This is a genomic window from Frateuria sp. (genome assembly GCF_035695185.1).
In the GTDB taxonomy this organism is placed as follows: domain Bacteria; phylum Pseudomonadota; class Gammaproteobacteria; order Xanthomonadales; family Rhodanobacteraceae; genus Frateuria_A.
The window spans coordinates 1-56,873 of record NZ_DASSES010000206.1; the positions used below are offsets into that span (position 1 = coordinate 1).

Genomic DNA, 56,873 nt, shown 5'->3' on the forward strand with positions numbered 1-56,873 from the left:
CCTCCGTGCGAGGATTGTCCTCGCTTTGTGGTGTCCGAGAGAGCGGACCTAGCCCAACCTGACCCCGTTCGCCTGACCCCGTTCGCCTTCATCTGTTGCACTGCTACCGCTATATCGAGCTCAACCCGGTGCGCGTACGCATGGTCGGTGCTCGGGGCGACTACCGGTGGTCGAGCTACGGCGCCAACGCAGTAGGGGGGGCCTGGTAAAGCCGCACCCGAACTTCCTGGCCCTTGGCGCGGATTCGGAGACGCGACAGGCCGCCTACCGTGAACTGGTGAAGCAGGCCATCTCGGTGACGACCTGACAGCCATACGCCTCCAACTGCAGCGCCAGCGCGTACTCGGCAGAGAGCGCTTCCGTGCCGCAGTGGAGGCCCAGTTGGGTCGTAGTGCCGGTCCCGCGAAGATTGGGCGCCCGCGTAAAGCCGCGGAAAGAGCACTCTGACCCGCCTTTGCTGGTTAGACGCTGGGTTCCGTCTCCGGTTGTGGCGTCGTCGGCTGCGCGACGCCGAACAGATGCTGGTTCTTCAGAATCACGTCGCGAATGTAGAAGTCGAGCGCCACGAACACCACGCCAATGACGCCACCCAGGATCACGTTGAGCAAGCCGATGATCAACAATTGGCCGATGCCCTCGACCATGGAGGGCACCGACGGGTCGCGTTGCAGAATCAGCGGCACTGCGCGCAGCCTGCTGACGCCCGCGATGATGTTCCAGATGCCGGCGACGATGGCTACCAGCGTGATGCACTGAAGGATGCCCAGGACGATCCAGAGAACGCCTGAAGCCCGTTCGTAGTCGGCGATGCGGCGAACGATGACGTCCGGCTCGGTCGCGGAGGCCGGAGTGGGTCGGCGGGTATCCGGGGCTGGCGGCAGCGGGCAGCCGGCTTCGCGCAGGAGGTCGCCAAGCGGTCGCCAAGCGTGACCCTCGCACCATGCGAGGTCGTCCTGCCTGACGTGACCTTCCGCGAGCCAGGCCATCAATTGGTCGGGCGAATAGGGTCCTTGGTTCTGCCCGTTACGCAATATCCATATCGGCTTGCTCTGCATTGCCGCCCCCTGTGGCTTGGTAGTTATCAAACGCATGAAACCCCGTAATCCCTTTCGCCGCAATAGGATTTTGGCAGCGAGGCGGGCGCTCAGTCTTGCACCGCTTTTCGGCGCTCGGCATACTCGATCCCGCGACAACGCAATGTTGTCGCTAACCATAGGAACTGGGGGGAAAACGTATGAATTGGTATCTCGCCGTACTCAAGAAGTACGCGATGTTCAGCGGCCGTGCGCGTCGCAAGGAATACTGGATGTTCGTGCTGTTCAACCTGATTATCGTGGTCTGCCTCGCTGTCGTCCTTGGGTTGACCGGCACACATCAGAAGGGACAGCTCCTGCTCAATCTCTATCAGTTGATCGTGCTGATCCCCAGCATCGCGGTGGGCGTGCGCCGCATGCACGACTCCGACCATAGCGGTTGGTGGATCCTGCTGCCGATCGTCAACCTGGTCTTCGCCTGCACCGAAGGCACGCCGGGTGCAAACCGCTTCGGCCCCAACCCCAAGCTGGAGGCCCGGCCGGCCTGAGCCGTCGCCTGACAGGGCTCCGAAGATAATGGCACCCGTGGCCGTGCCACGGGTGTCTCGATTTGACCCGGGTTTCAGCCTGATCGGATCGGGACACCGCATGTGGTCGCGGTGCGCATGCCCTTTTTGGACGATTACCCAGGGCGTTTAGCGGGGACCGGTTCAGTTGTTCCGGCATTGTGGCTTGAAAAAGTCGGCCGACCGGATTCACTTCATCACATCCGGCGGTTCGCTTGTTACTGCAAACAGGGGAAACAAGGAAATGGAAACCGTAGCCGATCCGACGAGCGCCGCCAGTGACGCGTGGTATTACGCGGACAAGGGCGAACGTAATGGCCCTTGCAGCAAGGCCGATATCGAGCAGTTGATCCGCAACGGCACGATCAAGCGGACGACATCGCTTTGGTCCGGCGCCGGTGCCTGGACGCCGGCCGAAGAACTGTTTGCAGCGATGTTCGCGCCGCTGCCTGAGTCGGGACCGCCTCCGCTGGCCAGCGAGGATGTCGACAACCGCTTCGTCTGGGCGGTGGTCGCCGTTCCGCTGGTCGGCGTTCTCATCGAGTTGCTGGCATCGCGGGAGCTGGTCTGGCTCTATGTCGCAGCCAACGTGATCTGCTGCGTTCTCGACGAGCGCAAGCTGAAGTCCGCCGGACACAAGGTGCCCGCCAGTTGGATGACCGTGCTCGTGCCGGTCTACCTCTGGCAGCGCGCCAGCCTTCTGAGCCAGAAGAAACACTACTTCTGGGCGTGGATTGCGGCATTCCTGCTATCCACGTTCATCGGCTGGGGCGGGAATGAGGCCAACCTGGAGGCCTCAGCCTGCCCGGTCGTCACGCAGATCGTACAGCGGCAGTTCGGGGGGGGGGCGGCCTGCAAGTCGGTCAGCATCGACGAGGAAGTGTCCGATGGGTTCTACAGGGCGACCGCCACGCTGGACAACGGCAACGATCTGAGCATCACGATCGAAAAGAAGGGCGACGACCAGATCTACGTGCGCATTCCGTACGACCAGTAGCCATGAAGCCGCAGGCGGTGGTCCCATCACCTCCTGCGGCGCGACCTCCAAAGGGGACGGTGTGAGGTGGCCCCGGCCTTCTTTTGGACACGAGGCACTGGGTGCCAGTGAGCGCTGCTGCGGCTGCAGGCGGGCTACGACCTCGAAGTAGCCCATCGTGCGCGCGGCAAGGTCGTTGAGCGGATCACGCGCATTGCCGCGTGAGCAGGAGGGCCGCGAGAGAAATAGGTGGCAAAAGGGCCGGAGGGACCTGCGGCGCCGTTCGCCTCGCAGAGAAGGGGCGGAGGGAATTAAACCTGCCCCCAGGCCGCCTGGGTCCCGTGGCAGCCACGACATCACACGTGGCTGCGCCCCGCACCTCCCTCGGTACTTCCGGCACACTCCCCAGGCTGCAACAAGGTCTAGCGTCCCCGCAGCGGATCATCACGATCCACCGCGGAAAAAGGGGCCTCATGCCAACCATGGACCGCCGCCGGTTCCTGAAACTCTCCGCCACGCTGGGCGCGGCGCTGGCCCTGGGTTGCACACCGGTGCGCCCGTCGTCGAGCGGCTGGCGCGAGCGGCGGGAACTGTATCCGCAGGGTGTCGGCTCGGGCGATCCGGACGACAACAGCGTGCTGCTCTGGACGCGGCGCCCGTATGCGGATGCGCGCACGAGCGCCACGTTGCGGGTCGAGGTGGCGGAGGATCCGGACTTCACGAAGGTGATCGCGACCACGGCGGCGCGGGTGTCGGCCGCGTCCGACTGGACCTGCCGGGTGCTGGTCGGCCAGCTGACTTCGGCGCGCGAATACTGGTACCGCTTCGTGGACGAGGAGGGCAACGGCAGCCGCATCGGCCGCACGATGACCGCGCCCGGCCCCGACGATCCGCGCCCGGCGCGCTTCGCCTTCGTCAGTTGCCAGGACGTCTGCGAGGGTGCCCTGAACGCCTACCGGCGCATGATCTTCGAAGACGAGCGCGCCGCGCCCGAGGAGCGGATCGGCTTCGTGCTGCACCTGGGCGACTTCGTCTACGAGGTCGTGCAATACCCCGACCAGGTCAAGGACGGCCATCGCTACGACCGCCGCATCACGTTCCCGGTCCACTACCCGACGGGCAAGACGGTCGCCAACGACCGTTACTGGGTGCCGGCCTCGCTGGAGGATTACCGCGCCCTCTACCACGGCTATCTGCGGGACCCGGATCTGCAGGATGCGCGTGCGCGTTGGCCGTTCGTGGCGGTGTGGGACAACCACGAGTTCTCCTGGCAGGGCTGGCAGTCGATCCAGGAATTCCCCGGCACAGCAGGCTTGGTTCCCGCGCAGACGCTCAAGGTCGCGGCCAACCAGGCCTGGTTCGAATACCAGCCGGCGCGAGTCGCGGCGCCGGGGGCCCGCCTGGATACCTTCGTCGCGCCGCACGTCGTCGATGCCCCCGTCACGGCGTTCGATGACGACGGGCTCGGGCGCGAAGCCAACAACCTCGCCGCCATCGACAGCCTGATCGTGTACCGCGCCCTGCGCTGGGGCCGGCACATCGACCTGATCCTCACCGACCAGCACAGCTTCCGCTCGCGCGACCCCGGCTCGCACGAGGAGCTCACCCCGCTGTTCGAGGGCGACGCCCTGGGCTGGGTCCCGGAGGAGCTGGCGATGCAGCTCGACGCGGGCCGCGACTACGCCGATGGCCATCCGCCCGCGAAGCTCTCCTTCCGCGGCAAGCGCGTGGCCAACTACCGTGCCGCCGAGGCTGCACAGACCTTCCTGGGGGCGAAGCAGAAGGCCTGGTTCCTCGAGCGCCTGCGCGGCGCACAGGCCACCTGGAAAATCTGGGGCAACTCGCTGGGCACGCCCGACTGGCGGGTGGATCCGCAGCACTTGCCGCCTGCGCTGGGCTCATGGTCCGGCGCAGGTTATGCCGTCATGGCCACCGGCGACTGGGGTGGCGCGTACCACGAGCGCGCCGAGATCTTCGACGCCGTGCGCGATGCCGGAATCACCGGGTTCGCGATCGTCTCGGGCGACCGCCACAGCTTCTGGGCGGGCTACGCGGCCAAGGCCCTGCCGCCCGCCGCATTCGAGCCGGTGGGCGTCACCTTCGTGGGCGGCTCGCTCATTTCCCCGGGGATGCTGGAAGCCTCCGAGCACAACCTGAGAAAGGACGACCCGTTGCGCCCGTTGTACGTCGCCAATCCGGGCGACGGACCCACGCAACCCACGGTCAATTTGCTGATGCACCATGGCGTGCGCTCGGCGCTGGAGTTCGCCAGGAGCGGCGACCTCGCGAAGGCGCACGCCGCCAGCAACCCCGACCTGGCCCCGCACCTGACCTTCGTCGACATGGGTGGCCACGGCTACGCGACCGTCCGCGTCGACGCCAGCACGATGGTCACCGAGTTCGTCTGCATCCCGCGCCCGATCGAGCGCAGCTCCAGCCCCGATGGCGGCCCGCTGCGCTACCGCGTCCGCCACGAAGTGCCGCTGTGGCAGGCCGGCGAGCGGCCGCGGATGCGGCAGACGGTGGTGGAGGGCGATCCCGGTCTGGCGGTTTGACGGCCTCGTTGGATGCGGCTCACAGCGGCCCGGGCTCACCGCACTCGATGCCGCTCAAACCTGCTTCCCCGGCCTCGCGCTCGATCAACGCCTTGCCGGCGTCGTTGACGTAGATCCTGACCGGCGCCGTGCGCGGATCCTTGAACACCAGCGGTTCGGGCGGAACGGCGGATTCGTCGAAGACCTCGCGGGCGATGCCGCCATCCCCGAAGGTCGCCGACCGCCCGGCATCCACGCAGGCGATCACGCGCGTGACGTTGTAGAACCAGCGCGGTTCGCCCTCACAGTCGAGTTCGAGCAACTGGCCCGACCGGAGCAGGAACTCGCCCAGGGCGGCCCGTGCCTTCCCGTCCAGGACCAGGGCTCCGGGAACCAGCAGGCCGACGTTCGCATGCGGCTTCTGCACCTTGCGGCGCTTCTCCACGTGGAATGCCACCCGGGGCCGATCCGGCCAGTGCTTGGGTGCGCCGGTGGCGTCGAACACGTCCTCCTCCAGGTCGTCACGATCGACCGGCACCAGCATGGCAAAGCCGTTGGGCGTCGCGCACCTCAGTTCCCAGATGGCCATCGGTCGTCCTCTCAGCGGCGAAATGTATCGATGAGCAACTGCTGCCGGATGAAGGCGCTGCCTTCCCGCCGCCGCATCGGCGGCAGCGGCGCCGCGCAGCCGGGCGTAGACGGCGGCGAAAAACCGAACCAGCGTGCAATTTTCCGACAGGCTGGCGCCGGCTGAGCTGGCAGCCGGGAGGCCGCCGCAGGCTCGAGCATCTTCCAGGAGACTGCTTACCGGCGCGATGCACGAGCTGTCAGTCCGCAAGCCGCTCCACGACCAGGTCCAGCAGCGCACGCAGCCGTGCCAATCGCCGCATGTCCCGGTGGTAGCCCAGCCACGTCTCGCGTGTCGGCGGCTCCTCGCCGAGGTCGATGCGCTGCAGGCCGGCGACCGTGTCGCCCAGCGGGCGGGGCAGCACCGCGATGCCGGCGCCCTGCGCACACATCCGCGCCTGGACGGCGCGGGCGTTGCTGCGGAAGGCAACGTGCGCGTTCGGCAGCATCCGCTGCAGCCAGGCCACATCGGGCATGGTGCTGAAGGCGATGTCCATGGTGATCAGCCCTGCGCCGGTGCCGTCGCCGGCGCGCGGCAGGGGATGGTCGGTGGCCAGGTAGACGCCGTACGGCATGCGCAGCAGCCGTCGCGACACGACGTCGGGTTCGTCGAACGGTGCGATGCGGAACGCCAGGTCCGCTTCACGGCGTGAGAGGCTGAAGAACCGCGCGTCGGTGAGCAGTTCGACCACGACCCGCGGGTGCCGCGCCGAGAAGTCGGCGATCACCGGCGTCAGCAGGTATTCGGCGAACCAGTCCGACGCGGTAAGCCGCAGCATGCCCTCCAACTGGCCTTCCTGTCCGCCGAGCTGGCGCTGCAGGGCGAAGGCCTCCTCCTCCATGCGCTCGGCGTGGTGGAGCACGGCGGTGCCTTCGTCGGTAAGCACGAAGCCGCCCTTGGTCCGCTGGAACAGCTTGTGCCCCACGGCCAGTTCCAGCGCCTGCAGCCGTCGGCCCATGGTCGGCTGGGTTTGTCCGAGCTGGCGTGCGGCCGCGCCGAGCGTCCCTTCGCGCGCGATGGCAAGGAAAACACGCAGGTCGCTCCATTCCATCGCGGGTACCTCGGGGTCGGGCCAAACCAGCGCCGCGAAGGCGCGTCCACGCACCATGCAATTGTGCATGGATCGCATGCGCTTATCTGGATTTCGGTGGAGGGCGGGCCGGCGTAGCGTGGCGTCACCTCATCGCAGCGCCGAGTCCGACATGAACACATCCTCCTCCATGCAGGCCGCCGTTCTGGAAACCCACGGCGCTTCGTTCCGTCTGGCATCCGTGCCCCGGCCGGTGCCGGCGGCGGGGCAGGTGCTGGTGCGCATCATGGCCAGCGGCATCAATCCGCTGGACCTGAAGATCCGCGCCGGTGCGGCGGAGCACGCCGGCCATCCGCTGCCTGCCATCCTGGGCATCGACATGGCCGGGATCGTCGCTGCCGTCGGCCCGGGCGTCACCTCTTTCCAAGTGGGTGACGAGGTCTATGGCATGACCGGCGGCGTGGGTGGCGTGCAGGGTTCGCTGGCCGAATACGCGGCAGTGGACGCCCGCCTGCTGGCCCTGAAGCCGACGCACTTCACCATGCGCGAAGCGGCCTCGCTGCCGCTGGTCTTCATCACCGCATGGGAGGGGCTGGTCGATCGCGCCGGCGTCGCTGCGGGTCACACCGTGCTGGTGCAGGGCGGCGCCGGCGGTGTCGGCAGCATGGCGATCCAGATCGCGCTCGCCCGCGGCGCGCGGGTGTACGCGACCGATGCCGCGGCGCGCGCCGACATCGTCCGCCAGCTGGGTGCCATACCGATCGACTACGCGCAGATGCCGGTCGAGGAGTATGTCGCCACCCATACGGCCGGCCGCGGCTTCGACGTGGTGTTCGACACCGCCGGCGGCGCGAGCCTGGATGCCTCGTTCAAGGCGGTCGCGCGGTTCGGCCATGTTGTCAGTTCGCTGGGCTGGGGCACGCATGCGCTGGCGCCGCTCTCGTTTCGCGCGGCGACCTATTCGGGCGTATTCACCCTGTTGCCGCTGCTGACCGGCGAGGGCCGGGCGCACCACGGCGAGATCCTGCGCGAGGCCACCCGCCTGGCCGACGCGGGCTTGCTCAGGACGCTCCTGGATGCCCGCCAGTTCGATCTCGATGCGGTCGGTGCGGCCCATGCGCTGCTCGAGCATCGGGAGGCCCGGGGCAAGGTCGTGGTGTCCATCGGCTGAAGCGCCTCCCGGTAAGCCGGTGGCGCGTTCCCGCGCCGGTCTGTCTCCCTGGGGTCGGGGAACCGGGCGACTGCCGGTGGCCGAGCTGCGGCGCCAACGCCGGAGGATTGCCGGACCGCCTGCTCATCCGGCTTTTCCTGTCGCTCGGAGCCGATCCGGAGACACGGCAGGCCGCCTACCGCGAGTTGGTGAAGCAGGCCTCTCCGCCGCCTTTGGACCGCGGAAAGTGCACTCTGGCCCTTTGGACCCGCCTTTGGGCGGCGCAGCCTACTGCCCGTTGTTGCCCGCGCTGCCCGTGGCCGGCTTGATCGTGAAGCGCCCGAAACCGACACCGATATCCCAGCCGTTGCCGGTGCCGCTCAACGCCATGGTGACGCTGCCTTTCGACATCACGGCGGTGCGCGCGCTCTTCGCTGCGCCTACGTGGGCGGAGGCCATGGCGTAGTCGCCGAACACGTCCTGCATCGTGTTGACGTTGGAGAAGGTGGCCTGGCCATCGGTGATCTTGTACTTGCCGACGGTGAGCCCGCCACCTTTTGCGCTCAACTTGACCGGCACCGTCTTCGTGCCGCAGGTCAGCCTGCCGGAGCCGCTTGCGGTCTTGTAGACGGCCGACCACCCGGAAAGGGTGAACTCCATGTGGCAATTCTCCTGGGACCTGGACATGTCGTCCGCCGGGGCTGCCGCGGCAGCGCCGCACAGTGCCAGCCCGAGTACCGACGCGAGGGCAGCGCATGGGATGCGTGCTTTCATGTTTTCTTCCTCCTTCGTGTTGAGAACGGTGCGTTCGTCCTGCCCGCAAACCGACCCGTTACCTCACCGCGTGGAGGCTCGATGAGACCTGAAAAGGGGCCGACGCTCGACACCACCGAACGACACTACGCCGCCCGCAATGAAAGGCAGGTCAGAAAAGGGGCACTGCCGCCACGGGCCGGATGAGCAGGCAACCGGCGTGCGAACAAAGGGATCAGAGCCTGAGGTTTTCCCTCTTCACGCCCGAGTCCTCACCTGACCAAGCACGGAGGCTGGAGGGCCGTGGGCGTTCCAGCCACAGCGATACCCGTTTGCATGGGCCTCGCCCGGCCCCGTGCCTCACGCCCGACTCACGTGGCCGACCAGCCAGGCGATCACGAGGCTTGCAACCCATCATGGTCGCCGGGACCCGCCAGGCCCGTGGCAGGCTCCTGCCGCCGCACCGGTTTCCATTCGACGCGAAGAGCCCCGGCCCCTCAGGGCTTCACGAACCGCAACGTGATCCGGTCCGATTCGCCGATTGCCTTCATCTTCGCGTGCTCGCCGTCCGGGCCGGCCAGGTCCGGCAGCAGGCGGTGCACGTTGACGTCTTCCGGGTCCCTGGGGTTGGCATTGATCTGCGCCACGCCGTCGAGGCGGAAGCCGGTCTTGAGCGCCAGTGCGATCAGGTAGTCCTCGGGAATGCGGTGCAGGGCCTTGGAACTCTGCACGGCGTCGGCAGACGGCCTGGCGCGATGCTCGACCACGCCGAACACGCCGCCGGGCTTGAGCACGGCGAAGGCGGCCCGGAATGCCGCGGCCAGCGCGGCGGGGCTGTCGTTGAGCCAGTCGTGCGCATTGCGGAAGGTGAGCACCATGTCGGCGGAGCCGGCGGCACCCAGCTGCACCTGTCCGGGTGGCGCGAACGGCACGCTGCCGGCGACATGTCCGAAGATCGCCGGCTCGGCCTTGAGCCGGGCGGCGAACCTGGGCGATGCGCCGGCTTCGATCAGGTGACCGTTGGCGGCCAGATATGGGGCCAGGATCTCGGTGTACCAGCCGCCGCCGGGCGCCAGCTCGATCACCGTCATGTCCGGGCGGATGCCGAAGAACTGCAGCGTCTCGACCGGATGGCGATAGCGGTCGCGCGCCTTGTTGGCGGCCGGACGCCAGTGGCCGTCGACCGCCTGTTGCAGCGACAGGGTGCTGCCGGTTGCGCCGGCGGTTTCGGCCCGGGCGCCACCCGGCAGACACAGCGCGGCGGCCAGCAGGATGAGCCATGTGCAGGTCCGATGGAACATGCTTCGATCCTCCTTCCGGGGAGCGCAAGGCTACTCTGCGACCGGCAAGGCGGCGTGGACGCGGCGGCGGGCCGGCGTCGCCCTCCGCGCAACTCCGACCTGCCTTTGCTCTTTGCTCCTTGGGTCGAGACGGGCGGGCAGCTCCTGGAAAGGCGGCGTGTCCCGCAGCGAGCCGGATCGCTAGCGCTACCGCGCCGGCCCGGCTTGGCCCTTTTCCGCTTTTCCGGATACAGGCAGACCCATGCGACGAACCAGATCGCGGAAGCGGGGCGAGCCGCGCAGGTGGTCCAGCGCGGGGTCGTTGAGCCACCCCGACATCTTGGGCTGGCGTTCCCGCGAAGCGCGTTCGAGCCACTGCAGCGCATGGACGTCGTCGCCGAGCATGGCGTACGCATGCACGATCAGGGGAATGTTCGGCTCCTTGTCCGACGAGTTCGGCGGTTCGAGAAACCGGATTCTCTGCTGCAACGCGCCTGTATACCCCGACCGCCTGTACGCCTGCTCGACTGCCTCGGCGCGTTCGGTCTGTTTGTTCAGGACGAGGGACCGGTGGTACTGCGCATAGGCCTCGGCGAACATCTTCTTCTGCTCGAACACATACCCCATGAAGTAGTTCCACAAGCCCAGGTCCGGATGCATTTCCAGGCTTCGGCGCAACTGGCGCATGGCGTCGTCGTAGCGGCGCGCGAGGTAAAGCATGATCCCCAGGTTCGCATTGGATCCAACGGAGACGGGGTCGAGATCAACGGCGCGTTCGTCTTCCTTCACGGCCTCGTCGAGCTTGCCCATCGAGGCCAGGTAGGCCGCATACCCCTCGTGCGCCAGGGCGTAGTTGGGATTGAGCGCCAGGGCCCGCTTGAACTCCCGTTCCGCACCCGGCCAGTCCCCGACGTAGAGGCTTACGCCGGCCAGCGCCTGGTGCGCTTCCGCGAGGGACGGATCGAGTTGCAGCGCCTTGAGGGCGGCCGCCCTGGCCCTGGGAAGAGCCTCCTCGTAACTCAGTGAGCCGCCTGCCAGGGACAGGTAGGCATCGGCGACGCCGGCATACGCCAGCGCGTAGGTCGGGTCGATGGCAATGGCCTTCTGGAAATAGTCGAGCCCCCGTCGCGCGTTGTCCCCGCTGGCGAAACGTTCAGCCGGGATCCCGCTCGACCAATAGCGGCCCCGCAAATAGTCGTCATGCGCCTGGGGGTTGATGGCGCGACCCCTCAGATAGTCGTCATGTGCTTCCGGATCGATGGCACGCTCGACGGAGAGCCCGGCGCGTGTCAGCTTGACCCCGACGGTCGCCGCGATATCGCGCGAAACGTCGTCCTGCAGGGCGAGGACGTCACGCAGGTCACGTTCGTAGCTGCGGGCCCACAGGTGGCGATCGCTGGCCGCTGCAATCAATTGCGCGTTGATGCGCACGCGGTTGCCCGCGCGCAGTATGGTCCCTTCGACCACCGCGTCGACGCTCAGCTCGTCGGCGATATCACGCAGCGGCTTGCGGGAGCCCTTGTATTGCATCGCCGAGGTCCGCGAAACCACGCGCAGCGATCCGATGGTGCCGAGTTCGGTGATCAGCTCGTCGGTCATTCCGTCGGCGAAGTACTGCTGCTCCTTGTTGCCGGAAAGGTTCTCAAACGGCAGCACTGCCAGCGAGTGGATGGCAGGAGGGGTTCCTTCGACAGGCTCGGCGGCTGGCGCAAGGTAGAGGTAGGCCGCAGTGCCGGACGCCAGCAACAGAACCGCCGCGAACGCCGCCATGACGACCGCTCGGGACGGCAGGCCATGCCACCCGGCCGAAGGTGCCTGGCCACTCCCGGCGCCCGCGGCTGGGGACGCTACGCGGGGGGCGCACCGTTCCTGCACGGTGGCGATGAAGCGGTACCCGCGCTTGGGCACGGTCTCGATGAACCGGGGGGCTCCAGTGGTGTCACCGAGCGCCTTGCGCAGCAGGGAGACGTTGTGCGCGAGCGCGACTTCCTCGACGACGCTGTTCGGCCAGAGGGTCCTGAGCAGCTCGTCCTTTTCAACCAGCCGCCCCTGGTTGCGGACCAGCAGCAGCAGCGTATCGAAGGCCTTCGGGGCAAGTGGCACCACGTTTCCGTCACGCACGAGCCGCTTCTCGGCCGGCGCCAAGATGAATCGATCGAATTCGTACGCGACTGGGTGGGCGTCGGACATCGCGGGTCCTGACCGGAGATGTGTTCGATCCGGTCGATTTTCAGTCAGAAAATTCCAGCGTTCTCTCAAGCTTTTCCAGGGGCGAGAGGCTTACATCCCCTGTGCGTAGGCAATGTCTGCCACGCGGTTTCACCTGGCGTGAAATCTTCGGAAAACCGGGAGAGGAACATGAACACGATCTTCCGTTCCAGCACGTTTCGTGGATGGATGGTGACGGCGCTCGTGGGTGCCTTGGCCGCGAGCGCGAGCGTCTACGCCGCCCATAACAACTCAGAGAGCAAGGTCGTCAGTTTTGCGGATCTCGAGATATCGACTCCGGCCGGCGCCACCGAGCTGTACGGCCGCATCGATGCTGCGGCGGCCAGCGTATGCTCGTACTTCTGGTTCCGGTCGAGCGCGGCCGAGGCGCGTTGCATCCACGACGCGATCGCCAACGCCGTGGCCGACGTGAACGAACCCGCCTTGATCGCCGTATACAACCTGAAGAACAGGAAGCCGCTGCGAGGCCGGAGAGGCACGGAATCGCTGCTCACCTTGCGTGGCGCGGCCGGCCACTAGAAACCAGTGGCGTCGCGATGTCGCCGCCGGCGACGTTCCCTGCGTTGAGTGGCGGGTCGGGTTTCCGGATCCCCCGAGCCGGAGCGCGGCCAGCGGCGCTCTGGCCCGACCGCCTTACTCAGGCGCATGCCGCGCGAGCCGCAGGGCCTGAAGGACCGCCTTCACCACCGCGTCCGGTTGATCGATCTGGATGTCGTGCGAGGACTCCGGAACCTGCACCAGCGTGCCGCGAGAGGAGCTGGCCAGGATCTGCGCCTGCGTGCGGGCACGCGCTTCTTCGAGCCCCTTGCGGTCACGGGGCAGGGCGTCGGCATAGGTGTTGGCGGCGGACAGCACGATCAGGGGTGTCGCGCCGTGCGTCTCCCGTGCCGACACCGGCTGCCGGAACACCTCGGCATTGTTCTCGAGTACCGAGAGCACGGTGTGCCAGAACGCCGGCTTCGACTTGTGCGCCAGGCTCACCGCATTGAGCCGGGCGCTGGCAAGCGGATCGCCACTGGCCAGACAGTGAGCCAGGGCGGGCGAGGTGGACGGCAGTGCGCGCTTTTCGGCGGCCGCCTCGCACTGGTGAAGAAACGCGAGCCGCTGCACGGACATGGCGTCCTCGTCCTTTTGCCAGGCGGGCGCGAACCTGGCGACGGCCTGCGCGGGCGGATCGACCAGCACCAGTGCGCTCACGTCCGCCGGGTAGCGACTTGCATACTGACGGACGATGTTGCTGCCCAGCGAATGCCCCACCATCACCAGCGGGGTCCTGAGGCCGGCACGCCGGATCAGTGCGTGCAGGTCCGACACATCGGCACCGAGATCCCGCGGCAAGGGGCCCTCGCTGCTGAAGCCATAGCCGGCCCGGTCATACGCACAGACGCGGGCATGGGAGGCCAGCAGCGGCTGCACTTTGAACCAGGTGGAGGAGTCGGCGATGGCGCCGGCCTCGAGCATGACGGTCTGCGCTCCGCTGCCCGTGCAGCGCAGGTTGAGGTGGCGGCCATGGCCGAGGTCGACCAGCTTCGCCGCGTGCGCATAGCTGTCCGGTATGCGTCGTGGCGTGGCAGCGTGGCTCGCGTCAGTGGCCCGGGCCTGGCCAAGCACCACGGCCAGTAAGAGGGTGCTGCCCGCTTTGAGGTACGTCCTGTTCAAGGCCTGTCTCCTGTCGATGGCCCGGGCCGTGGCGCCGGGCAGGCTCTTCATCGACTCGGGGAGGCGCCAGGAAGTTCAGGGGGCCAGGGCCGTTGAGCGCGGCAGGGGAGCGGTGCATGCGGCCATGCCGCCGACGCGCGGCGACTACCGCAGCCGGTGCGAGCGGCCTCCACCGGTGCGCCAGCGCGCCTGCCTTCCCACCGACCGCCGGCCAGCAAAACCGGCCCGGAGGCGTCGGCGCTGGACCGGTACCAGCGCTTTCGGAATGTGGTGGCCGATGGGCCTCAACATCCGGGCTGCGCGACCGTCCCGTCCATCGGCGACGCCGATGGTGCGTTCGGCTTTTTCCGTTTCCGCGGGTGTGCGGGGCAATGCCATGGTGTTCGCCACACATGGTTTGGAGAGAGTACGCATGAACGTCCGGGACGCGAAGATCCTCATCGTCGGAGGCAGCTCCGGCATGGGTCTGGCCGTGGCGCAGCGCTGCCTCGAGGCGGGTGCCGCGGTGACCATTGCCGGGCGCAGCGCGGAGCGCCTGCAGGCGGCTCGCGCCACCCTGCAAGCGCCGGCGCGGCTGCAGGCGGTCGAGGTCGACATCGCGCAGGAAGCCCAGGTGGCCGCGTTGTTCGCGCGGACGGGCACACTGGACCACATCGTCAGCACCGCCGCCGATATCCGCGGCGCCTACCAGCTGCTGCCCGCGCTGGACCTGGCGGACGCGCAGCGGGTCGTGGACAGCAAATTCCTCGGGCCGCTGCTGCTGGCCAAGCATGGGGCGCCGAAGCTCGACGCCGCCGGCTCGCTCACCTTCACCTCCGGTGTCGCCGCCTATCGGCCGGCCGCGCGCGGCAGCGTGGTGGCGGCGATCAACGCGGCACTGGAAGGGCTGGTGCGGGCGCTTGCGGTCGAGCTCGCGCCCCTGCGCGTCAACGCCGTCTCGCCCGGCTGGGTGGATACGCCGATCTGGTCGGCGGTGGCGGGCGACGCCAAGGACGCCACGCTCGACGCGATGGCGCAACGCCTGCCGGTGGGGCGCATCGGCCAGCCCGCGGACATCGCCGACGCCATTGCCTTCCTCATGGGCAACGGATTCACGACGGGCACGGTGTTGCATGTGGAGGGAGGCCATCGGCTGGCGTGAGCCCGAACGTGGCGCCGGCATGGTCGAGCACGCGCCGGAGCGCCGGCGCCAGGACGCGTTGCCGGCGCCAGAGCATCAGCAGCGAGGCCGAGGCGTCGGGATCGAGCCAGGGCATCGCCACGAGTTCGCCGCGCGCGAGTTCGGCCGCCACTGCCAGGCGCGGCACCAGCCCCATGGCGAAGCCGGCCATCACCAGGCGCGCGATCGCGCGGATGCTGTCCACCTCGGCTACTGGGACGGGGGCGGCGATGCCGGCGCGGGCGAACGCCGCGTCGAACAGGTGGCGATAGACGCACCCCTTTCCGGTCACCACGAAGCTTGCGGATGCGAGGGTCTCGGCCAGGTCGCCGCGGGTGGCGGCAGCGCCTGGTGCGGCGATGAGCACCAGCGGCTCCCTGAGCACCTCGCGCCTGGCCAGCCGTGGATCGGACCCGCCCCGGTCGAAGCAGAAGGCCGCGTCGAGCGCGCCGCTGCCCACCGCATGCAGCAGCTCGCCGGTGCCCATCACCTTCAGCTTCACCCCGATCTGCGGGTGCGCCTGCCGGAAGGCGGTCCATCCACGACGGCAGTCGGGTCACGGCTATCGTCTCCAGGGCGCCCAGCGTGACGGCGCCGGTCTCCCGGCCGGCCGCTGCCGCCACCGCGGCCCTCGCCTCGTCGACCCGCGCCAGGATCTCCTGCGCATGGGCGGCGAGCGCCTCTCCCGCCGCCGTCAGCCGCAGGCCCTGGCGCGTGCGGGTGAACAGCCGGGCATCGAGTTCCGCCTCCAGCGACTGCAACTGGTCGCTGACGCTCGACTGCGCCAGGTGCACTTCCTCGGCCGCGCGGGTGACGTTGCCACGGCGCGCTACCGCCAGAAAGGTTCTGAGCACTCTCGGGTGCATGCATACGTCCGGCTGCCGTTCGATGGCGGGATGTTCGCCGAAGAAGCCGGTGAAGGCCAACGCGGGAACGGCCGCGGTGCAGCCTGATGGCCTATTGCGCGATAGCGAGACGGACCGGTTCGCTGCGGTGCGGCCGACCGGGCGGCCGCACCGTTTGCATGCTCCCTGGCGGCCTTCTGCCTACAGCGTGATCGGCTTGGCGCCGGCCGCCTTCAGCCGCGCGTTGAGGTCGGCCAGGTCGCGGCGCTTCAGCTGCTGCCAGGCCTCGACCGTGGCATCCAGCGTCTTCGACAGGGTGGCATACGAGGCCTTCGCGTCCTGGCTGGGATCGGCATCGGCGCCGTCGACCGCCTGTTCGAGCTTGGCCAGGTTCAATGCCAGGGCGCGCAGGCTGTCGGTGCGCTTCGGCGGGGCGCCGATCGTGTTGCGCGGGTCGGGATGCGCCTCCACGCCGGACAGGTCCTGCGCCTTGTCCATCAACGCCGCGACCTGGGCATGCAGCGTGGTCTTGGGCACTGCGTCCAGTGCCTTCAGCAGCTTGCCCGCTTCGGTGCTGGCGCGGGCGGCGCGTGCCGAGGCTTGTTCCACCTTGCGCGCCAGTTCGAACTCGCGTTGCAGCGCGGCCGTGGGTACCTGCACGCGCGGATCGGCCTTCAGCTGCAAGGGCTGGCGGTAGCGCCGACCATTCACCCGCAGCTCGACGGTGTACTGGCCGGGCGGCGCCCAGACGCCGCTTTTCTCCTGCGAACTGTCGGGCTGGGCGGGCAGCTGCGACGGATAGCGCAGGTCCCACACGAAGCGATGCATGCCCGGCGCGGTGGACAGGCGCATCGGTGCCGGCAGCCATTCCGGTGCGACGGCGAGCTTGGCCGGATCGGGCTTGCTCACCGGCTCGGCACTGCTGAAGCTGCGCACCGGCTTGCCCTGCGCATCGAACACGGTGAGCGTCACCGCGCCCTTCACCGCCTTCGGCAGCACGTAGTCGATCATCGCGCCATCGGGCGGGTTGGCCGCCATCGGCTCGTCCTTCGGGAATGGCGTGCCGGTGAAGCTGGCCAGGCGCACGCGGATGGCATCGGCCGGCTTGAACAGGGTCGCCGTGTCCGCCTGCAGGCCAGCCATCTGCCGCAGCGCGCTGACGTTGTCCATGATCCAGAAGCCGCGGCCGTGGGTGGCGATCACCAGGTCGTCGCCATGCACGTCGATGTCGCGCACCGAGGTCATCGGCAGGTTCTGCTGCAGCGCCTGCCAGTGCGCGCCGTCGTCGAACGAGACGTACATGCCCCGTTCGGTGCCGGCGTAGAGCAGGCCGCGGTGCCGCGGATCCTCGCGCACCACGTTGACGAAGCTGTCGCGGGGGATGCCGGCGTCGATGCGCGTCCACGCCTTGCCGCCGTCGGTGGTGCGGTAGAGGTAGGGCGTGTCGTCGTCCAGCCGATGACGGTCGATCGCCAGGTAGGCGGTGTCCGGGTCGAAGTGCGATGGCTCGATGCCGGCGACCTTCGACCACGGCGTCAGCGCCCGCGGCGTGACCGGCTGCCAGTGCGCGCCCTCGTCGTCGGTGCGCCAGACCAGGCCGTCATCGGTGCCCACCCACAGTGCCTTGGCGTCGAGCGGCGAGGGGGCGATGGTGTAGATCACGCCACGGCGCTTGTCGACGTGGTTGTCGTCGGCGGCGGTGGGGGCGTCGAGGTTGGCCGGCACGCCGGCGTCCTCGCGGGTTAGGTCGGGGCTGATCGGCGCCCAGTGGTCGCCGCCGTCATCGGTGCGGAACAGGCGCTGGTTGGCGAAGTACAGCACCTTGTGGTCGCGCTTGGAGAAGGCCAGCGGCAGCGTCCAGGCGGCACGGTAGTGCGCGGCGGGGTAGGCGAGGGTGGGATCGACGCTGCGGGTCTGTTCGGTGCGGGTGTCCAGCTTGTCGACCCGGCCGCCGTAGACGATATCCGGATCGTCGGGGTCCGGCGCGATCATGTCGCTCTCGCCGCCGGCGGTCACCTCGTGGAACTGCTCCATGGTGATGCCGTCGCCGTTGCCGGTGCGGCTGGGCAGCGCGACCGCGCCGGAATCCTGCTGCGCGCCGTAGACCCAGTACGGGAAGCGGTCGTCGGTGCTGACGTGGTAGATCTGCGCGGTGGGCTGGTTGTACCAGCTGCTCCAGCTCTTGCCGCCGTTGAGCGTGACCAGCGCACCCTGGTCGACGCCCAGGATCTGCCGGTCCGGATCGGTCGGGTCGATCCACATCTGATGGAAGTCGTCGCCGGTCGGATCGCCCTTCAGAGCGATGAACCGCTTGCCGCCGTCGTCGGAGCGCAACACGATGGTGTTCATCACGTAGACGCGGTCGGCGTTCTTCGGGTCCACCGTGAGCCGGCAGAAATACCAGCCGCGCTGCCAGATGCGCTGGTCGGAGGTCAGGTGCTTCCAGTGCGCGCCACCGTCGTCGGAGCGGTACAGGCCGCCTTCGCCGGCCGGTGCGTCCACCAGCGCGTAGACCCGGTCCGGCTCGCTCGGCGCCACCGCGATGCCGATGCGCCCGGGATGGGCGGCGAAGCCGTTGTCCTGCAGCTGGCTCCAGTGCTCGCCCCCGTCATGCGATACGTACAGCCCGCTGCCCGGGCCGTTCGAGGGCGGGTAGACGCTCCACGGCGGGCGGCGGGTCTGCCACAGCGCGGCGTAGATCGTGTCCGGATCGCCGGGCTTGAAGGCCAGGTCGATCGCGCCGGTGTCGTGGTCCTTGAACAGCACCTTGCGCCAGCTCTTGCCGCCGTCGCGCGAGCGGAACACGCCGCGTTCGGCGTTCGGCCCGTAGGCATGGCCGAGCGAGGCGGCGAACACCACGTCCGGGTTGCGCGGGTCGACCAGCACGCTGGCGATCTGCCGGCTGTCCTCCAGCCCGATGTGCGTCCAGTGCCGGCCGCCGTCGGTGCTCTTGTACATGCCGTTGCCGTGCGCGATGTCCGAACGCATGTCGGCTTCGCCGCTGCCCACGTAGAGCGTCTTCGGGTCGGACGGCGCCACTGCCAGTGCGCCGATCGAACCGACCTTCTCGTCGTCGAAGATCGGCTGCCAGGTGCGCCCGGCGTCCTGGGTGGCCCACACGCCGCCATCCACCGCGCCGAAATAGAAATGCCGGTTGTCGCCGGGCACGCCCGCCACCGTCAGCACGCGCCCGCCGCGGAAGGGTCCGATCAGGCGCCAGTGCAGTCCCTGGTACAGCGCCGGATCGACGGAAGCCTGTGCGGCCAGCGCCGTCGTGATTCCGAGGGTGAGCAGGGCGAGGCTGTGGCGCAGACGCATGGGTGGCTCCGGAGTCGGCAGGCTGAAGCGAACGATCTGCGCACGTTGCCGGGCGGGATTCAAGAGCAGGAAGTCACGGGGCCCTCGGCGCGCGCCGCGCTTGCGCCACGTGTAGCCTTGTGGGGCTGTGGCGTGAGGCGGGACCGGCCCTCGGTGGGCGCCATGCAAGCTCGCTCGTCGCGCGCGCTGGATTCGCCGCATCGCCTGTCTTCATTTGCCGGCCCGTCGGCCGATAAGGCGGGGACGCGTTTCAAGCAACCGGATCGTGGCGGATGCGGCCCGATTCGACTCGGTATCTCTACTCCAGGTTTCCCGGATGCCCGCGCAAGATCCCAACGATCGTTACGTCCGCATCGCGGTGCTGGTCATGCTTTCGCTGGCGCTGCTCGCGGGCGTCTGCGCGACGGCCATCCATTGGATCGGCCCGGCCCGCCAGCCCATGGACCTCATCGTCCCGCCGCTGGCCAGCTTGCTGTTCGGCGGCCTGATCCTCGCACTGCTGCGGCGACCGGCATGGGTGCTCGGCGTCACGCGGATCGCGCTGGGCGCCTCGGCGCTGGCGCTGATCGCGCCCGCGTGGCTCTACACCGTGCAGGCGAGCCTGTCGCCCGAGGTGCGGTTGATCGACAACCTGCCACCGGTCTCGTCGCTGTTCGTGGTGTTCCTCGCGATGCTGATGATCTTCATCCCCGGGCGGCGCGCTTTCCTCGCCGCCGCGCTGGGCTGGGTGCTGATCGCGCTGCCGGTGCTGCTCTACCTGTTGAGTCATCGCCAGGAACTGTGGACGCCCCGGGGCCGGGACCTGGTGATGGCGTACGGGCCGGTCAGCATCATGGTGGTGGTCCTGCTGCCGGTGCAGCGCGGATTGAGGGGCAAGATCCGGCGGCTCGCCTCCGAGCGCGACATCATGGAAGTCATGCTGCACCGGGATCCGCTGACCGGCGTGCAGAGCCGCCTGCTCGGCGAGCGGGTGCTGCGCGAGGTCCTGGCCGACCGCGCCGCGGGCGGGGTCGTCATGCTCGACCTCGACCGCTTCAAGACGATCAACGACACCTACGGCCATCCCGTCGGCGACAGTGTCCTGAAGGCAGTGGCGGCCGGCTGCGAGCGACTCCTGCGCGCGAACCAGTGCATCGCGCGTTGGGGCGGCGAGGAGTTCCTGGTGATCGTGCCCGACGTCGATGCAGTGGCCCTGCAGCGCGTGGCCGAGCGGCTGTGCGCGGCGATCGCCGCCGTGCCGGTGGCCCCCGTGCCACAGGTCACCGCTTCGCTCGGCACCACCCTGCTGCAGTCCGGCGACACCCTGGACACGGTGCTGCAACGCGCCGACCTGGCGCTCTACCGTGCCAAGGAGCTGGGTGGCAACCGCGTCTGCTCCGCCGAGGGGCAGGGCACGGGTCTGGCCGGCTGACGATCGACGTTGGAGCGGGCTTCCCGTCGTCGGCGCCGGGCACGAGCCGGCCGGTGACCGCTTATAGTCACGCCCATGAATTACACCCGTGTCGCCCTGATTTCCGACCTGCACCTGTCGCCCGCCTGGCCTGGGCTGACGGATGTCCTGCTGCGTTTCCTGGCCACGCGGGCGGGTGAGGCGCAGGCGGTCTTTCTGCTCGGGGACGTGTTCGAGGCCTGGGTGGGCGACGACGACGATGCGCCCTGGCTCGGGACGGTTGCCCGGGGGCTGCGCGAGCTTGCGGCCTCGGGGACGGACGTCTGGTTCATGCACGGCAACCGCGACTTCCTTCTCGGGCAGGCCTTTGCCGCCCGCTGCGGCATGCGGCTGCTCGACGATCCGACGCTCGCCGTGCTGGGCGGCGTGCCGACGCTGCTCTCGCACGGCGATGCCCTGTGCACGGACGAGACGGAGTACCAGGCGTTCCGCACGCTCAGCCGCACCCCCCAGTGGCAGGCGCAGGTACTGGCCCGCCCGCTCGCCGAGCGGCGTGAGCTGGCCCGGCAGATGCGCGGCGCGAGCATGCAGGAACACCAGCGGCGCGCCGGGGCAGGCGAGGCGCCCGGCGACGTCGCCGACGAAGCGGTAAGGCAGGTCCTGCGCGACACGGGCGCCGCGCGACTCATCCACGGCCATACGCATCGCCCCGGCGTGCACGAGGTGCCGCTGCCGGGCCGGACGGCCGAACGCATCGTGCTGGCCGACTGGCGGGACGGGCAGGGCGAGGCGCTGTGGATCGGCGCCGAGGGCAGCTGGGCGCGGGAGACGTTGCGGTGACCGGCCCGTCCGGTGACGCCACCGGTCGCCGCCGCCTCCGCGCCTTGCCGCCATCGCTCGAATCGGTGGCCCATCGCCTGCGCGATCGGCGCATCGATGCGGTCGTCGCGTCGTTCAAGGAGAACCGCGGGGCGCCACGGCGGGTCGTGTGGATGCTGCTCGTTTTCGCATGGACGGTGTTCTGGCTGCGTGCCGCGCCCGAGCAGCCGGGCGGCACGCTGTGGATCGAAGCGCGTCGCGCGTTGCCGTGGGCGGCGGGCTTGCTGCTGTCGAGCATCGCCTGGGCAGGCTGGGTCTGGGCACAGGACCGGCCCACGAGCGAGCGTCAGGACAAGATCGCGGCGCTGGCGGATTACGCGGCGATCTTCCTTCTGCTCAAGGCCGGATGGAACCTTTCCATCTCGCTGATCACGCTGCTGCCGCTGGCGACCATCGTGGCCGGCGCGCGTTTTTCCCGCCGCATGTTCCATGGGGCGATGCTGCTGTCGGTGGTGCTGTTGTTCTTCGCCGCTCCGCCGGGCTACTGGACCGCCCGTCCGGCGTTCGTGCCATTCGCCCTCGTCTTGCTGGTGGGACTGCCTTTCACCGTCCACCGCCTGCTGGCGGCGCTCTACGCCGTGTCGGCTTCCGCGGTCGATACGCGCGATGCGCAAGCGCGCCTGACGGCCATGATTTCGCATGAGCTGCGCAATCCCCTCAACGCCATCACCCACGCCTCGGCGTTGCTCGAGGTCGACACCCTGCCCACCCGGGCGCAGTCCCTGGTCCATGCCCTGCATGCCAACGCGAAGAGCCTGTCGCAGAGGGTGCGGCAGGTCATGGACATGGCCGCCCTGGACAACCGCCAGCTGCGGCTGGAAAGCAAGCCGTTTTCGATGGACGACGTGCTGATCGCGGTCCGTGCGATGATCGGTGGCATGGCGGCCGAACGCGGCGTGACGCTGGAGGTGTCCCGCTCGGGCGTGGCCGATGGCTGGCTCGGCGATCCGGGACGCCTCGAACAGCTGGTCAGCAATCTGGCGTCGAATGCGGTGAAGTTCACGCCCGCAGGTGGCCGCGTGCGGATCCGGGTGACGCCCGATGGCGAGGTGGATCCGGAGGGGCGCGTGCCCGTCTGCATCCAGGTGAGCGATACGGGCGTGGGCACCCCCGCGCAGGACAAGCCGCACATCTTCGAGCCCTTCGTCAAAGGCGCCGCGCACGCATCACGAGGCCATGGCCTGGGGCTGGGCCTGTTCATCGTGCGTGGCCTGTCGGACGCGATGGGTGGGCGGCTCTCGGTGGCCGACGTGGCAGGCGGCGGCGCGGCGATCGGCTTTCACATTGCACTCCGGCCGGTGCCGGCCGGACAGGCACTGCACCGGGGAGACGATCTGCAGGAAGCCCTGCAGGTGCATCGAACGACATACCTGCCGGTCCGCTGCCTGATCATCGACGACAGCGGGGCGAACCGGGATCTGGCCAAGCTGTTGCTGGGCGCCGCCGGACACGCGGTCGACGCCGTGGCGAGCGCCGAGGAGGCAGCCTGCCTGATCCGCGAGCGCGCACCCGAGATCGTCTTCCTCGACCATCAGCTGCCCGGCGCCACGGGGCTGGAGTTCCTGATGGACCTGCGCCAGCAGGGAATCGAGGTCCCGGTCGTCATGCTCACGGGCGAGGACCAGGCCGATGTCGAGCGGCGCGCGCTGGAGGCAGGCGCCGCGTGCTTCCTGCTCAAGCCGGCGCAACCGCACGAACTGCTGGCGGCGGTCGCCACCCACTGCGGGCGGTTGCGCGGCTCCGGCTCGATACCGGGGTTCGTGGTCAACTGAGCTGGTCCCGGCGCTGGCCCGTGTAGCTGGTCAGCGCCGGGCAGGTGGTGGAGTGGACGCGCCGCGGGTCTTCAGGCCGCGCCTCAGTCCGATGCGAAATCGATACCGGTGATGCCGTGTGCCTTCACCAACGCCAGCACGCGTGCGACATCGTCGTACGACGCTGCATCTCTGGCATGGAGCTCGACATGGGGGATCTTCGCCGCATCGTCGCGGCCCGTGCCTGCGGCGATGTCCAATTGCGCCGCCAGCACGGCATCGCTCACCAGCCTGCCATTGAGGAACACCATGCCGCCCGGGTCCACCGTGACCCGCAACGGTTCGGTCTTGTCGCCGGATGTATGGCCGGCGACGGGCAGGTCGACCCGGTTCTTATGGGCGACGACCTGCGCGGAGACCATGAAGATGATGAGCAGCACCAGCAGCACGTCGACGAGCGGGGTGATGTTGATGCCGGCGATGGGGGACGACTCGATCTTCGCAGGGAAAGCCATACTTCCTCCTGGCGTTTTCGATGTGGATTCAGCCCTGGTGCCGGCACAGCTGGGGACTGCCGGCGGTCCGACTATGCCGTGCCGAAGGGGACTTCCCGCAAGGGCCGGCGCGGGCGCATGATCGACGGATCGGTTCGTTCGGCCCTGGAGCCTCCCGGGGGTCTCTGTTGCTGAGCGTGCAATCGGGATGGCCGGCGGGCGGCGCGCGATGACGCATCCTGGGGCGGTCGTGGGCTAAAGGGGTTGCGCGGCGCTGCAGGGAATCAGCGGGCCATGTTCTTGTTTCCCTCCGCAAGCGCGGCAAGCGCATGCTCGGTCACGGTCCGCCGCAGCTGCCTCAACGCCGGCGACTCCGGATCGCCGGCCGCATGCAGGCAGACATCCACGCGCGGCAACGGCGGCAGCCCGTGCCGACCGTCCAGGCGGATCAGGCCGGGCGGGATGCCGGCGCTGGTACGCAGGGTGATGCCGAGCCCGGCGGCCACGCCGGCCCACAGGCTTTGCAGGCTGGACGTGACGAAGGCCGCGTGCCAGGCCTTGCCGGCCTGGTCCAGCGCCTCGGTGCCGGCCTTGCGGAAGAAGCATGGCGGGCGGTAGAGCGCCAGTTCGATGACCGGGCTCGCGCGCAATCGCGCGGTCGCGTCCGCGGCGCCCACCCATGTCATCGGCAGGGTCGCGAGCCGTTCGGCGTCGGCGCGCCGGGCATGGCCCATCGCCAGCACCAGATCCAGCTCGCCGCGATCCAGCCGTTCCAGCAGCGCGCCGTTGCGCTCGACCTCCACGTCCACCCGCACGGCCGGATAGGCCTTCTTGAATTGCCCCAGCGCCGCCGGCAGCCAGGATTCGGCAAAGTCCCCGGGCAGGCCGAAGCGCACCGCGCCGCCGACCGCGGCGCCGTACACGGCATGCACCGCTTCGTCATTGAGCGCCAGGATGCGCAGCGCATACGCGTGCACCCGATCGCCCGCCTCGGTCAGCACGACCCGGCGCCCCTGCTTGCGGAACAGCGGCTGGCCCAGTTGCGCCTCCAGCTTGCGCATCTGCTGGCTGACCGCCGACTGCGAGCGGCCCACCCGCTCGGCGGCGCGGGCCAGGCTGCCAAGGCGAAGGATCGCGGCCAGGGTGCGCAACGCATCCATGTCCAGGTTGGGTCGTTGCATGCTGAAGTATTTCCGATGGATGGGCGTCGAATTATTCCATTTTTCGAAGCGTCTGCCGGTCCTAGGATGCGAGGCGCCCCGCCGAAGGGCGGGCGCTCCCACGTAATCCCCGGAGGAAAACCACGCATGCGCATGCATCCTGCAGGAGTTCGTCTTTTCGCCACGGCCTGTCTGGTCGCCGGCCTCGGCTCGACGACCACGGCCCTGGCCAGTGGCGCCACCGCGCCTTTCCCGCTGGCCGGCACCTGGACCTTGCAGGCGGCCGACGCGCTGCATCCGGATGGCTCGCGCACCCGCGACTACGGCGCCGCGCCCAAGGGCCTGCTGATGATCGACCGGCAGGGCCACTATTCGCTGCAGATCTTCCGCGCCGAGCGCCCGCGCTTCGCCGCCGATGCCAAGGCCAAGGGCACCGCCGACGAATACCGCGCGGCGGTCATGGGCTCGAGCACGCACTACGGCACGGTCGAACTCGACGCCGCGCGGCACCAGCTCGTGTTCCACATCGAGGGCGCCTCCTTTCCCAACTGGGAGGGCCAGCAACAGCGCCGCAGCTTCGAGCTGCACGGCGACGTGCTGAGCTACCGGGTGCCGCCGCGCCCGGACGGCAACGTGCCGATCTCGGTATGGCGGCGGAGCGGGGCTGGCGGCCGATGAGCCTTCAACCGCACGCCGGCCCGTCCCGGCATTGATCGGACCCACACGCCGCTGGGCGTATGAGGCGGGTGGTCCCCGCTCCGGCGCGCACTCGTCAGATGACCAGCAAGATTCTCGAGATCGACCTTCACGACGCCGGACGTGACGGCGTCTATCGCGTGGTGCCGGATGATCCGACGACCCTGGCCGAGGATGCCGCCCGCGCCAGCCTTCGCTTCAGCCGGCTCGATCTTCGTGACTGCACTAGCCACCAGCAGGCCCTCGAAACGCTGGCCCAGTCGTTCGAGGTCCCCGCGCCGCGCGAGGACTGGCCGGCGCTCGCGGCCGGCCTGCGCGATCTCGGTTGGCTGTCCGCGCCCGGCTACGTACTGGTGCTCGACCATGCCGATGTACTGCGTGCCCAGGCGCCCGACGTCTACGCCACGCTTCGCGACCACCTGTCCGGCGTGGCCCGCTACTGGCACGCGCGGGGCGTGCCGTTCTTCGTGTTCATGGTGTTCCCGGACAACGAGACGCTGGACGCAGCCATCGACGCGTGATCGGGAGAACGCGGGCCAGGTGGGAGCCTGGCCCACGGTCATCGACCGGGGACGTCGGGTTTCAGCGCCACCAGCCCAGCGTGTCCGGCGACCCGTCGGGATGCGCGAACCAGCGCACCTGGTTGCGCCCGCCCGGGCAGGTGTCGCCCCGGGACAGGCGCACGATCGCGTCGTCCCGGGCGGCCACTTCGCCGTGGTAACAGCTGCCGAAGTTGTCGCGGTAGTTGCGCAGCGTGGAGCTCTCCCAGCGTGGGTCGGTCTGGTCGGCGCCACCCTTGCGGACGGAGTAGAAGCGGGCGCCTGCGTGCGTGGTGTAGTGGCCGAAGCCGGGCTTGTAGTGATCACCGTCGATCACGCGGCTTTGGGCGATGCTCACGTTGGTGCGCGTGAAGTCGATGTTCCACCCGTCCCCGGTTTGTACATGCGCCGCGAGCCGGTACGCCATCTGCAGCGGGTAGCTGGTGCTCGTGCGATCCCAGCTGATCAGCCGGGTCCCGATCGCGCGACGGCTGGTCTGCTGCACCGTGCTGCTCAATGACAGGTCCTGCCGGTAGGCCTTGTCGGCAATGAATATGCCGCCGTACGGTCCTTGTACCCGAAGCACCTGCGTGCTGGCGAAGGCTCCGGTCTGGTGCACCCGCGAGTCGATGCGCCCCTGGGAGGTGTTCACGAAGCCACGGATTTCGAATTCGCGCTGCTGCCGCGTGTGGATGTCTCCGACGATCGTGTCGCCGATGCGCCGCAGGGTATTGCTGTAGTGGGGTGCGCCACTCCCGGTAGTCAGCGTGTTGAGCGTCACGGCACCGGTGACCTGCGTGCGCTGCGGGTCGAGGTACACCAGCAGGGCACTGCCGCCGTAACGGTCGTAGCCATACGGGTACCGGTTGTCCACGGTGACGTTGTGCCGACCGGCGGCGCTCAGCAGGGCGGCAAAAGGCGTCAGGTCCACCCGGTACGGCTTGAAGTTCAACATCTCCAGCGTCGGGATAGGCTGGTCGGCGCTGTTGTGGTGGTAGTTGTTCATGTCGGCCACGAGCAGCGGGAACACCGGAGCAATGCCCGCCAGGGTTCCATCCACCGCGATCTTGAACTCACGGTAGTTGCCCCCGGAGCAACCCTGGGCGTAAGGATTGATGGCGTCCCTGGTCCAGCCGCCCGGAGCGAGTACGTCTGTCAGCTGCGGAAGCTCGAGCGGGCCACCGTTACCCGACCAGTCGATCACGCAGGTGTACCAGAAGTTGCGGGGCAGGCCGCCGTCGCCGCTGAAGTAGTCGGCCTCCACATCCAGATAGGCACGCACGATGTTGTGAGGCAGGTTGACGGGGGTTTCCTGGTTGACCGGGATCACGGCGTCCGGCACGCGCGGCGCGGGCGTGGCGGCGCTGGACGGATAGAAGAACAGCCGTGCGGTCGCGTAGAACGGGGGCGTGTAGGGCGGGTCGGGAAAGTCCTCGTTCTGCGTCATCCAGATCGATCCCGTACGCGGGGCTCTGAAGAGCGCGCTGTAGTCGGTCAGGTCGCGCTCGAGATGCCAGCGCGAGTTGCCGTCATAGCGGGGTGTGATGCTGCGGAACAGCCGCACGCGCGCCAGGTCCATGCCGAGCGTGTCCGTGATCGAGCGCCGCACACTGCGCACGTCCAGCTTGAGGATCACCTTTGCCCACGGGGGCGGGCAGGCGGACGGGGGCATGTAGGTGATCGGTGCGTTGGGGTCATGGTCGGGATCGCCCATGGGCCACGCCCGATCGTGCAGCAACTCGACCACGCACGGCTGCCCGGCGGCCACCGGCACGCGCGGATCGACCGAGGCGACCGGATTGGTCGAAGCCACCTGGGGAGCGACCACCGGGCCGGTCGGTGATTGGGCGGCCGCGCCAAAGACAGGTGCCAGCGTGCACGCCGTGGCGAACAGCGCCCGATGCAGGGAGTCGTGTCGAAGGGTCATGCGAAGCCTCCACCGCGTTGCGGTCCGATCCATCCTGGCCCCGCGCCCGTGGTACTCCGCCGCCCCGCATGCGAATTGATGTCGGTCAACAAGTCGGGGCCAGGGCGCTGCCCGATGAGCAAGTGCGGCGGGCTCGACGGGTCAAGGGGGCGCTTGCGTCAGGGCTCCAGCGTTGCCGCCCGCGACAATTTCGACACCCCGTGTTCGTCGAACGCCTCGACCGCCACCACGTAGCGCACGCCCTTGTCGAGCGAGCGCAACTGCAGGTGCGTGGGCTGGTCGGCGAAGCGCTGGTAGGTTTCGTGCAGGCGGTCGGCGGCCAACCCCCAGCGCACGTTGTAGCCGACGGCGCCCGGGACCGGCTTCCAGGCGATCTCGGCGTTGCGCGCGTCGGCCTCGCGGGTCGCGGAAACCAGCTCCGGTGCCGGCGGTGGCGCACCTTCGGCGTGGCCGAACACGCGCAGGTCGGAGATGGCCAGGTGCTTCGCGCCGACGTGCCCGTGCACGTAGCGCACGTAACGGATGTGCGCGGGCGCATCGAGTTCCAGGTAGGCGTTGGGGCGGTCGCGTTTCTCGTGCGAGAGGTCGGCCAGCGTGCTCCAGTGCGTGCCGTCGGTGGAGCCTTCGAGCCTGAACTGCGTGACGATGTCCGGTGCGTCGCCGTAGCGGCCGGCCTTGTAGTCGGTGAAGTTCACCTGCACCGCGCGCACGGTGCGTGCTCCGCCCAGATCGATGGTCAGCGTCTGGCCGGGGGTGTTCTTCGCGGCGACCCAGTAGGTGCGCGGGTTCTCGTCGGTGACCTCCGCCGGTCCGTGCCCGGGCAACGACGACGAGGCGGTGGCGTGCTTGCGCCAGGACAGCAGCATCCAGCCGGTGAAGGTGCTTTCGCCGGGCTCGAGCTTGTGGTCGGGCATGCGCTGCGGGAAATCGCCGAAGCGGGTGTCGATCCACATCTGGCCGTCGTCGTGATAGCCCGCCGGGAACAGGTCGATGCGGCGCTCGAATTTCCAGTTGACGCCCACCCACATGGTGCCGGTGTTCCAGGTGTTGCCGTAGGCGTCGTCGAAGGTCGAGCCGTGGCCGGCGCCGACCACGAAGCCGCCGGGCTTGTAGCCGACCGGGTTGTAGGGCGCGTAGTGGAAGGGCCCGAGCGGCTTGTCGCTGGTGTAGACGCCGGTGGCGTAGACGTTGAACTCGGTGCCGGGCGCGCCGTACTGCAGGTAGTAGGTATCGCGATGGCGGTTCATCCAGGCGCCCTCGACGTACGGGTCGATGCTCGTGTCGGTGTGGTCCTGGCCGAAGCGCTCCCAGCCGTGCCGGTCCGGATGCAGGCGAAACAGGGCCTGGGGTTTGCTGACGAAGGTGACGCGCTTGCCCGCGCCTTCGTCGGCGTGGCCGAGTGCCAGGTCGATCTGCGCGCCGTAGATCGGGAAGATGTTGGACGAATCCCAGTACAGGTAGGTCTTGCCGTCCTCGTCGCGGAACAGGCCCGGGTCCCACGGGCCGGGTGGCAGGTCGCCCGGCTTCATTTCGCTCTCGTGACCGGCCCAGACGGCGCCGGGAACGGGCGGCAGCAGCCGGGTCCAGAAGTCCCAGTGGCCATGCGCGGGATCGGTGGAATAGAGCAGCGGCACCGGCTGCATGGCCGACTGCATCAGGAACAGCTTGCCGTCGGCGACCAGCGTGGCCGGCGCCACCGGGCCGTCGAACGGCCAACGGTCCGGCCGCACGAAATCCCAGTGCAACAGGTCGGTGGAGCGCCAGTAGCCGTCGGCCAGGGTCATGAACAGGTAGTACGCGTCGCCGTAGCGCACCACCGCCGGGTCGGCGCCAGTGCGGTAGGCGATGCCCTGGTTCATCTGCTCGTAGTTGTAGCGGTAGTCGACGTCGACCGGATTGGCCCAGGTGTGCGCACGCGGATTGACCGCGGCGCCGGCGACGGGAGCGATGAGGCTACCGAACACCAGCAAGGCGAGGGCAAGGCAGGGACGGGCTGGACTGGCGTGTGGCATGGCATGCGGCTCGGTCGGAACAGGTCCCCCCTGCGGTCCGGATCTGGATCTTTTCACACCCGCTCGTGTAAACGGTTTCACGTCTCAAGCGGGCACTGCCGCCCGCGTGCGAGCTGCCATGAAACGACCAACGATCTCTCCCTTGCATCGCGCCGTGACCCTGCTGGCTGGCACGTTGGCCTGCGCGGGTGTCCATGCCCGGGAGCAGGCGGCCACGGCGATGCCGCAGACCGCAGCGCCGTCGAACGCGCAACTGGCTTCGCCCGATATCGAACGGCGGGTCGACGCGCTGCTCAGGCAGATGACGCTGGAGGAGAAGATCGGCCAACTGGTGCAGTACAACGACCAGGGCTTCAGCGCGCCGACCACCGCCAACGGCGACCAGGCGCTGGCCGCCAATCCCGAGACCCAGACCCGGGTCGACGCCATGGCGCTGGCGAAGCAGGGCCGGCTCGGCTCGATGCTCAACGTGATCGGCGCGGACAAGACGCGTGCCTTCCAGGAGGCGGCGATGCACAGCCGCCTGCACATCCCGATCCTGTTCGGCGCGGACGTGATCCATGGTTACCGCACCATCTATCCGGTGCCGCTGGGGCTGGCCGCGTCGTGGGATACCGCGCTGGTGCAGGACCTCTCCCACATGGCCGCCACGGAAGCCACCACCGCCGGCGTGAAGTGGTTCTATTCGCCGATGGTGGACATCTCGCGCGATGCGCGCTGGGGCCGCTCGACCGAAGGCGCGGGCGAGGATGCCTACCTCGGCGCGGCGATGGCGCGCGCCTACGTGCGCGGCTACCAGGGCACCGACCTGTCCCGGCCGGACAGCGTCGCCGCCTCGGTCAAGCACTTCGCCGCCTACGGCGCGGCCGAGGCCGGGCGCGAATACAACACCACCGACATGTCAGACATCCGCCTGCGCCAGGTCTACCTGCCGCCGTACAGGGCCGCGGTCGAGGCGGGCGCGGCCACCCTGATGAGCTCGTTCAATGCGCTCAACGGCGTGCCGGCCACGGCCAACCCGTACCTGATGGACGAGATCCTGCGCAAGGAGTGGGGCTTCGACGGCTTCGTGGTGAGCGACTACACCGCGGTGATGGAACTGACCCACCACGGCATCGCGCTGGACGCCGCCACGGCGACGAAGAAGGCGCTGGAGGCGGGCGTGGAAGTGGACATGATGTCCCACTTCTACGACACCCAGATTCCGAAGCTCCTGGCGGAGCACCGGCTGTCGACGGCCACCGTGGACGAGGCGGTGCGCCGCGTGCTGCGGGTCAAGTTCGCGCTGGGGCTGTTCGAGCATCCCTACGCGCAAGGGACCGAGGTGACGCATGCGGTGCCCGGCCATCGCGCGCTGGTGCGCCGCGCCGCCGAGGAGTCGTTCGTGCTGCTGCGCAACGCAGCGGTCGGCGGCAAGGCGGTGCTGCCGCTGGGCGACGGGGTGAAGTCGGTGGCGCTGATCGGCCCGCTCGCCGACGCCGCCAACGAGATGCAGGGCGCCTGGGGCGGCGGCAACCAGGCGCCCGACGTGGTAACCCTGCAGCAGGCATTGGAGCGACGCATGCGGGAGCGTGGCGGCCGCGTGCTGTTCGCGCATGGCACCGATATCGAGGGCGACTCGACCGCAGGCTTCGATGAGGCGCTGCAGGCGGCGCGCCAGGCCGACGTGGTGGTGCTCGCGCTGGGCGAATCCTCGGCGATGAGTGGCGAAGCGGGCTCGCGCGCGCACCTGGACCTGCCGGGCAACCAGCAGCAACTGCTGGAGAAGGTCGCGGCGATCGGCAAGCCGGTGGTGCTGCTGGTCTTCTCCGGGCGCCCGCTGGTGCTGGACTGGGCGGCCCGGCACGTGCCGGCAATCATGGCGGTGTGGTTCCCGGGCACCGAGGCGGGCAACGCGCTGGCCAACGTGCTGTTCGGCGACGTGGCGCCCAGCGGCAAGCTGCCGATGAGCTTCCCGCGTGCCGTGGGACAGGAGCCGCTCTACTACAACCAGTTCCCGACCGGCCGCCCGGCCGGCGATGCCGACCTGTCCAGGCCGCCCGGCGGCGATACGCGCTTCGTCTCGCGCTACATCGATGTGCCGAACGATGCACTGTTCCCGTTCGGTCACGGGCTGGGCTACACGAGCTTCGCCTACTCCAGCGTGAGCGTGTCGCGCCGCACGCTGCCGCTGGCCCAGGCCAACCGCCCGGACGCCCGCTCGCTGGTCACGGTCACCGCGACGCTGACCAACACCGGCAAGCGCGCGGGCACGGAAGTCGCCCAGCTGTACCTGCGCAACCTCGGTGCCAGCGTCGAGCAGCCGGTACGCAGCCTCAAGGGCTTCCAGCGCGTCACGCTGAAGCCCGGCGAGTCGCGGCAGGTGCGCTTCGAACTGGGCTTTCCGGAGCTGTCCTTCTACGACGTCCACAGCCGCCAGGTGGTGGAGCCGACGCACTACACGGTGTGGGTCGGCGGCAGTTCGCAGGCGACGGCGCAGGCGGCGTTCGACGTCACGCCATGAGTGCGGGCCAGCAAGCCTATCACCGGTATGTTGAGCGGAGGAGAGTGTGTACTGCTCCGCTCGCGTTTCATTGGTTTTGCTTCTATGTTGGATCACCTGTCGGGTTGCTTCACCCTGTGACGTAGGTGTTTTCCGATAAAGACAATTGATCTCTTGAGTCGACTTAAAAACCTTCGCAGTATGTCCTTCGTGTCTGAGTCGGATATTTTCCCAAAACTCAAGAAGGATGAGTCATGAAGGAAAAGACGATTGTTTGGTCGGCAATTGTTGCTCTGTTTTTTTCTCAACCGTCATGGGCGAGTAATACCTCCTCCGTGTGCAATGGCTGTACGCTCGCGAAGCTTCATCAGGAGGCGCTGGACCTGGGGGATGGTGACCACTATTTTTTTGATTTTTACGGGCAGCGAATGACCCATTACCGTGTTGCTGGCGAGGCACCGAGAGTTTCGACCTTTCACTCCGCTGCTTTAGGTTATAGTGCTCAAATAGTTCCGCTGGTCTCCGGCGAAAGTAAGCTATTTGCAGCAACTTTGGACCTGTACTGGATAAACAACAGCAGCGTTTACGTATCCGCGCACGCATCCGCAGACATAGATCTGCGGGAAACGGCAGCTTATTTCTCGCTCGCTTATCGATCGGAAAGCACCGCTGGAAAGATGAATGCCTTTGACATGGTCGAGACCCCTGTGTATCGCAAGATGGCGATAGATCAACAGACGAGCTTTTCCAAAAAGCCCTTCTTGGCCTTCACTAATGCAATTCGGGCAGCCGCAGGGACCGTTGTGTTTGCCTTGAATGCCGTCCCGTTTGTAAAGGTTCCTATCGTGATGAAAAATAGGCTGCACTTTCCGGACGGAAGCACCTGTATCATACAGTATGATTTTTCTTCTCAGCAGTTCGTGTACGTTCCAGGGTCGGCGCGTGATGCGGTTGGCAACCCTATACCAGAAACTCCCTTGGAAGTGTCGGGTGGCGGCACAATGAATTATGTCTTCCCTGGCACGCCGGCGGGACAAATGGCGGGCCTCGATCAGGTAGCGCATTTGCAGCGCATGAACATATTGGTCAAGGTGCCTAGTACGCGAGGCTCGGGGTGGGTTATGGCCTGCTCTAACATCAATGACGAGCTTCCCAAGTGTGTCGCTTGGCCTCGCTAATTACCGGTGCGTTTATTTGAAAGCTTGTCTTTCCTTATGTGAGACTATTGAATGAACGCTGCGCGATCGGTTGTGATATTCATTCTTTCCATCGTCGTGTTGAAAATTGTCTTGGCGGCTCACGGAATGTCGTGGCTTGCTGTCTTTCTTGTCGTTGGTTTTTTTGTCGCCATTACAGGGGCGTCAGTTGCGATATTTAGGGCTTGCAGAGAGTTTCCCGCTCGGGCGGGAAACCGGCTAGCTTCGAAGGTGTCAATAGCTTGTTTTGCGGTAAGTGGCACGGCTGGCGTTGCCTTGGTCATGAAGCTGATCTGTTGGTGTTAAAGGGGCGGTTGAAGCTCTTGTCTGCATGAAGTGAGCCGCTCCTCGAGTCGCTCAGCGCCCCGCGCCGGTCACCCGCCACACCGCATTGCCCACGTCGTCCGCAATCAGCAATGCGCCGTCTTTCGCCTGTGTCAGCCCGACCGGTGCGCCGTACAGCTGCGACTCGTCCGGCGAATGGAAACCGGTCACGATCGGCTGGGGCTTGCCGACAGGATGGCCCTGCCGGAACGCGACGAAGGTGACGCGGTAGCCGCTCAGCGGCTTGCGGTCCCAGCTGCCGTGTTCGCTGATGAAGGCGCCGCCGTGGTACGGCGGGGGCAGGGCGTTGTCCTGCGACATCAGCAGGCCCAGCGGGGCGACGTGCGAGCCGATGGCGTAGTCGGGCTTGATCGCCTTGGCCACCAGGTCCGGGCGCTGCGGCTGCACCCGCCTGTCCACGTGCTGGCCCCAGTAGCTGTAGGGCCAGCCGTAGAAGCCTCCGTCCCGCACGGACGTGAGGTAGTCGGGCACCAGGTCCGCGCCGATTTCGTCGCGCTCGTTGACGATCGCCCAGAGCTTGCCGGTCTGCGGCTCCCACTGCAGGCCGGTCGGGTTGCGCAGGCCCGAGGCGTAGATGCGGCTGGCGCCGGTCGCCACGTCGACCTCGAGGATGTCGGCGCGGCGGTATTCGACCGCCAGGCCGTTCTCGGTGATGTTGCTGTTGGAGCCGACGCCGACGTAAAGCTTGCGCCCGTCCGGGCTCGCCAGCAGGGCCTTGGTCCAGTGATGGTTGATGGTGTCGGGCAGGTCGGTGAACGGCTTGGCCGGCGCGTCGATGTGGGTTTCCCCGGTGGTGTAGGGGAAGCTCACGATGCCGTCGGTGTTGGCCACGTAGAGGGTGTCGCCGATCAGCTGCACGCCGAAGGGCGAGTACAGGTGTTCGATGAAGACGTGCTTTTCCCACTCGCCCTTGCCGCCCGTCGGGCGCAGCAGCGTGATCCGGTTGCCGCCCTTGCCGCCCTTGCCCGAGCCGTTCTTGATCTTGCCGGCGATCAGTTGCTTGGGCGTGCTCAGTTCCTCCGTGCCCGGGCTGTTGGCTTCCACCACGAGCACGTCGCCGTTGGGGAGCGTGTAGAGCTGGCGCGGGTGCTTGAGGCCGCTGGCGATCTTCTCGATGGCCAGGCCGGCGGCGACCTTGGGTGTCTGGCCCGGTTTCCAGCCGACGCCGTTGGGGACCTTCATGGGAGGCAGCATGAAATCCCGCGGCGCGGGAAGCGGCGGGTTGCCGCCCGACTGCTCGGCGGGGGAATAGGAAGCCTTGTTGCCGCATCCGCCGAGGAGGGTTGCACAGGCCAGCGCGAAGCCTGCCGCGATGAGCCTGTTCATGGGCGGACCTCCCCGGCGCGGTGGGCGGCCGTCGTCATGACCACGCGGGCGATGGCCAGCAGCAGAACCGTGAAGGCGGAGAGCCAGACGTTCGCGGGCACCACCCCATAGGCATCGCGCGAATGGACGAACGCGTTGGCGATGGCCAGCACGATGGCCACGAGGTTGAGCCAGAAATCCAGCCGGCCCGCACCCAGCACCCATCGCCGGCCGGTGATCCAGACCTGCACCAGGTTGATCAGCCGCGGAACGATCGCGAACAGCAGGCCGATGGTGACCAGCCAGGCCGCGGCGTGGGCCCACAGGATCGCGGCGGTACTGGCGTAGAGGATGTCGAAGATCAGCGTGGCGACGAAGCACCCGTACGGAATCGGGTCGAGCAGGTCGTAGACCGCGTCCGCCAAGAGCGAGCGATGCGGTGGAGCACGGTAGCTCATGACTGTTATCTCCGGGAATCGAAGTGGGTGCAGACGGCAGGCCTCGCGGGCCGGGTCGCGCGCGACGCTGGCGTCTGCTGTCGGGGCAAGTTACGCACCGTGGCGTCGAGAGCGCGTGGGAGGGGCGCGGCTGCTCTCGGCGGCGGCGTTCGGAATGCCGCCGGATAACGGATAAGGCGGCGCGCCCGTGCATCCCGGTTGACTGTTCGGTCACGCCGGCTTGCGCCCCGGCCGCGCAGGCTGCGCGGGGAATTTCCGCGATGACCCCCGACGGAGCCATGCCATGAACCTTCGACGCGCCACGATGGCGGCCAGCAGCGCGCTGCTGCTCGCCGCCGCGACCCCGGCCTTTGCCGGCCACAGCTCATCGACCATGCAGCACGAAGCAACCGACAAGACCGCCTTCATGAAGAAGGTCGCTTCCGACGGCATGGCCGAGGTGCAGATCTGCCAGCTCGCCCTCAGGCAGTCCAACGACGCGCAGCTCAAGCAGGTGGCCCAGCGGCTGATGGACGACCACACGCAGGCCAACCAGCAGCTGCAGCAGATCGCCCAGAGCGAGGGCGTCAGCCTGCCGGCCGAGCTCATGCCCGAGGACCAGCAGAAGGTGCAGAAGCTGCAGGGCAAGAGCGGGAAGGCTTTCGACAAGCAGTGGATCCAGATGAACCTGACCGACCACCGCAAGGACATCAAGCTGTTCTCGATGGCCGGCAAAGAGCTCAAGGACCAGCCGACCCGGCAGTTCGCGCAGGAGACCCTGCCCAAGCTGAAGACGCATCTGCAGCTGGTCGAACAGCTCACGAAATAAAGGGGCGCGGCCGATCAGGCCGCGGTCCCGCGGGCTGGCCTGCCTGGAACCCTGCGCGAGTCCCCAGCCATGCGGCGGCTCCGCGCAGGCAGCCCGGCCGGATGCAGGTCACTGGATGCCCGGGCGCGCGCGGCGCCCGGGGCCGGGCTCTTTCATTCGGCCCTGGCATCGGCACGTGTCCCGAGAGCTGGGCGTGCCGAACCAGCCGCGCGTCCACGCAATGCCTACATCGCTTCCTTCAGGCCACTGCGGATCAACCACCAGTTCACCGGATACGCCGTGGCGAAGCCGGCGAGCATGGCCAGTTGCATGGCGAACCAGAACTCCGGCGTATCGACGGCGGCGATATGGCCGTAGGCGTGCCGGAACAGCCCGAACTGCAGCAACGCCATGCCGCCGTACATGCCGACCTGCCATGCGGCGAGCGACAGGGTGTCGGCCTTGAGCGCGGCCACCACGCCCTCGCGGAAGGAGAGCCCGCGCATCGGCACGATGGCGAAGTACTGGAACACGATGCCGAGCAGGAAGGCGAAGAGGAAGTCCAGCACCCACACGGCGAAGGTCTTCTCGGCGAACAGCCAGTGCCAGCCGAACCAGGTGGCGGTCACCGGGGCGGCGAACGCCAGCCATTCGGCGGCCAGGTCGCCCAACGTGCAGCCGCTGCCGCAATGCAGGGCACCCTTGGCGACCACGGCCGGAAACGGAGGCTTGCCGCGCGATGCCTTCGCATCGGCGGGCGTGGCCAGTTGCCAGTACGCCAGCACCACCAGCACGCTGCCGAAGAGGGCGCAGACCGGCCATACCACGTTCATGATGGCCATCCGCTCGGGACGACGCATCACGGCGATGCCGATGCCGATCGCGCAGGCGCCGCCGAGCACGAGCATGGCGAGCGCACACTGGTGAAGCCAGCCGGGAAACATCCATCCAGCCTACGCATCGACGATGGTCAAACAGTGAACGCGGCCATGCCGAGGTCGCGGGTCAGCGGTCGTCTTTTTCCATCCAGCGGCGCAGCGCGTGGCGGAACGCCAGTTCCTCGTGCTCCACGCGGTCCTCCTCCTCGCGCAGCACGCGCAGTAGCGAGAAGCACACGGCCACCAGCACCAGGGCGAAGGGCAGGGCGCTGATGATCGCCATCGAGCGCAGGCCATCGAGCCCGCCCGCGAGCAGCAGGATCGCCGCGACCGCCGCCTGCGCGACGCCCCAGACCACCTTCTTCCAGGCCGGCGGGTCCAGCTCCCCGTGCGAGGACATCATGGCCAGCACCAGCGTGGCCGAATCGGCCGAGGTAACGAAGAAACTGAGCAGCAGCGCGGTGGCCAGCACGGCCATCAGGTTCGCCCACGGCAGCACGTCGAGTACCTGGAAGAGCACCTGCTCCGCACCGTGGGCGTAGGCGGCCACCAGGTCGGCGGAGCCGGCCAGCTGGATGTGCAGCGCGGTGCCGCCGAGCGCGGCGAACCACACGAAGCTCAGCAGCGCCGGAACCGCCAGCACGCCGGCGATGAACTCGCGCAGGGTGCGCCCCAGCGAGACGCGCGCGATGAAGGCACCCACGAACGGCGCCCAGCTGATCCACCAGGCCCAGTAGAAGATCGTCCAGTCGGCCACCCAGGTGCCGCGGGCGAACGGCGTCATGCGCAGGCTCATCGCCGGCAGGTTGTTGAGGTACTGCCCGAGCGTGCTGGTGAAGGCGTCGAAGATGAAGCCGGTCGGGCCGAACGCCAGGAACGCCAGCAGCAGCGCGAGCGCCAGCGCCATGTTGAGGTTGGACAGCCACTTGATGCCGCGATGCAGGCCGGTGGTGGAGGACAGCAGGTAGAGCACCAGGGCGACGGCGATGATGCCCAGCCGCGTGGCCGCCGTCTGCGGCACGCCGAACACGTGGTTGAGCCCGGCGCCGATCTGCAGCGCGCCGAAGCCAAGCGAGGTCGCCACGCCGATGGCCGTGGCCAGGATCGCCAGGATGTCCACCGCCCGGCCCAGCCAGCCGTCGACGATGCGGCCGCAGAGGGGACGCAGCAGTTCGCTGATCAGCCCGCGTGCTCCGCGGTTGAACTTGAACCAGGCCAGCGCCAGGCCGAGCACCGCGTAGATCGCCCACGGATGCAGGCCCCAGTGGAAGAACGAGTAGCGCAGCGATGCGCGCGCAGCTGCGGCGCTCATCGGCGCGATGCCTTCCGGCGGCGTGGCCAGGTGCGAGATGGGCTCGGCGGCGCCCCAGAACACCAGCCCGATACCCATGCCGGCCGAGAACAGCATCGCGAACCAGGTCGGGGCCGAGAACTCGGGTTGCGCATCCTCGCCGCCGATGCGCAGCCGCGCGAAGCGGCTGAAGAACAGGTACACCAGGAACGCCACCATGAAGAACACGACCAGCAGGTAGAACCAGCCGCCGTAGGTGATCGTGCCGTTGAGCGTCGCGTGCATGGACGCCGAGAGCCGCTCGGGAGCCACGCTGCCGACCAGCACGAGCAGCGCCAGCATGGCGAGGGCGATTGCGAAAACCATGATGCACTCCGTGCCGGGCAAGGCGGTCGTCGTCACGCGACCGCACGAGCCGGTCGCTGCCAGGGGTCCGGAATAGCCGCTTGCCGAGGATCGTGGCGTGAACGGCGCCCCGCCGTGTCATCCACGGCACGCGAAGGTCGGCCGTGGCCTGTTCCGCGCGCCGGCGCTCCAGCCGATGGAGCCCCGGGTGACTTGACGCCGGGTTGAGGGCGGACGGGCCACAGTGTGCGATCACTTTCGGCTCGTCGGCGGCACCGGCGGCCGCGCGACAGGAGCACCCATGGACGTCACCCAGTTGATTCTCGACGACCACCACGAACAGCGTCGGCTGTTCGCCATGCTGGATGAGATCGACCGCAGCGACCAGGCCACGCTGGGTGCACTCTGGGACCAGCTGGCCGACTTCCTCGAAGTGCACGCCGAGGCGGAGGAAAAGCATTTCTATCCCAGCCTGCTGCGCCGGGGCCAGGGGGCGGGCAGCAAGGCCGATGCCGTAGGCGAGACGCTCGACGCGATCAAGGACCACAACGACATCCGCGACGCGGTCGCGCAGGTGGTCCGTCACGAGGTCGGCACCGATGCCTGGTACCAGGCGGTGGCGGCGGCACGCAAGGCCAACAGCACCCACATGGGCGAGGAGGAGCGCGAGTCGCTGGCGGACTTCCGTCGGCACGCGCCCCTGCAGACGCGTCACGACCTGGCCGTGCGGTTCGCTGCGTTCGAGGCCGCTCATCGCACCGGCGTCCGTGCCCGCGACAAGGATCCGGAAGCCTACGTGCGCCGGGCTGGCAGCCAGGGTCCGGGTGCGACTCCCTGAGGATCGCGCTCCTACAGCTCCCGTCGGAACCGGGGGCGATGCGGGAAGCGCGGCCCTGCGCTCAGGGCGCCGGCGTGACCCCGCCCGGGTCCACCCCGGGCGAGGCCAGGTCGCGCATGCCCGCCAGCCGGTCCGACAGCGCCACCCGGTCCCTGCCGCCACGCTTGGAGCGGTAGAGCGCCTCGTCGGCGGCCCGCAGCAGGGTGTCGGCGTCCTCCCCGTGCAGCCCGAACACCGCCACGCCGATGGAGACGGTCACGCGCAGCCCGTCTTCGATGCCTTCCAGCGCGAAGCGGTGCCCGGCGATGGCCTGGCGCAGGCGCTCGGCGAAGGCCATCGCGCCATCGACGTCGCCCTCGGCCACCACGAAGAGGAATTCCTCGCCGCCCAGGCGCACGGGCAGGTCCGCGCTGCGGCTGGCCGCACGCATCAGGTCGGCCACCCCGGCAATCACGCGGTCGCCCACCGCATGGCCGTAGGTGTCGTTGACGTGCTTGAAGTGGTCGATGTCCAGCGCGACGAACGACAGGCCCCGCCCGCGCCGCAGGGCGAGCGGGATCTGCACGCTCAGGTATTCCTCCAGGAAGCGCCGGTTGCACAGCTGGGTGAGCTCGTCGGTGATCACCAGCTGCTGGAGCTCCCGCTGTTCCTCCCGCGCACGGCTCTGGATGCGGGCCTTCTCCAGCGCCATGGCCAGCAGCTTCACCGCCGCCAGCAACGTGCGCTCCTGCATCCGGCTCGGCTGCCGGCGGCGCGGCGACAGGGCGATCAGGAACCCGATGGTGCCGGCGGAGGCGGGCAGCGGATAGATCGCCATCAGGCCCAGCCCGGTGGCGGCGACCCGGGCTTCGATCTGGCGACCGTGGGTTTCGCCGCCGGGGTCGGGCGGGCACAGCGGACCGGCATCGTGCAGCGCCGGTTCCAGCGAAGGGTCGGCAGTCGCCACGGCGACCTGGCGCAGGCAGCCCTCGGCGTCGTAGATCTGCGCGATCGCCGCCTCGGTGATGCGGTAGGTGGTGAGGATCTCGCAGGTGCGTCGGGCCAGCTGCTGTTCGCCCAGGTCGGCGGTCGCCAGCGCCGCGGACAGCGCCGAAAGGGTCTGCAGCTCGTTCCGGCGCGCCCGCTGGCGCTCGCGCATCACGTACAGGCCCAGCAGGCCGAGGCCGAACACGCCGCCGCCGGCGGCGATGGCGCCCAGCAACCAGCGATGCCAGGCGGGAGGCGGCGGCTGCAGCACCTGGAGGTCGGCCGGGCGGTAGACGATCAGCTGGTAGCCCTCGTTGTAGGGCCAGCGCGGCTTGTGGATCGACATGACGCCGGTCGCACGCACGCGCGTACCCTGCGGGAAGTGCTTCCAGTCGAAGCGGCTGACCACCGGCTCGGGAATGAACAGGGTCAGGCGCGCGCCGTCGTCGCCGGTGAGGTGCATGAGGCCGAAGTTGTCCAGCGACAGCGTGTCGACCCGGCCCTGGGTCCGCACCAGGCGACCCTGGTACGCCGGATCGCTGGCGAGGGAGGCGCCGATCGCAAGTGGGGCCGCCGAGGGGCCGCGTGCGACCACCTGGATGCGGGCATCCTCCAGCTGGGGCGCGCCGCGATAGAGCTCGACCCGGCCCCATGCCTCGACGATGTCGCCTTCGCTCAGCGGCACCGTGGAACTCCGGTTGTACAGCGCGATGCCACCGGTCGCGTCCTGCACGAAGACGTAGAGCCCCTGGCTGCGCAAGGCTCCGGAGGGGATGTTCACCGTGCCGCGGACATGGACCCACTGGTGCCGGCGGTCGGGAACGGTGTCCCGGTTGGCGTCGGTGCGTACCGCGGCGATCGCTTCGAGCGCCGCGGGCTGTTGTGGCGCGCTCGCCGTCGTGCCCGTTGCCGCCGGCCGGGTGGCGCACGGTGCGGCCGAGGTGGCCAGCGCCAGCGTCAAAAACATCAGTGCGCGTAGGGAAGGCATGGGCGGCTCGCGGGCGCCTCCTGGAGGTGAGGCGATCTACCTATCGGCAGGCGCCGGCAAATCTATAGCCGCGGGCGGCGCCGGGCGGCCTGGCGACGGCGGACCTGTCCGGCATGGCGGCCGATGCACTCGCCGCGCCTGGCGGCGCCGCGCTACAGTCGTTCGGGAGCCGCGGCCCGGCCGCGGGCGGCGTCGGCGCGGGGAGGACCTCACGGTGAATGCACGTCGATGGATAGGCGCGATGGGGTTGCTGTGCGTCATGGCACTGCAGGCGCGACCGGTGTCCCTTGCCGATCTCGCGCGGCACATGCAGTACGACGCGGTGAAGATCTCGCCCGACGGCAGCTACGTCGCCGCCACGGCGGTGGTCAAGGGCCACACCGTGCTGGCGCTGGTGCGGCTCGCGGACATGAAGGGCCAGCTGGTACGCCCGCGCGAGGGGGATGCCGTCACCGGTTTCTGGTGGGTGTCGCCCTCCCGCGTGGTGTACACGGTAGGCATGCGCGTCGGCGGCTACGACGCGCCGCTGCCCTCGGGTGAACTGTACGGGGTCAACGCGGACGGGACCGGCGCGCAGATGCTGTTCGGCGCTCGCAAGCGCGGCATGGACACCGGCTCGCTGGTTCCGCGGGTGACCAGTACGCGCGGCACGGCCGAATTCATCGCGGCGATCCCCGGCGACCCGAACCACGCACTGGTCTCGGTCGGCCTGTGGGATGCCGGCAGCGAAGACGAGAGGGTGGCGACCGCCTACCGCATGGACGTGCGCACAGGCGCATTGATCAAGCTGCTCGACGCGCCGATGCGCGGAGCCCGTTTCCTGGCCGACCACCGCGGACGCATCCGCTTCGCCTGGGGCGAGGACGAACATGGCGAGGCGCGGGTCTTCCAGCATCCGCTCGACGGCAGTGGCTGGAAGGCCATGCCGGCATTGCGCTCCGGGCGCTCGATACCGATCGCGTTCGACCGCGATGACAGCGCGGCCTACTTCACCTGTCCCGGTACCCCCACGGGCTTCGGCATCTGCCGCTGGACCGAGGCCAAGCCGGGGCTGGAGCAGGTCTGGAGCAACCCGGACGTCGAGGCGGACGGGCTACTGCAAGGTCTGGCGGAGGGCGACATCATCGGCGTGGCTTACATGGATGGTCGCGCCGCCATCGCGCCATTCGACATGCACTCGCCTGCGGCGCAGGCGCTGGTGGCGCTGATGAAACAGTTTCCGGGGGAGAGCGTGCGTTTCGTCTCCGGCACCCGCGACGGTCGCCTGAGCGTGGTGCTGGTGGAGGCCGACGCCGATCCGGGCACGTTCTACCTGTTCGACGCCCGCGCCGACACCTTGACACCACTGCTGCGCAGGGCGTCGTGGATCGCCCCCCTGTCGATGGCGACCAAGCAGCCGTTCGAGTTCACCGCGCGTGACGGCCTGAAGCTCCAGGGCTACGTGAGCTATCCGCCCGGCCATGAGCACGACAGGCATCTGCCGACCGTGGTGGTGGTGCATGGCGGTCCCTTCTTCGTGCGCGACCGCTGGGACTACGACGCCGACGTGCAGGCGCTGGCCACGCACGGCTACGCCGTGGTGCAGGTCAACTTCCGCGGTTCCGGCGGCTACGGCTACGCCTTCGAGCAGGCCGGCTGGCGCGAGTGGGGTGGCCGCATGCAGGACGACGTCACCGACGCGACCCGCTGGGCGATCGGGAAGGGGATCGCCGATCCGCGGCGCCTGTGCATCTATGGCGCCAGCTATGGCGGGTATGCCGCGCTCGAGGGGGCGGTCAAGGAGCCCGGGCTGTACAAGTGCGCCATCGGCTACGTCGGCATCTACGACCTGCCCCGCATGTACCGCGATGGCGACACGCACGAGTCGACCGCCGGCAGGAACTTCCTCGCGCGCCAGGTGGGTGACGACATGGCCGAGCTGGCCAGGCGCTCGCCGGTCAACCAGCTCGACGCCCTCCAGGCCCACGTGATGCTGGTGGTCGGCGACAAGGACGAACGCGTTCCGCCGATCCAGGGCCTCAGCCTGCACAAGGCGTTGCTCGAGCGGAACGTCGCCCATGTCTGGCTGGAGAAGCCCGACGAGATGCACGGCTTCTACGACGAGGACAACATCACCGAGCTGTACACCCGGATGATGGAGTTCATCGAGGCGAGCATCGGCCCGGGGGGCGGTTCCCATTAGCAGGGCAGGCGGGTGGCCAGCGAAGGCCGCCCCGCCACTCGTCATTGCTCCCCTAGCGGCGGGGCTTGCCCTTGACCGGCTGGCGCTCGGGCGTGCTGCCCGGATGGCCTTCGTCGCGCGGTGAAAAGGGAACCCGCTTGTAAGTCGGAGCCTTGTCCGCGGATGGGGCGGGGCGGTTGCCCTGGTAGATGCTGTGGATGTCGGACAGCGAGGTGGCGGGTTGCTTGTGCGACACGGTACGGCTCCTGGGCCGCACGGGTGCGGCGATGGCGGGAAGGCATCGCGCGCCCGGACATCGACGCGAGGGCTGGTTGCCCCGACACCATGCGCCTGCCGCCGTTAGCCGGGGGTTATTCGCCGAAGCCGGCGAGGCCCGGCGGGTGCTCGCGCCAGGACAGGCGCGGCATCAGTAGGGATGCTGCCGGTAGAACTGCGCCAGCTGCCGGTAGACCTCCGGCAGGTGCTGGCGCAGGGTGGCCGGGGCCTCGAAGAATTGTTCGCTGGCCACCGCGAAGAACTCGGCCTCGCTTTCCAGTCCGTACGGGTCGATCGGCAGGGACAGCCCGTCGCGATGGTCGTCGCGCAGCCGGTTCCATGCGCCGGAAAAGACCTCCGTCCAGGCGCGGCGATCCATCCGCCGGTGCAACGGCGGGAAGCCATTGGCACTGCCGTTGAGCAGGTCGAGCTTGTGCGCCATTTCGTGGACGACCACGTTGCGGCCCGGCCGGTTTCCGGCATCCAGCACGTCCGCCCACGACAGGATCACCGGCCCGCGCCCCCATGCCTCGCCGGCCATCACGTCGCGGGTCTGGTGCACCACGCCCGCCGCGTCCGTGCGCGTGCGCCGCGGGATGAAGGCATCCGGATAGACGATCACGCTGTGCCAGCCGTCGTACCAGTCCAGGCCCAGTTTCAGGATCGGGACGCACGCGTGGGCCGCGAGCAGGACGCGGTCGGCGTCGTCCAGTGCCAGTCCCTGGACCGGCTCGATCGACTTGCCCTGAAGGAACAGCGTGGCCAGCACGCGCAGCGCCGCCTGGTCCGATGCGCCCATCCGGCGCGCGGGGGCGCACCGGCGCAGCGCGTCCTGCCAAAGGGAGTCGGCGATGGGATGCCGGGCGACGATGCGGCGTACGCGCCAGTTGCGGATCTTGTCGAGCATGGCCCCTGCGGGAAGAAGTCCGGGCGTCGCAAGCAATCAGGGCGGTATGTGCTTTTTACAAGCGGAGGAAAGCCACGCCGCCGGTCCGTCCGCGACGGCACCGGTCGCGGTGTCGATCCGCGCGCGGCCGGATCGTCGTGGAGATGGCAGTCTCCGCTTGCGCCAGCCTTCCGTGATCCCGACCGACGAGGAGTTCCAGGATGACCATCACCATCACCGCCTTCGAACGTTCGCCCGACGGGGGCAAGGGGCTGGCACGCGACACCCGCGTCCGCTGGGCGCTGGAGGAGGCGGGGCAGCCCTACGCGGTACGCCTGGTGTCGTTCCAGGCGATGAAGCAGCCTGCGCACCTGGCGCTGCACCCGTTCGGGCAGATTCCCACCTACGAGGAAGACGGGCTCGCCCTGTTCGAGACCGGCGCGATCGTCTTGCATATCGCCGAGCGCCATGCGGGCCTGTTGCCGGACGCGGACCCCGCCCGGGCGCGGGCGATCGCGTGGATGTTCGCGGCACTCAACACGGTCGAGCCGCCGATCCTGGAGCTGGTCACCGCGAAGATCCTCGAGGGCGACAAGCCATGGGCGGCGGAACGCCTGCCGCTGGTGCTGGAGCGCATCCGCACCCGGGTCGGTCAGCTTTCCACGCGTCTGGGCGAGGCCGACTGGCTCGACGGCGCGTTCAGCGCAGGCGACCTGATGATGGTGTCGGTGCTGCTCAGGCTGCGGCCGTCGGGGGTGCTGGACGAATTCCCGAACCTGGCCGCCTATGTCGCCCGCGGCGAAGCGCGGCCGGCCTACCGGCGCGCCTACGCCGCGCAGGCGGCGGTGGCTGCCGGCCAGCGGGCGGCCGCCGGCGGCGCAGGGGCCTGATGTTCCGGGTGTTGCCTTGAGGGCGCGGGCGGCGGCGATGCCGGCCATCGCATCCGTTCGTCGCTCGACCTCGACGAGGCGCGCCCCGCGCCTCACGCGCGCAGCAACTGTGCCGTCTCCACGCCCCAGCGGCCGGGCTCCTCGATGGCGACGATCCGGTCCTCGCCGTGCTCCAGCTCGACCACGGCGGGTTCCAGCGGCTCGCCATCCGGCGCACTGCAGACCAGCCGCACCGTTGGCGTGAGCGAGCTGCCCGCACTTTGCTCGAGCACCATGGCGATGCGATCGGAAGCCAGTCGCACCAGGGTGCCGGCCGGATAGATGCCGATCAGCCGCACGAAGGCGTGGAAGATCTGCCGGTCGAAGTGACCCTCCTGCCACTCGGCCATCCGGCGGATGGCCTCGGCCGGCTCCCAGCCGCGCTTGTAGGGACGGTCCGAGGTGATCGCGTCGTACACGTCGCAGATCGCGCCCATGCGCGCCACGCGGCTGATCGCCTCGCCACCGAGCCGGTGTGGATAGCCGCTGCCGTCAGTCTTCTCGTGGTGATGCAGGCACACCTCCAGTGCCACCGGACCGGCCGCGGACTCGCGACGCAGGATGTCCCAGCCGAGCTCGGGATGCTGGCGCACCGAAGCCAGCTCGAGCGGCTCCAGTCGGCCCGGCTTGTTCAGCGTCGCATCCGGCACGCCGACCTTGCCGATGTCGTGCAGGAGGCCGGCGACCCCCAGCTCGGTCAGGGCGGCGCCCTCGAAGCCGAGCCGCCGGCCCAGCGCCATCATCAACGCGGCGACCGCGACCGAGTGCAGGTAGGTGTAGTCGTCCTTGTTCTTCAGCCGGACGACGCTGAGCATGGCCGACGGGTTGCGTGCGATGGCCTGGTCCAGCTCGTCGACCACGCCGGCGAGGTTTTCCGTCCGTAGCGCGCGACCCAGGCGGGCGTCTTCGAACAACGCCCTGGCGGCGAGCTTGGCACGGTCGCGGATCGCTTCGGCCCGCACGACGTCGTCGCCGAACGCCGTACGTGGCGCCGCCGGCTCGCATGGGGGAGCGGGCGGGCTGTCGTCCGGGAGTGCCGGCGGCGGTGCCGGCGGCGCCTCGTCCGTGCCCTTGTGCGTGTCGATCCAGATCTCGTGCTCGCGGAGCGCGCGCAGCAGCTTCAGTGTCTCGGCATCGGCCACCCGGAAGGAACCGCGCCAGAACGGATGATCCAGCCACTTGCCCTCGATCCGGCGTACGTACATGCCCAGCGTGGCCCGGGTGGCGGGGATCTTCTTCAGTGGCGACTTCATGTCCTGTCGTGCTCTCTACCGCTGACCGGGCGGGGTTCGGGCGCCGCCCCGGGGCCAGCATCGTCCGCGGGGACGAGAGGATGGGCGACGCGGGATGACAGGGCGGATATCGGCCGGCCGTGGGCGGACTTGAGGGTCCGATGCGTGACGCAGAAGGCAGCAACGGAAAGCGATCGGACCGTCACGACCGTGGCGCGACAATCGCCTCCCCTGGCGACTGGGCGGCACCATGCAGGCGCCCGCAAACGACCTCGGCTTCGGCGACGCCGTGGCGGCGTTCTACCAGCGGCACCTGGTGCCGTTGATCTTCGCGCCCTACGCGGCGGACCTGGCCACGCGGCTGATGGCGCAGCCGGTCCAGCGCGTGCTGGAGCTGGCGGCGGGCACGGGCGTGCTGACGCGCGCACTGGCGGCGCGGTCGGCGCCCGGCATGCGGCTGATGGCCACCGACCTGAACGAGTCGATGCTGGCGGTGGCCCAGGCGCAGGGAGCCGTCGGGGCGGTAGCGTGGCGCCAGGCCGATGCCATGGCGCTACCCTTCGCCGCTGCCTCGTTCGACGCCGTGGTGTGCCAGTTCGGCGTGATGTTCTTTCCGGACAAGGCCGCTGCCTTTGCCGAGATGCGCCGGGTGCTACGCCCCGGTGGCACGGTGCTGTTCAACGTATGGGACCGCATCGAGACCAACGATTTCGCCCACCTGGTGACCGGCGCGGTCGGCGCGCTGTTCCCCGATGACCCGCCGCGCTTCCTCGCGCGCCTGCCCCACGGCTACTTCTCCCGCACAGCGATCGCCCGTGACCTGGCGCTCGCCGGCTTCGCCGCGGCGCCGGCATTCGAGACGGTCACCAAGGTCAGCCGCGCGGATACGCCGGCGACCGCCGCGCTGGCCTACTGCCAGGGCACGCCGCTGCGCGGCGAGATCGAGGCGCGCGACCCGGCGGGGCTGGAAGCGGCGACCACGGCGGCCGCCGATGCCATCGCCGCGCGGTTCGGCGCCGGCCCGGTGGAGGGCCGGATCCAGGCGGTGGTCGTGCGGGTGGCTGGTTGAGCGCGGGCGGCCGCCGGCCGGCGGACGACGCGATAATGCCGGCTCCCCCGCCACGACCAGTCCCGCATGTCCATCGTCCTCACCGATTTCGCCCTTCCCCGGCTGTTCCCACGCGAGCGGCGCCGCAACACCATCCAGGACTGCACGCCCGAGGCCTTCGAGCGCCATCTCAACGAGGTGCCGCCGCTGAAGGTGCTCGACGGCTACGCCCCGTTCTGCAAGCTGCACGTGCATCGCAACTGGACCTCGACGCGCTGCCTGGCGGTGCCGATCACCGACGCGAACCGGCATCTCCTGCGCTCGGACTACGAGGCGCGCACGCGGGAGGAGTTGCCGGTGCTGGTGCGCTGGTTCGAGGGGCTGGATCCGCCGGTGGCCGGTTACCTGGTCCCGATCCTCTACAGCCGCGAACAGCTGGCGAAGGAGGGCACCCGCATCGAGGCCGACTGGGGCGTGGTGGGCTGCATGTACACCGCCGAGCCGGAAGAGACGCCGATGGCGCCCATCACGATGATGCGCAATGCGCTGGGCGTGGAAGAGGGCGGCTCGGGCGTGCCGCTGGATCGGGAGGCCTATCGCCGCAGCGTCGAGTTCTGGCGCACGCACGCCAACTGGCGAGGGTAGGGATTCAATCGGCGCCCGGAAACGCGCTTGCGCACGGGCCCCGATGCCGTAGCCCCTTTGGTTGCCTGAGGACAGTCGAGATGGACAAGAAGACGCACGCTTCCCGTTTCGAGGCCAGGCTGCTGCGCCCGGCACAGCCGCGCGACGCGTCGTGGACCTTCGTGGTGCTGCCCGCGGAGGTCAGCGCGCGGTTGCCGCGGCGGGGCCGGACCAGCGTGGAGGGCAGGCTCAACGGACAGACGTTCCGCGCCACGCTCGAGCCCGATGGCCGACTCAGTCACTGGCTCAGGGTGGATGCGGCGTTGCGCGAAGCCGCGGGCGCCGACGTCGGCGGGACGGTCGTGCTCGAGATCGCGCCGGTGGCCCGGGAGCCGGAGCCGGAGCTTCCGTCGGACCTGCGCCAGGCGCTCGAGGGCGCGCCCGAGGCGCGGGCCACCTGGGAGCGCACGACCACCCTCGCGCGCGTGGACTGGATCCACTGGATCACCTCCGCGAAGCAGCCGGCCACCCGCGCCAAGCGGGTGGTCGATGCCTGCGACATGCTCGCCTCGGGCAAGCGCCGGGTCTGCTGCTTCGATCCTTCCGGGCACTACAGCAAGGCGTTCGCGGCGCCCGACACGGACCAGGCGTAGGCGACCGCACGGCCGGGGATGCGTCACCCGGCTCGCGGCACTCAGGGATGCAGCACCGCACCGTTCGGGACGGTATGCAACGGGGCCTGCGCGCCGTCGGCGAGCCTGGCCGCGAACGTGTCGAGCGTGTCCAGGTAGCGATCGCCCTCCAGGGCCTTGGCGTCGATCGCGCAGGTGGCGCGCGGTGCCTTGCCGAGCCGTTGCTGCATGTCGGCGAAGGCGCTGTCGGCGCCGCTTCCGCCCATGGTGCAGAAGAAGGCGACCTGTGCGAGGGCGGCCCCGTGGTCGTGCAGGAACCGGCGCACCGGCGAGGCGGCGCGACCACCCCAGACCGGCGTTCCGAGCACGACGAGGCCGTAGCGGTCCAGCGCCACGGTGGGTTCGGCAACGGGCGGCAGGGTGCCCAGCAGGCGGTCCAGCGCAGCGCGCCAGACGGACACGTCGCCACGCAGGTCTTCGATCGCCAGTTCGTCCGCCCCCAGTCGAAGGGCGAGCGCATGGCCGACGCGCGCGGTGGTGCCGCTGCGGCTGTAGTAGGCGACGAGCGATGGGTTGGTGGGTGGCATGGCGTGTGCCCTCCGGTCGGCGAGGTGTGGGCAGGGTGCGGCGCCCCGGCTCCACGTCCCATGCTGGGCCGGCGTAAGGCGGCATGGTTGATGCAGGTCAACCCCGTGCGACGCGCGGCGACTGCCGGGTCGCCGGCGTGCGGGAGAACCACGGACCCCGGCGTTCCGGCCAAGTCCGCCGGTGCCCGGGTCATTCAGGCGGTGGGCTGGCCTGGCCACACTGGCCGTGCAACAGGACCTGTTGCTTTTCCCCCCAACGAAACGAGGAAGCGGCCATGCCGATGATCAACGTGAAACTCATCCAGGGTGTTTTCGATGCCCACCAGAAGCAGGAAATCGTCACCCGCCTCACCGACGCCATGGTCAGCGTGGAAGGCGAGAACATGCGCGGGGTCACCTGGGTGGTCGTCGAGGAAGTGCCGCAGGGCCAGTGGGCCATCGGCGGCAAGCCGCTGTTCGCCAGCGACGTGTTCGCGATGAGCGGCGGGCGCAAGGTGGCCTGAAAGGCGCAAGGACGGCCGGCCATCGCGTCAGGCACGGTCGGCCAGCAGCGGGGAGGGCGCGGTCGCGTCCTCCTCGCCCTGCCGGCGCCAGCGCGAGGGCGCCACGCCGTAGCGGCGCTTGAAGGCGCGCGTGAAGGCCGCCTCCGAGGCGTAGCCGTTGTGCTCGGCGACGCGGGCGACCGTCTCCTGGCCGGCGCGCAGCGCCTGCGCGGCCAGCGCAAGCCGCAGGCCCGCCAGGTACTGCATCGGCGGCTCGCCGGTGAGGCGCACGAAGCGTTCTCCCAGTGCCGAACGCGACGAGGCGACCGCCCGCGCCAGCGCATCGACGGTCCACGGGTGCGCGGGCTGCTGGTGCAGCAGGGCGAGTGCGTGCCCGACCAGGGGATCGCGCAGCCCAGCGAGCCAGCCGCCCTGGCCAGCCGGTTGTCCGTCGGCGTAGTGGCGCAGCGCCTCGGCGAACAGCAGCTCTGACAGCTTGGTGAGGATCGACGCCGCGCCCGGCCGGTGGGCGGCCGATTCCCGCACGCCGAGCAGCAGCATGTCGAACAGCCAGGCGCTGCCCGGCACGTCGCGCAACGACACGCGGAACATCTGCGGCAAGGCGGACAGCAGTCCGCGGCTGACCTGGCGGTTGCATGCCAGATAGCCGCATACGAAGCGGGTCGCTTCGCCGCCACCGCCGTGGCGCAGCTCGATCAGCTCGCCCGGGGGCGTGTGCCTGGGAAGGCCGTCGGTGTCGATCGACGGCACACGCATGCTGCTGCCGAGCCGGTGCCGGTGGTCGTGCGGGAAGAAGATCAGGTCGCCCGCCTGCAGCGCGAGCGCGTCCTGCGAGCCGGCCAGGCTCGCCAGGCACCGGCCCTCCGTCAGGCAGTGGAAGAAAACCACGTGGTCGGCACCGGTGCGGCGCACTTCGGGCTCGGGCATCCCGAAGCTGGCCTCGACGCACCACGGCGCGGTGAACTCGGCATTGAGGAACACCGCGCCGTCGAGGCGGATCGATTGCAGGACGAAGGACAGCGGGTCCACGACGCCATGACCGCTCGAACATAAGCGCCAGTATGCGCCGGTCCGCCGACGCTTGCGTGAGGCCCACGGCCGGGCCCGCCGACCGCCGGCGGGCGTTCAGCGCGCCGCGGGCACGAGCATGTCCGCGACGTCCGCGTAGTGCCCGTCGCCCGGCTGCGGCCGGATCCCGAGCAGGTGGGTCATCAACGGATAGACATCCACGTTGGGGAACACCGGCATGCGGGCATGGGAACGGAAGGCCGGACCGTGCGCCACGAACAGCGCGCGCATGCGCGGGTCGGCATTGTCGAAGCCGTGCTCGCCCAGGATGGCCTTGCCGTGGTGCAGCACGGTGCCGCGATTGCGGGTGATCAGCCAGCCGACCCGGGCCAGGCAGAACAGCGGCGGCACGCGCTCGTTGTGGCCGTAGTGCAGGTGCGGCGGGATGTCGGCCTTGCGCCAGCACTGCATGTGCGGCTGCGGCTTGAGCAGGGCCGCCGCGACCTCGTCCTCGTGGCCGGGGGCGGGAACGATGCCGGCGATGGCACCTTCGGACACCATCTGCATGTGCGAAGGATCGACCAGGTCGTCGAGGAAGATCCGCTGGTTCGGGGGCGTGGCCGCCATGCCGTGGTCGGCCAGCACGATCAGGTTGACGCGGTCGTACAGGCCGCGCTGCCTGAGCCCGGCGACCAGCCGGGCGATCGCGTGGTCGACCTGGGCGATGGCCGCATCCGTCTGTGCGGAGTCGGGGCCGTGGTAGTGGCCCGCCGTGTCGACCGCCTCGAAGTAGAGGGTGAGGAATCCGGGCCGCTGCGCGGCCGGCAGGTCCAGCCAGTGCAGTGCCTGGTCCACGCGTGCGTCGTAGGGCATGTCGCCGTCGTAGACCAGCCAGTGATCGGGGCGACGGCCGCGGATCGGTGCCTCGGAGCCGGGCCAGAACATGGTGGCCGTGCGCACGCCCTGCCGGTCGGCGCTGACCCAGATCGGCTCGGCCTGGTCCCACCAGCGCCCGTCACTGACCGCAGCGCGGTTGGCCAGCGTGAACCGGCCCAGGCCGGGCACCGTCATCGCGTTGTCGACGATGCCGTGGTGATCCGGGTATCGGCCGGTGACCAGGCTGTAGTGGTTGGGAAAGGTCAGCGACGGAAACGAGGGTTGCAGCCCGTCGCCACGCACGCCCTCGGCGGCAAGCGCCTGCAGCGTGGGGCTGTCGCCACGATCGAGGTAGTCGGCGCGGAAGCCGTCGATGGAGACCAGCAGCAGCGGCGTGCGCGCATCCGGACGGGTGGTCGCTGGCGTGCTGCAGCCGGTCACCAGCGCGAGCAGGGACAGGCAGGCAAGGCGGAGAAGCTTGGTCATGCAGGGGCTCGGGGAAAACGGGGATCGCGGATCATCGGCGGCCCGGCCTCGGCCGGGCACCTGCCGTCATGCCTATTGCGGCAGGCGCGGGCGCATGCGTGTGCGGCGGTTGACCCACGTCAATCCATGGCGCGCCGGGGCGCTGCACACTGGTTGTGGGCAGTCGCCCGATGCAAAGGAGCTGGCGTCATGCGATGGCTGACTTCGACCCGTATGCCGCGCTGCGCGCGTGGATGGCACGGCCTGTGGCTCGCCTGCCTGCTGCTGCCATGGCAGGCGCATGCGGTGCCTTCGTTCGCCAGGCAGACCGGCCAGCCCTGCGTCGCCTGCCACGTCGGCGGCTTCGGTCCCCAGCTGACCGCCTTCGGTCGCCAGTTCAAGCTGCTCGGCTACACCCTGAAGACGGCCGACGCGCCGAACGCGCCCCTGTCCGCGATGCTGGTGGAGTCCTTCACCCGCACGCGCAAGGCGCAGGCCGAGCCGCCGGCCGACGGCTTCTCGCGCAACGACAACGTCGAGCTGCAGCAGGCATCGGCCTTCCTCGCCGGCCGCCTGTCCGAACACCTGGGTGTCTTCGCGCAGGCCACCTACTCGGAAAACGGTGGGTCCCTCGGCTGGGACAACATCGACCTGCGCTATGCGCGGACCTTCTCCGGCCGGCGGCACGCCGGCATCTGGGGCGTGACGCTCAACAACAACCCGACCGTGAGCGACGTGTTCAACACCGCGCCGGCCTGGCAATACCCCTACATCGCCGCCGATCTCGCGCCGTCGTCGCCCGCGCAGCCGGCCCTGTTCGGCGCGCTCGGCGGGCAGGTGGTCGGTGTCACCGGCTACGTGCAGCTCGGCGGCGCGCTGTATGCGGAAGCGGGCGGGTACCGCTCGCTGTCTCCGGCGTTCCTGCGCAGGGTCAACGCGGACTTCGACGGGCGCCTGGCCGGCATCACGCCCTATGCGCGGCTGGCCTACAGCTGGAACCTGGCTGCCGGCAGCTTCACGCTGGGCGGCTTCGCGCTCGACGCCCGGCGGGGACTGACCGGCGAGGACGCGACCGGACACGCGGTCGCGCTGGCCGGTCCCGACGACCGGTTCCGCGACCTCGGCCTCGATGCGGCCTACCAGTGGACCGGCAACGACCAGCTGGTGACCGTCAACGCCCTGTACGTGCACGAGCGCCAGCGGCTGGATGCCACCTTCGCGGCCGGCGACGCCGAGCGCCTGCACGGCAGCCTCGATGCACTGCACGCCAGCGCGAGCTACTGGTACCGCAACCGCTGGGGCGCCACGCTGGGGCTGTTCGCCGACGACGGCAGCCGCGACGCCCTGCTGTATGCGCCGGGCCGCCCGGACACCCGCGGGCAGAGCCTGGAGCTGGACTGGAACCCGTTCGGCCAGGCCGATTCCTGGCTCGCCCCCACGGCCAACCTTCGCCTGGGCGCGCAGTACACCCACTACAGCCGCTTTGCCGGCCGGGTGCGCAACATCGACGACGCGGGGCGCCGCGCGGGCGACAACGACACCTTGTTCCTGTACGCCTGGCTGGCCCTCTGAGGTGGCGCTTGCCGCGGACCGTCCGACGTGCCGCGCGGTTGACCCGGATCAGGGCAGGAAAGCAGGCGTGCCTCACCATGGTCGGGCCGGCAGGTGCCGGCAACTTCCATGGAGTCCACGATGCAATTCGAACTGTCCACCGCGCACCACGACACGACCCTGCTCGCTGCCGCCGTGCATGCGCTCGATCCCCACGCAAGCGTCGTACTGGATGCCGGGCGCGGCCGGCTGGAGGTCCTGGCGAGCGCAAGCAGTGCCCAGGTCGTCGACGCGCTGCTGGCCATCGGTTGCCTGGCCCGGCCGCTTGAGAAAGAAGTGCACATCAGCGGTGGAAGCACCTGCTGCGGGCACTGCGGCTGATTGCAGCGAGCGCAGTCGGGTCGGTTTTGCCGCGTCCGGCGGTGGGCCCGGGCGGGCGTGCGGAGGTGGAAGAGGGGCAGCACTCCGGCTGGCGAATGGGGCGCGGGTTTCGCTTGCCATCGGCATGGTGGCCGGGAATCGCGCGCATCCGCGGCGCACTGGGCGACACCATCCCCTCTTCCAGGGACCTTTATGGCACTCCCGGGGCAGGTGGATATTGATTTCGATCAACCCGTGTCGAGCGGCCACGCAGGGCCGCCGGCATCGACACGGCAAAGGCTGGAAGCCACGCTTCGCTCCCGGCACGCGCGGTCCTCCTGGCCGGGCGGGAGAAAAGGAAGCTGTAGGCGCCTGGCCGATCCTTCGACCTTGCGGTCGCAAGGCGTAGTCATCGGCCGACAGACAGGCACCCCGGGCCGCGGCAAGCTCGGCTTTGGTAACCCACCAGCCCCGGAGCCGCCATGAACCGCATCAGGATGACCATCGTCGCATTCGCCCTCGTCGCCTGCAGCTCTGCGGCAGGCGCGGTCGAGCGCCCCAGCAGCCGCATCCGCCGCGATGCGCCCAAGGGGATCACCGAGGCGTTCTATTCGTGCATCGACAAGGCCCGGTTCAACGAGATCGACGAGGCCTACTGCACGACGCAGGAGCGGGAGCGGCAGGATCACCGGCTCAACGCCAGCTATCGAGCTCTGTTGCACAAGCTCGACGGAGATAAGAGGAAGAGCGCGATCGAGGCAGAGCGCGCCTGGCTCAAGTTGCAAGGCAAGACAGCCGAACTCGAAGGCTCCCTCTATGGAAGTGAGCTCATCGGCAACCTGCAGGTGACGCAAAACGAGACCTTCGCCATCTGCCAGCGAGCCAACCAGCTGGACGAGTACCTCGCCCTTGCCAGTGACCTCTAGCGCCAAGGCTCATCCTTGAAAACCCCATCCGTTAAGGGAGGAACGGTATGCCAGGACCGGATTCGCACGACTTGGACGCCCTCGCCGGCGCCATGTATTTCATCGTGGGCCGCGCCACCGAGGGAGGGCCCTCGCCCTACCATCTGACCATTGCCGGCATCACCCTGGAAGGGTTGGAACCCAACTGGGGCAAGGTGGAGAAGGTTGCGGCCGATAGTGGCTACTCGATCGGGGCCATCCAGGTCGACCTTGGGAAGCGCGGGACATGGCCACTAGGCGCAACAAGAAGCATGCCCTTGGAGCCTGGTCAGGTCACATACGTGGATGGTCTTATCGCGCAGGCAGCGCAGTACGCTGAAAAACATCACCTTGCTTTCCCCGGTGACAAGGCGAAGCTCCGCGACCAATTGCTTACTCACGGTGATGGCAAGAACAACCGGAGCAAGCTGGATTTCATTGAGCCTGATGTGCGTGACACATTCAACGCATGGGCAAAATCGGAAGGCGGTCAAAAATGGATTCATAGCAATATCGACTACCCGCAAATTCGCAGTGCAACCCAACAAGCGTTGGACATGTTGGACGCCGTCGGCAAAAACGTCTCCGAAAACCACCGTTTGGAAGCCGTTGCCGTCCTGATGAAAACCGCAAACCAAAGGCCGGCTGAACTGGCTCGATTCCGCGACGTCCTGTCCCATGGCGGCAATTACGACGACATGCTGGCCGCGGCCGAGGAAATCGCGCGTCACAACAAGAGCTACGCCGGCGTCGAGGCCGCGACCTCCGCGGGACGGTACCTGGAGGCCTACAGCGACGCCACGAAAACCGCCGCGCTTGATCGCGCCCAGGCCAAGGTGGGGAGTGTCGACTTCAATCCCGCCACCTTCGCAGTGGACCAGGACTTGCAGGAGGCGTTGAGAG

At 68.8% G+C, this 56,873-nt stretch carries 48 protein-coding genes and 2 pseudogenes (1 of these 50 running past the window's edge); 25 read left to right on the forward strand and 25 right to left on the reverse strand.

Translation table 11 applies throughout. From position 1 onward, the window contains the following. Positions 1-461 precede the first annotated feature (461 nt). Positions 462-1,055, reverse strand: a complete 594-nt coding sequence (locus VFH59_RS16770) for a DUF5362 family protein (protein ID WP_325166057.1) — start codon at positions 1,053-1,055, stop codon at positions 462-464. Between the two features lie 179 nt (positions 1,056-1,234). Between VFH59_RS16770 and VFH59_RS16775 the strand changes: the two genes are divergently transcribed. The 3 genes from VFH59_RS16775 (at position 1,235) to VFH59_RS16785 (ending at position 5,131) form a co-directional block, all read left to right on the forward strand. Further along, complete coding sequence (locus tag VFH59_RS16775; protein ID WP_325166058.1) at positions 1,235-1,582, forward strand: DUF805 domain-containing protein; 348 nt, start codon at positions 1,235-1,237, stop codon at positions 1,580-1,582. Between the two features lie 184 nt (positions 1,583-1,766). Beyond that, positions 1,767-2,597, forward strand: a complete 831-nt coding sequence (locus VFH59_RS16780) for a DUF4339 domain-containing protein (protein WP_325166059.1) — start codon at positions 1,767-1,769, stop codon at positions 2,595-2,597. Between the two features lie 452 nt (positions 2,598-3,049). After that, positions 3,050-5,131: an alkaline phosphatase D family protein gene (locus VFH59_RS16785; RefSeq protein ID WP_325166060.1), complete on the forward strand. Its 2,082-nt coding sequence runs from the start codon at positions 3,050-3,052 to the stop codon at positions 5,129-5,131. Between the two features lie 19 nt (positions 5,132-5,150). Here the strand turns inward: VFH59_RS16785 and VFH59_RS16790 are convergent, their stop codons facing one another. After that, positions 5,151-5,948, reverse strand: coding sequence for a hypothetical protein (locus VFH59_RS16790; protein WP_325166061.1), 798 nt, complete (start codon positions 5,946-5,948; stop codon positions 5,151-5,153). Next, positions 5,938-6,867 (reverse strand): LysR family transcriptional regulator, encoded by a 930-nt coding sequence (locus tag VFH59_RS16795; RefSeq protein WP_325166062.1) that lies wholly within the window; start codon positions 6,865-6,867, stop codon positions 5,938-5,940. The genes VFH59_RS16790 and VFH59_RS16795 overlap by 11 nt, the downstream gene beginning before the upstream one ends. Before the next feature lie 73 nt (positions 6,868-6,940). Between VFH59_RS16795 and VFH59_RS16800 the strand changes: the two genes are divergently transcribed. Beyond that, positions 6,941-7,939, forward strand: coding sequence for a zinc-dependent alcohol dehydrogenase family protein (locus VFH59_RS16800; protein WP_325166063.1), 999 nt, complete (start codon positions 6,941-6,943; stop codon positions 7,937-7,939). Positions 7,940-8,206: 267 nt separating this feature from the next. Here VFH59_RS16800 and VFH59_RS16805 read toward each other — a convergent pair whose 3' ends face one another. The 3 genes from VFH59_RS16805 to VFH59_RS16815 form a co-directional block, all read right to left on the reverse strand. Then, entirely contained in the window at positions 8,207-8,692 is a 486-nt protein-coding gene (locus VFH59_RS16805) for a hypothetical protein (protein ID WP_325166064.1), read from the reverse strand. 476 nt (positions 8,693-9,168) lie between these two features. Continuing rightward, complete coding sequence (locus VFH59_RS16810; RefSeq protein WP_325166065.1) at positions 9,169-9,972, reverse strand: hypothetical protein; 804 nt, start codon at positions 9,970-9,972, stop codon at positions 9,169-9,171. Positions 9,973-10,158: 186 nt separating this feature from the next. After that, positions 10,159-12,141: a winged helix-turn-helix domain-containing tetratricopeptide repeat protein gene (locus VFH59_RS16815; protein ID WP_325166066.1), complete on the reverse strand. Its 1,983-nt coding sequence runs from the start codon at positions 12,139-12,141 to the stop codon at positions 10,159-10,161. Between the two features lie 168 nt (positions 12,142-12,309). Between VFH59_RS16815 and VFH59_RS16820 the strand changes: the two genes are divergently transcribed. Continuing rightward, positions 12,310-12,699 (forward strand): UrcA family protein, encoded by a 390-nt coding sequence (locus VFH59_RS16820; protein WP_325166067.1) that lies wholly within the window; start codon positions 12,310-12,312, stop codon positions 12,697-12,699. A gap of 114 nt (positions 12,700-12,813) precedes the next feature. Here VFH59_RS16820 and VFH59_RS16825 read toward each other — a convergent pair whose 3' ends face one another. Continuing rightward, positions 12,814-13,839, reverse strand: coding sequence for an alpha/beta hydrolase (locus VFH59_RS16825; RefSeq protein WP_325166068.1), 1,026 nt, complete (start codon positions 13,837-13,839; stop codon positions 12,814-12,816). 412 nt (positions 13,840-14,251) lie between these two features. Here VFH59_RS16825 and VFH59_RS16830 point away from each other — a divergent pair, with 412 nt between their 5' ends. Then, positions 14,252-14,980 carry an SDR family oxidoreductase gene (locus VFH59_RS16830; protein WP_325166069.1) on the forward strand — a complete coding sequence of 243 codons (729 nt, stop codon included), beginning with the start codon at positions 14,252-14,254 and terminating at the stop codon, positions 14,978-14,980. Here VFH59_RS16830 and VFH59_RS16835 read toward each other — a convergent pair. The 3 genes and pseudogenes from VFH59_RS16835 to VFH59_RS16845 form a co-directional block, all read right to left on the reverse strand. Then, positions 14,931-15,518 (reverse strand): annotated as a pseudogene (locus VFH59_RS16835) (LysR family transcriptional regulator substrate-binding protein); the annotation flags it as partial. The gene VFH59_RS16830 and the pseudogene VFH59_RS16835 overlap by 50 nt on opposite strands. A gap of 220 nt (positions 15,519-15,738) precedes the next feature. Next, positions 15,739-15,864 (reverse strand): annotated as a pseudogene (locus VFH59_RS18530) (helix-turn-helix domain-containing protein); the annotation flags it as partial. A gap of 180 nt (positions 15,865-16,044) precedes the next feature. Next, positions 16,045-19,161 (reverse strand): hypothetical protein, encoded by a 3,117-nt coding sequence (locus VFH59_RS16845; protein ID WP_325166071.1) that lies wholly within the window; start codon positions 19,159-19,161, stop codon positions 16,045-16,047. 316 nt (positions 19,162-19,477) lie between these two features. Between VFH59_RS16845 and VFH59_RS16850 the strand changes: the two genes are divergently transcribed. From VFH59_RS16850 to VFH59_RS16860, 3 genes are all read left to right on the forward strand, one after another. Beyond that, positions 19,478-20,572, forward strand: a complete 1,095-nt coding sequence (locus tag VFH59_RS16850; RefSeq protein WP_325166072.1) for a GGDEF domain-containing protein — start codon at positions 19,478-19,480, stop codon at positions 20,570-20,572. Between the two features lie 75 nt (positions 20,573-20,647). Further along, a complete protein-coding gene (locus VFH59_RS16855) occupies positions 20,648-21,391 on the forward strand; it encodes a UDP-2,3-diacylglucosamine diphosphatase (RefSeq protein ID WP_325166073.1) in 744 nt (247 codons plus the stop codon). Continuing rightward, entirely contained in the window at positions 21,388-23,202 is a 1,815-nt protein-coding gene (locus VFH59_RS16860) for a hybrid sensor histidine kinase/response regulator (RefSeq protein WP_325166074.1), read from the forward strand. The genes VFH59_RS16855 and VFH59_RS16860 overlap by 4 nt, the downstream gene beginning before the upstream one ends. A gap of 83 nt (positions 23,203-23,285) precedes the next feature. On the opposite strand, the gene VFH59_RS16865 is transcribed toward VFH59_RS16860, so the two are convergent. Next, complete coding sequence (locus VFH59_RS16865) at positions 23,286-23,696, reverse strand: ExbD/TolR family protein (protein WP_325166075.1); 411 nt, start codon at positions 23,694-23,696, stop codon at positions 23,286-23,288. A gap of 263 nt (positions 23,697-23,959) precedes the next feature. Then, entirely contained in the window at positions 23,960-24,856 is an 897-nt protein-coding gene (locus VFH59_RS16870; protein ID WP_325166076.1) for a LysR substrate-binding domain-containing protein, read from the reverse strand. Between the two features lie 126 nt (positions 24,857-24,982). On the opposite strand from VFH59_RS16870, the gene VFH59_RS16875 reads away from it, so the two are divergent. Further along, positions 24,983-25,513 (forward strand): lipocalin-like domain-containing protein, encoded by a 531-nt coding sequence (locus VFH59_RS16875; protein ID WP_325166077.1) that lies wholly within the window; start codon positions 24,983-24,985, stop codon positions 25,511-25,513. A gap of 98 nt (positions 25,514-25,611) precedes the next feature. Continuing rightward, positions 25,612-26,052 carry a barstar family protein gene (locus VFH59_RS16880; RefSeq protein ID WP_325166078.1) on the forward strand — a complete coding sequence of 147 codons (441 nt, stop codon included), beginning with the start codon at positions 25,612-25,614 and terminating at the stop codon, positions 26,050-26,052. A 61-nt stretch (positions 26,053-26,113) separates the two neighbouring features. Here the strand turns inward: VFH59_RS16880 and VFH59_RS16885 are convergent, their stop codons facing one another. Further along, positions 26,114-27,997 (reverse strand): peptide-N4-asparagine amidase, encoded by a 1,884-nt coding sequence (locus tag VFH59_RS16885; protein WP_325166080.1) that lies wholly within the window; start codon positions 27,995-27,997, stop codon positions 26,114-26,116. Positions 27,998-28,155: 158 nt separating this feature from the next. Next, on the reverse strand, positions 28,156-30,009 hold the full coding sequence (locus VFH59_RS16890; protein ID WP_325166081.1) for a family 43 glycosylhydrolase: 1,854 nt from the start codon (positions 30,007-30,009) through the stop codon (positions 28,156-28,158). A 118-nt stretch (positions 30,010-30,127) separates the two neighbouring features. Here VFH59_RS16890 and VFH59_RS16895 point away from each other — a divergent pair, with 118 nt between their 5' ends. Further along, positions 30,128-32,512: a glycoside hydrolase family 3 N-terminal domain-containing protein gene (locus tag VFH59_RS16895; protein WP_325166082.1), complete on the forward strand. Its 2,385-nt coding sequence runs from the start codon at positions 30,128-30,130 to the stop codon at positions 32,510-32,512. A gap of 233 nt (positions 32,513-32,745) precedes the next feature. Then, positions 32,746-33,669: a hypothetical protein gene (locus tag VFH59_RS16900; RefSeq protein ID WP_325166083.1), complete on the forward strand. Its 924-nt coding sequence runs from the start codon at positions 32,746-32,748 to the stop codon at positions 33,667-33,669. Positions 33,670-34,044: 375 nt separating this feature from the next. Here the strand turns inward: VFH59_RS16900 and VFH59_RS16905 are convergent, their stop codons facing one another. Beyond that, complete coding sequence (locus tag VFH59_RS16905) at positions 34,045-35,358, reverse strand: sorbosone dehydrogenase family protein (protein ID WP_325166084.1); 1,314 nt, start codon at positions 35,356-35,358, stop codon at positions 34,045-34,047. Then, positions 35,355-35,795 carry a DUF2231 domain-containing protein gene (locus VFH59_RS16910; RefSeq protein WP_325166085.1) on the reverse strand — a complete coding sequence of 147 codons (441 nt, stop codon included), beginning with the start codon at positions 35,793-35,795 and terminating at the stop codon, positions 35,355-35,357. Before VFH59_RS16910 ends, VFH59_RS16905 begins: the two co-directional genes overlap by 4 nt. Before the next feature lie 283 nt (positions 35,796-36,078). Between VFH59_RS16910 and VFH59_RS16915 the strand changes: the two genes are divergently transcribed. Then, positions 36,079-36,603, forward strand: a complete 525-nt coding sequence (locus VFH59_RS16915) for a DUF4142 domain-containing protein (protein ID WP_325166086.1) — start codon at positions 36,079-36,081, stop codon at positions 36,601-36,603. Positions 36,604-36,827: 224 nt separating this feature from the next. Here the strand turns inward: VFH59_RS16915 and VFH59_RS16920 are convergent, their stop codons facing one another. Both VFH59_RS16920 and VFH59_RS16925 read right to left on the reverse strand, forming a co-directional pair. Further along, complete coding sequence (locus tag VFH59_RS16920) at positions 36,828-37,526, reverse strand: DUF4396 domain-containing protein (RefSeq protein WP_325166087.1); 699 nt, start codon at positions 37,524-37,526, stop codon at positions 36,828-36,830. Positions 37,527-37,587: 61 nt separating this feature from the next. Continuing rightward, the gene (locus VFH59_RS16925; RefSeq protein WP_325166088.1) at positions 37,588-39,117 is read right to left on the reverse strand and encodes a BCCT family transporter; all 1,530 of its coding nucleotides are present in this window, start codon (positions 39,115-39,117) and stop codon (positions 37,588-37,590) included. Positions 39,118-39,397: 280 nt separating this feature from the next. On the opposite strand from VFH59_RS16925, the gene VFH59_RS16930 reads away from it, so the two are divergent. After that, the gene (locus VFH59_RS16930; protein WP_325166089.1) at positions 39,398-39,934 is read left to right on the forward strand and encodes a hemerythrin domain-containing protein; all 537 of its coding nucleotides are present in this window, start codon (positions 39,398-39,400) and stop codon (positions 39,932-39,934) included. A 61-nt stretch (positions 39,935-39,995) separates the two neighbouring features. Here VFH59_RS16930 and VFH59_RS16935 read toward each other — a convergent pair whose 3' ends face one another. Then, positions 39,996-41,888, reverse strand: coding sequence for a GGDEF domain-containing protein (locus tag VFH59_RS16935; protein WP_325166090.1), 1,893 nt, complete (start codon positions 41,886-41,888; stop codon positions 39,996-39,998). Positions 41,889-42,102: 214 nt separating this feature from the next. Here VFH59_RS16935 and VFH59_RS16940 point away from each other — a divergent pair, with 214 nt between their 5' ends. After that, positions 42,103-44,070 carry an alpha/beta hydrolase family protein gene (locus VFH59_RS16940; protein ID WP_325166091.1) on the forward strand — a complete coding sequence of 656 codons (1,968 nt, stop codon included), beginning with the start codon at positions 42,103-42,105 and terminating at the stop codon, positions 44,068-44,070. Between the two features lie 52 nt (positions 44,071-44,122). On the opposite strand, the gene VFH59_RS16945 is transcribed toward VFH59_RS16940, so the two are convergent. Then, positions 44,123-44,305 (reverse strand): hypothetical protein, encoded by a 183-nt coding sequence (locus VFH59_RS16945; protein WP_325166092.1) that lies wholly within the window; start codon positions 44,303-44,305, stop codon positions 44,123-44,125. A 171-nt stretch (positions 44,306-44,476) separates the two neighbouring features. After that, positions 44,477-45,232, reverse strand: coding sequence for a M90 family metallopeptidase (locus VFH59_RS16950; protein ID WP_325166093.1), 756 nt, complete (start codon positions 45,230-45,232; stop codon positions 44,477-44,479). A 200-nt stretch (positions 45,233-45,432) separates the two neighbouring features. On the opposite strand from VFH59_RS16950, the gene VFH59_RS16955 reads away from it, so the two are divergent. Continuing rightward, on the forward strand, positions 45,433-46,101 hold the full coding sequence (locus VFH59_RS16955; protein WP_325166094.1) for a glutathione S-transferase family protein: 669 nt from the start codon (positions 45,433-45,435) through the stop codon (positions 46,099-46,101). Between the two features lie 92 nt (positions 46,102-46,193). Here VFH59_RS16955 and VFH59_RS16960 read toward each other — a convergent pair whose 3' ends face one another. After that, the gene (locus VFH59_RS16960) at positions 46,194-47,393 is read right to left on the reverse strand and encodes an HD-GYP domain-containing protein (RefSeq protein WP_325166095.1); all 1,200 of its coding nucleotides are present in this window, start codon (positions 47,391-47,393) and stop codon (positions 46,194-46,196) included. 229 nt (positions 47,394-47,622) lie between these two features. Here VFH59_RS16960 and VFH59_RS16965 point away from each other — a divergent pair, with 229 nt between their 5' ends. The 3 genes from VFH59_RS16965 (at position 47,623) to VFH59_RS16975 (ending at position 49,697) form a co-directional block, all read left to right on the forward strand. Next, positions 47,623-48,441 (forward strand): class I SAM-dependent methyltransferase, encoded by an 819-nt coding sequence (locus VFH59_RS16965; RefSeq protein WP_325166096.1) that lies wholly within the window; start codon positions 47,623-47,625, stop codon positions 48,439-48,441. A gap of 66 nt (positions 48,442-48,507) precedes the next feature. Continuing rightward, positions 48,508-49,065 (forward strand): DUF3228 family protein, encoded by a 558-nt coding sequence (locus VFH59_RS16970; RefSeq protein ID WP_325166097.1) that lies wholly within the window; start codon positions 48,508-48,510, stop codon positions 49,063-49,065. An 80-nt stretch (positions 49,066-49,145) separates the two neighbouring features. Beyond that, entirely contained in the window at positions 49,146-49,697 is a 552-nt protein-coding gene (locus tag VFH59_RS16975) for a YdeI/OmpD-associated family protein (RefSeq protein ID WP_325166098.1), read from the forward strand. A gap of 41 nt (positions 49,698-49,738) precedes the next feature. Here the strand turns inward: VFH59_RS16975 and VFH59_RS16980 are convergent, their stop codons facing one another. After that, complete coding sequence (locus VFH59_RS16980; protein ID WP_325166099.1) at positions 49,739-50,263, reverse strand: flavodoxin family protein; 525 nt, start codon at positions 50,261-50,263, stop codon at positions 49,739-49,741. A gap of 275 nt (positions 50,264-50,538) precedes the next feature. On the opposite strand from VFH59_RS16980, the gene VFH59_RS16985 reads away from it, so the two are divergent. Then, on the forward strand, positions 50,539-50,766 hold the full coding sequence (locus tag VFH59_RS16985; RefSeq protein ID WP_325166100.1) for a 4-oxalocrotonate tautomerase family protein: 228 nt from the start codon (positions 50,539-50,541) through the stop codon (positions 50,764-50,766). Between the two features lie 27 nt (positions 50,767-50,793). On the opposite strand, the gene VFH59_RS16990 is transcribed toward VFH59_RS16985, so the two are convergent. Next, the gene (locus VFH59_RS16990; RefSeq protein WP_325166101.1) at positions 50,794-51,795 is read right to left on the reverse strand and encodes an AraC family transcriptional regulator; all 1,002 of its coding nucleotides are present in this window, start codon (positions 51,793-51,795) and stop codon (positions 50,794-50,796) included. A 96-nt stretch (positions 51,796-51,891) separates the two neighbouring features. Further along, on the reverse strand, positions 51,892-53,136 hold the full coding sequence (locus VFH59_RS16995; RefSeq protein ID WP_325166102.1) for an alkaline phosphatase family protein: 1,245 nt from the start codon (positions 53,134-53,136) through the stop codon (positions 51,892-51,894). 189 nt (positions 53,137-53,325) lie between these two features. Between VFH59_RS16995 and VFH59_RS17000 the strand changes: the two genes are divergently transcribed. The 4 genes from VFH59_RS17000 to VFH59_RS17015 form a co-directional block, all read left to right on the forward strand. Beyond that, positions 53,326-54,687 (forward strand): cytochrome C, encoded by a 1,362-nt coding sequence (locus VFH59_RS17000; RefSeq protein WP_325166103.1) that lies wholly within the window; start codon positions 53,326-53,328, stop codon positions 54,685-54,687. A gap of 120 nt (positions 54,688-54,807) precedes the next feature. Then, a complete protein-coding gene (locus VFH59_RS17005; protein ID WP_325166104.1) occupies positions 54,808-55,047 on the forward strand; it encodes a hypothetical protein in 240 nt (79 codons plus the stop codon). A gap of 461 nt (positions 55,048-55,508) precedes the next feature. Continuing rightward, a complete protein-coding gene (locus VFH59_RS17010; RefSeq protein ID WP_325166105.1) occupies positions 55,509-55,952 on the forward strand; it encodes a lysozyme inhibitor LprI family protein in 444 nt (147 codons plus the stop codon). 71 nt (positions 55,953-56,023) lie between these two features. Further along, positions 56,024-56,873 carry the 5' portion of a peptidoglycan-binding domain-containing protein gene (locus VFH59_RS17015; protein ID WP_325166106.1) on the forward strand. 650 nt of this gene lie beyond the right edge of the window, so the window shows 850 of its 1,500 coding nt (coding positions 1-850); it begins with the start codon at positions 56,024-56,026; its stop codon lies beyond the right edge, outside the window.

Coding starts and splice junctions, on each gene's coding strand:
- VFH59_RS16770 (WP_325166057.1), bottom strand. CDS start 1,055: ATGCAGAGCAAGCCGATATGGATATTGCGTAACGGGCAGAACCAAGGA.
- VFH59_RS16775 (WP_325166058.1), top strand. CDS start 1,235: ATGAATTGGTATCTCGCCGTACTCAAGAAGTACGCGATGTTCAGCGGC.
- VFH59_RS16785 (WP_325166060.1), top strand. CDS start 3,050: ATGCCAACCATGGACCGCCGCCGGTTCCTGAAACTCTCCGCCACGCTG.
- VFH59_RS16795 (WP_325166062.1), bottom strand. CDS start 6,867: ATGCGATCCATGCACAATTGCATGGTGCGTGGACGCGCCTTCGCGGCG.
- VFH59_RS16800 (WP_325166063.1), top strand. CDS start 6,941: ATGAACACATCCTCCTCCATGCAGGCCGCCGTTCTGGAAACCCACGGC.
- VFH59_RS16805 (WP_325166064.1), bottom strand. CDS start 8,692: ATGAAAGCACGCATCCCATGCGCTGCCCTCGCGTCGGTACTCGGGCTG.
- VFH59_RS16810 (WP_325166065.1), bottom strand. CDS start 9,972: ATGTTCCATCGGACCTGCACATGGCTCATCCTGCTGGCCGCCGCGCTG.
- VFH59_RS16815 (WP_325166066.1), bottom strand. CDS start 12,141: ATGTCCGACGCCCACCCAGTCGCGTACGAATTCGATCGATTCATCTTG.
- VFH59_RS16820 (WP_325166067.1), top strand. CDS start 12,310: ATGAACACGATCTTCCGTTCCAGCACGTTTCGTGGATGGATGGTGACG.
- VFH59_RS16830 (WP_325166069.1), top strand. CDS start 14,252: ATGAACGTCCGGGACGCGAAGATCCTCATCGTCGGAGGCAGCTCCGGC.
- VFH59_RS16845 (WP_325166071.1), bottom strand. CDS start 19,161: ATGCGTCTGCGCCACAGCCTCGCCCTGCTCACCCTCGGAATCACGACG.
- VFH59_RS16850 (WP_325166072.1), top strand. CDS start 19,478: ATGCCCGCGCAAGATCCCAACGATCGTTACGTCCGCATCGCGGTGCTG.
- VFH59_RS16855 (WP_325166073.1), top strand. CDS start 20,648: ATGAATTACACCCGTGTCGCCCTGATTTCCGACCTGCACCTGTCGCCC.
- VFH59_RS16865 (WP_325166075.1), bottom strand. CDS start 23,696: ATGGCTTTCCCTGCGAAGATCGAGTCGTCCCCCATCGCCGGCATCAAC.
- VFH59_RS16870 (WP_325166076.1), bottom strand. CDS start 24,856: ATGCAACGACCCAACCTGGACATGGATGCGTTGCGCACCCTGGCCGCG.
- VFH59_RS16875 (WP_325166077.1), top strand. CDS start 24,983: ATGCGCATGCATCCTGCAGGAGTTCGTCTTTTCGCCACGGCCTGTCTG.
- VFH59_RS16880 (WP_325166078.1), top strand. CDS start 25,612: ATGACCAGCAAGATTCTCGAGATCGACCTTCACGACGCCGGACGTGAC.
- VFH59_RS16885 (WP_325166080.1), bottom strand. CDS start 27,997: ATGACCCTTCGACACGACTCCCTGCATCGGGCGCTGTTCGCCACGGCG.
- VFH59_RS16890 (WP_325166081.1), bottom strand. CDS start 30,009: ATGCCACACGCCAGTCCAGCCCGTCCCTGCCTTGCCCTCGCCTTGCTG.
- VFH59_RS16895 (WP_325166082.1), top strand. CDS start 30,128: ATGAAACGACCAACGATCTCTCCCTTGCATCGCGCCGTGACCCTGCTG.
- VFH59_RS16900 (WP_325166083.1), top strand. CDS start 32,746: ATGAAGGAAAAGACGATTGTTTGGTCGGCAATTGTTGCTCTGTTTTTT.
- VFH59_RS16905 (WP_325166084.1), bottom strand. CDS start 35,358: ATGAACAGGCTCATCGCGGCAGGCTTCGCGCTGGCCTGTGCAACCCTC.
- VFH59_RS16910 (WP_325166085.1), bottom strand. CDS start 35,795: ATGAGCTACCGTGCTCCACCGCATCGCTCGCTCTTGGCGGACGCGGTC.
- VFH59_RS16915 (WP_325166086.1), top strand. CDS start 36,079: ATGAACCTTCGACGCGCCACGATGGCGGCCAGCAGCGCGCTGCTGCTC.
- VFH59_RS16920 (WP_325166087.1), bottom strand. CDS start 37,526: ATGTTTCCCGGCTGGCTTCACCAGTGTGCGCTCGCCATGCTCGTGCTC.
- VFH59_RS16925 (WP_325166088.1), bottom strand. CDS start 39,117: ATGGTTTTCGCAATCGCCCTCGCCATGCTGGCGCTGCTCGTGCTGGTC.
- VFH59_RS16930 (WP_325166089.1), top strand. CDS start 39,398: ATGGACGTCACCCAGTTGATTCTCGACGACCACCACGAACAGCGTCGG.
- VFH59_RS16935 (WP_325166090.1), bottom strand. CDS start 41,888: ATGCCTTCCCTACGCGCACTGATGTTTTTGACGCTGGCGCTGGCCACC.
- VFH59_RS16950 (WP_325166093.1), bottom strand. CDS start 45,232: ATGCTCGACAAGATCCGCAACTGGCGCGTACGCCGCATCGTCGCCCGG.
- VFH59_RS16955 (WP_325166094.1), top strand. CDS start 45,433: ATGACCATCACCATCACCGCCTTCGAACGTTCGCCCGACGGGGGCAAG.
- VFH59_RS16960 (WP_325166095.1), bottom strand. CDS start 47,393: ATGAAGTCGCCACTGAAGAAGATCCCCGCCACCCGGGCCACGCTGGGC.
- VFH59_RS16965 (WP_325166096.1), top strand. CDS start 47,623: ATGCAGGCGCCCGCAAACGACCTCGGCTTCGGCGACGCCGTGGCGGCG.
- VFH59_RS16970 (WP_325166097.1), top strand. CDS start 48,508: ATGTCCATCGTCCTCACCGATTTCGCCCTTCCCCGGCTGTTCCCACGC.
- VFH59_RS16975 (WP_325166098.1), top strand. CDS start 49,146: ATGGACAAGAAGACGCACGCTTCCCGTTTCGAGGCCAGGCTGCTGCGC.
- VFH59_RS16980 (WP_325166099.1), bottom strand. CDS start 50,263: ATGCCACCCACCAACCCATCGCTCGTCGCCTACTACAGCCGCAGCGGC.
- VFH59_RS16985 (WP_325166100.1), top strand. CDS start 50,539: ATGCCGATGATCAACGTGAAACTCATCCAGGGTGTTTTCGATGCCCAC.
- VFH59_RS16995 (WP_325166102.1), bottom strand. CDS start 53,136: ATGACCAAGCTTCTCCGCCTTGCCTGCCTGTCCCTGCTCGCGCTGGTG.
- VFH59_RS17000 (WP_325166103.1), top strand. CDS start 53,326: ATGCGATGGCTGACTTCGACCCGTATGCCGCGCTGCGCGCGTGGATGG.
- VFH59_RS17005 (WP_325166104.1), top strand. CDS start 54,808: ATGCAATTCGAACTGTCCACCGCGCACCACGACACGACCCTGCTCGCT.
- VFH59_RS17010 (WP_325166105.1), top strand. CDS start 55,509: ATGAACCGCATCAGGATGACCATCGTCGCATTCGCCCTCGTCGCCTGC.